At 65.1% G+C, this 55,435-nt stretch carries 55 protein-coding genes and 2 pseudogenes (2 of these 57 running past the window's edge); 35 read left to right on the top strand and 22 right to left on the bottom strand.

The window, feature by feature from the left end:
• On the top strand, positions 1-1,301 hold the final stretch of the coding sequence (locus JANGC3_RS0111535) for an EAL domain-containing protein (protein WP_017876645.1). It extends 2,332 nt beyond the left edge of the window; the window shows 1,301 of its 3,633 coding nt (coding positions 2,333-3,633); its start codon lies beyond the left edge, outside the window; it ends in the stop codon at positions 1,299-1,301.
• Positions 1,302-1,361: 60 nt separating this feature from the next.
• Here the strand turns inward: JANGC3_RS0111535 and JANGC3_RS0111530 are convergent, their stop codons facing one another.
• The gene (locus JANGC3_RS0111530) at positions 1,362-3,347 is read right to left on the bottom strand and encodes an SDR family oxidoreductase (protein WP_026132864.1); all 1,986 of its coding nucleotides are present in this window, start codon (positions 3,345-3,347) and stop codon (positions 1,362-1,364) included.
• Between the two features lie 258 nt (positions 3,348-3,605).
• Here JANGC3_RS0111530 and JANGC3_RS29105 point away from each other — a divergent pair, with 258 nt between their 5' ends.
• The 6 genes from JANGC3_RS29105 to JANGC3_RS33715 all read left to right on the top strand — a co-directional run bounded on the left by JANGC3_RS29105 (position 3,606) and on the right by JANGC3_RS33715 (position 8,724).
• Complete coding sequence (locus JANGC3_RS29105; protein ID WP_017876643.1) at positions 3,606-4,325, top strand: phasin family protein; 720 nt, start codon at positions 3,606-3,608, stop codon at positions 4,323-4,325.
• A gap of 213 nt (positions 4,326-4,538) precedes the next feature.
• Positions 4,539-5,807 carry a patatin-like phospholipase family protein gene (locus JANGC3_RS0111520; protein WP_017876642.1) on the top strand — a complete coding sequence of 423 codons (1,269 nt, stop codon included), beginning with the start codon at positions 4,539-4,541 and terminating at the stop codon, positions 5,805-5,807.
• A gap of 108 nt (positions 5,808-5,915) precedes the next feature.
• On the top strand, positions 5,916-6,581 hold the full coding sequence (locus tag JANGC3_RS0111515; protein WP_026132862.1) for a TetR/AcrR family transcriptional regulator: 666 nt from the start codon (positions 5,916-5,918) through the stop codon (positions 6,579-6,581).
• 10 nt (positions 6,582-6,591) lie between these two features.
• A complete protein-coding gene (locus JANGC3_RS0111510) occupies positions 6,592-7,365 on the top strand; it encodes a hypothetical protein (RefSeq protein ID WP_017876640.1) in 774 nt (257 codons plus the stop codon).
• 23 nt (positions 7,366-7,388) lie between these two features.
• Complete coding sequence (locus JANGC3_RS0111505) at positions 7,389-7,931, top strand: TIGR00730 family Rossman fold protein (RefSeq protein WP_017876639.1); 543 nt, start codon at positions 7,389-7,391, stop codon at positions 7,929-7,931.
• Positions 7,932-8,133: 202 nt separating this feature from the next.
• A complete protein-coding gene (locus JANGC3_RS33715; RefSeq protein ID WP_026132861.1) occupies positions 8,134-8,724 on the top strand; it encodes a PEP-CTERM sorting domain-containing protein in 591 nt (196 codons plus the stop codon).
• A 34-nt stretch (positions 8,725-8,758) separates the two neighbouring features.
• Here the strand turns inward: JANGC3_RS33715 and JANGC3_RS0111495 are convergent, their stop codons facing one another.
• The 5 genes from JANGC3_RS0111495 to JANGC3_RS0111475 form a co-directional block, all read right to left on the bottom strand.
• The gene (locus tag JANGC3_RS0111495; protein ID WP_017876637.1) at positions 8,759-9,268 is read right to left on the bottom strand and encodes a M48 family metallopeptidase; all 510 of its coding nucleotides are present in this window, start codon (positions 9,266-9,268) and stop codon (positions 8,759-8,761) included.
• 207 nt (positions 9,269-9,475) lie between these two features.
• On the bottom strand, positions 9,476-9,865 hold the full coding sequence (locus tag JANGC3_RS0111490) for a KGG domain-containing protein (protein ID WP_081611830.1): 390 nt from the start codon (positions 9,863-9,865) through the stop codon (positions 9,476-9,478).
• 189 nt (positions 9,866-10,054) lie between these two features.
• Positions 10,055-10,600: a hemerythrin domain-containing protein gene (locus JANGC3_RS29100; RefSeq protein WP_017876635.1), complete on the bottom strand. Its 546-nt coding sequence runs from the start codon at positions 10,598-10,600 to the stop codon at positions 10,055-10,057.
• Between the two features lie 176 nt (positions 10,601-10,776).
• Positions 10,777-11,310, bottom strand: a complete 534-nt coding sequence (locus JANGC3_RS0111480) for a phasin family protein (RefSeq protein WP_017876634.1) — start codon at positions 11,308-11,310, stop codon at positions 10,777-10,779.
• A gap of 235 nt (positions 11,311-11,545) precedes the next feature.
• Positions 11,546-12,577: an NADP-dependent oxidoreductase gene (locus tag JANGC3_RS0111475; protein ID WP_026132860.1), complete on the bottom strand. Its 1,032-nt coding sequence runs from the start codon at positions 12,575-12,577 to the stop codon at positions 11,546-11,548.
• A 179-nt stretch (positions 12,578-12,756) separates the two neighbouring features.
• On the opposite strand from JANGC3_RS0111475, the gene purU reads away from it, so the two are divergent.
• The 6 genes and pseudogenes from purU to JANGC3_RS0111445 all read left to right on the top strand — a co-directional run bounded on the left by purU (position 12,757) and on the right by JANGC3_RS0111445 (position 18,127).
• Positions 12,757-13,626, top strand: coding sequence for a formyltetrahydrofolate deformylase (gene purU / locus JANGC3_RS0111470; protein ID WP_017876632.1), 870 nt, complete (start codon positions 12,757-12,759; stop codon positions 13,624-13,626).
• 37 nt (positions 13,627-13,663) lie between these two features.
• Positions 13,664-14,206 (top strand): YaeQ family protein, encoded by a 543-nt coding sequence (locus JANGC3_RS0111465; protein WP_017876631.1) that lies wholly within the window; start codon positions 13,664-13,666, stop codon positions 14,204-14,206.
• A 56-nt stretch (positions 14,207-14,262) separates the two neighbouring features.
• The gene (locus JANGC3_RS0111460; RefSeq protein WP_017876630.1) at positions 14,263-15,591 is read left to right on the top strand and encodes an IS1182 family transposase; all 1,329 of its coding nucleotides are present in this window, start codon (positions 14,263-14,265) and stop codon (positions 15,589-15,591) included.
• A 154-nt stretch (positions 15,592-15,745) separates the two neighbouring features.
• A pseudogene (locus JANGC3_RS31495) lies at positions 15,746-16,159 on the top strand (DUF2946 family protein); the annotation flags it as partial.
• A gap of 187 nt (positions 16,160-16,346) precedes the next feature.
• The gene (locus JANGC3_RS0111450) at positions 16,347-16,832 is read left to right on the top strand and encodes a copper chaperone PCu(A)C (protein ID WP_017876628.1); all 486 of its coding nucleotides are present in this window, start codon (positions 16,347-16,349) and stop codon (positions 16,830-16,832) included.
• Between the two features lie 317 nt (positions 16,833-17,149).
• Positions 17,150-18,127 carry an Rpn family recombination-promoting nuclease/putative transposase gene (locus JANGC3_RS0111445; protein ID WP_017876627.1) on the top strand — a complete coding sequence of 326 codons (978 nt, stop codon included), beginning with the start codon at positions 17,150-17,152 and terminating at the stop codon, positions 18,125-18,127.
• A gap of 5 nt (positions 18,128-18,132) precedes the next feature.
• Here the strand turns inward: JANGC3_RS0111445 and JANGC3_RS0111440 are convergent, their stop codons facing one another.
• The gene (locus JANGC3_RS0111440) at positions 18,133-18,942 is read right to left on the bottom strand and encodes a head GIN domain-containing protein (RefSeq protein ID WP_017876626.1); all 810 of its coding nucleotides are present in this window, start codon (positions 18,940-18,942) and stop codon (positions 18,133-18,135) included.
• Between the two features lie 353 nt (positions 18,943-19,295).
• Here JANGC3_RS0111440 and JANGC3_RS0111435 point away from each other — a divergent pair, with 353 nt between their 5' ends.
• Positions 19,296-19,934, top strand: a complete 639-nt coding sequence (locus tag JANGC3_RS0111435; protein WP_017876625.1) for an SAM-dependent methyltransferase — start codon at positions 19,296-19,298, stop codon at positions 19,932-19,934.
• Positions 19,935-20,019: 85 nt separating this feature from the next.
• Here the strand turns inward: JANGC3_RS0111435 and JANGC3_RS0111430 are convergent, their stop codons facing one another.
• On the bottom strand, positions 20,020-21,297 hold the full coding sequence (locus JANGC3_RS0111430) for a c-type cytochrome (RefSeq protein ID WP_017876624.1): 1,278 nt from the start codon (positions 21,295-21,297) through the stop codon (positions 20,020-20,022).
• A gap of 11 nt (positions 21,298-21,308) precedes the next feature.
• Entirely contained in the window at positions 21,309-22,031 is a 723-nt protein-coding gene (locus JANGC3_RS0111425) for a c-type cytochrome (protein WP_017876623.1), read from the bottom strand.
• 137 nt (positions 22,032-22,168) lie between these two features.
• Between JANGC3_RS0111425 and JANGC3_RS0111420 the strand changes: the two genes are divergently transcribed.
• Positions 22,169-23,602: an aminotransferase class I/II-fold pyridoxal phosphate-dependent enzyme gene (locus tag JANGC3_RS0111420; protein ID WP_017876622.1), complete on the top strand. Its 1,434-nt coding sequence runs from the start codon at positions 22,169-22,171 to the stop codon at positions 23,600-23,602.
• Between the two features lie 91 nt (positions 23,603-23,693).
• Here JANGC3_RS0111420 and JANGC3_RS0111415 read toward each other — a convergent pair whose 3' ends face one another.
• Positions 23,694-24,317 (bottom strand): 3'-5' exonuclease, encoded by a 624-nt coding sequence (locus JANGC3_RS0111415; RefSeq protein WP_017876621.1) that lies wholly within the window; start codon positions 24,315-24,317, stop codon positions 23,694-23,696.
• 9 nt (positions 24,318-24,326) lie between these two features.
• Positions 24,327-24,782 (bottom strand): ProQ/FINO family protein, encoded by a 456-nt coding sequence (locus JANGC3_RS0111410; RefSeq protein WP_026132859.1) that lies wholly within the window; start codon positions 24,780-24,782, stop codon positions 24,327-24,329.
• Between the two features lie 539 nt (positions 24,783-25,321).
• On the opposite strand from JANGC3_RS0111410, the gene rpoD reads away from it, so the two are divergent.
• Positions 25,322-27,859 carry an RNA polymerase sigma factor RpoD gene (rpoD, locus tag JANGC3_RS0111405; protein WP_026132858.1) on the top strand — a complete coding sequence of 846 codons (2,538 nt, stop codon included), beginning with the start codon at positions 25,322-25,324 and terminating at the stop codon, positions 27,857-27,859.
• A gap of 113 nt (positions 27,860-27,972) precedes the next feature.
• Here rpoD and JANGC3_RS30800 read toward each other — a convergent pair whose 3' ends face one another.
• Both JANGC3_RS30800 and ppc read right to left on the bottom strand, forming a co-directional pair.
• Positions 27,973-30,006: a PAS domain-containing sensor histidine kinase gene (locus tag JANGC3_RS30800; RefSeq protein ID WP_017876618.1), complete on the bottom strand. Its 2,034-nt coding sequence runs from the start codon at positions 30,004-30,006 to the stop codon at positions 27,973-27,975.
• 189 nt (positions 30,007-30,195) lie between these two features.
• Entirely contained in the window at positions 30,196-33,057 is a 2,862-nt protein-coding gene (gene ppc / locus JANGC3_RS0111395) for a phosphoenolpyruvate carboxylase (protein WP_017876617.1), read from the bottom strand.
• Between the two features lie 149 nt (positions 33,058-33,206).
• Here ppc and hemC point away from each other — a divergent pair, with 149 nt between their 5' ends.
• From hemC to JANGC3_RS33710, 8 genes are all read left to right on the top strand, one after another.
• Entirely contained in the window at positions 33,207-34,205 is a 999-nt protein-coding gene (gene hemC / locus JANGC3_RS0111390; RefSeq protein WP_026132856.1) for a hydroxymethylbilane synthase, read from the top strand.
• Entirely contained in the window at positions 34,198-34,992 is a 795-nt protein-coding gene (locus tag JANGC3_RS0111385; RefSeq protein ID WP_017876615.1) for a uroporphyrinogen-III synthase, read from the top strand. The genes hemC and JANGC3_RS0111385 overlap by 8 nt, the downstream gene beginning before the upstream one ends.
• The gene (locus JANGC3_RS0111380; protein WP_017876614.1) at positions 34,989-36,152 is read left to right on the top strand and encodes a uroporphyrinogen-III C-methyltransferase; all 1,164 of its coding nucleotides are present in this window, start codon (positions 34,989-34,991) and stop codon (positions 36,150-36,152) included. Before JANGC3_RS0111385 ends, JANGC3_RS0111380 begins: the two co-directional genes overlap by 4 nt.
• Positions 36,153-36,157: 5 nt before the next feature.
• Complete coding sequence (locus JANGC3_RS0111375; RefSeq protein WP_081611829.1) at positions 36,158-37,354, top strand: heme biosynthesis protein HemY; 1,197 nt, start codon at positions 36,158-36,160, stop codon at positions 37,352-37,354.
• A 129-nt stretch (positions 37,355-37,483) separates the two neighbouring features.
• The gene (gene ppa / locus JANGC3_RS0111370; protein WP_017876612.1) at positions 37,484-38,044 is read left to right on the top strand and encodes an inorganic diphosphatase; all 561 of its coding nucleotides are present in this window, start codon (positions 37,484-37,486) and stop codon (positions 38,042-38,044) included.
• Positions 38,045-38,352: 308 nt separating this feature from the next.
• The gene (locus JANGC3_RS32625) at positions 38,353-38,451 is read left to right on the top strand and encodes a PEP-CTERM sorting domain-containing protein (RefSeq protein WP_017876611.1); all 99 of its coding nucleotides are present in this window, start codon (positions 38,353-38,355) and stop codon (positions 38,449-38,451) included.
• A gap of 237 nt (positions 38,452-38,688) precedes the next feature.
• A complete protein-coding gene (locus tag JANGC3_RS0111360; protein ID WP_157406573.1) occupies positions 38,689-39,273 on the top strand; it encodes a hypothetical protein in 585 nt (194 codons plus the stop codon).
• 20 nt (positions 39,274-39,293) lie between these two features.
• Positions 39,294-39,365, top strand: a complete 72-nt coding sequence (locus JANGC3_RS33710; RefSeq protein WP_269746269.1) for a PEP-CTERM sorting domain-containing protein — start codon at positions 39,294-39,296, stop codon at positions 39,363-39,365.
• Positions 39,366-39,482: 117 nt separating this feature from the next.
• Here JANGC3_RS33710 and istB read toward each other — a convergent pair whose 3' ends face one another.
• Together istB and istA are read right to left on the bottom strand one after the other, a co-directional pair.
• Complete coding sequence (gene istB / locus JANGC3_RS0111355) at positions 39,483-40,268, bottom strand: IS21-like element helper ATPase IstB (protein WP_017876609.1); 786 nt, start codon at positions 40,266-40,268, stop codon at positions 39,483-39,485.
• Positions 40,265-41,344 (bottom strand): IS21 family transposase, encoded by a 1,080-nt coding sequence (gene istA / locus JANGC3_RS0111350; protein ID WP_017876608.1) that lies wholly within the window; start codon positions 41,342-41,344, stop codon positions 40,265-40,267. Before istA ends, istB begins: the two co-directional genes overlap by 4 nt.
• 155 nt (positions 41,345-41,499) lie before the next feature.
• Between istA and JANGC3_RS0111345 the strand changes: the two genes are divergently transcribed.
• Positions 41,500-42,825, top strand: coding sequence for an IS1182 family transposase (locus tag JANGC3_RS0111345; protein WP_017876607.1), 1,326 nt, complete (start codon positions 41,500-41,502; stop codon positions 42,823-42,825).
• Between the two features lie 304 nt (positions 42,826-43,129).
• Here the strand turns inward: JANGC3_RS0111345 and JANGC3_RS32615 are convergent, their stop codons facing one another.
• The gene (locus JANGC3_RS32615; RefSeq protein WP_157406572.1) at positions 43,130-43,558 is read right to left on the bottom strand and encodes a transposase; all 429 of its coding nucleotides are present in this window, start codon (positions 43,556-43,558) and stop codon (positions 43,130-43,132) included.
• A 339-nt stretch (positions 43,559-43,897) separates the two neighbouring features.
• On the opposite strand from JANGC3_RS32615, the gene JANGC3_RS33705 reads away from it, so the two are divergent.
• The 7 genes and pseudogenes from JANGC3_RS33705 to JANGC3_RS0111315 all read left to right on the top strand — a co-directional run bounded on the left by JANGC3_RS33705 (position 43,898) and on the right by JANGC3_RS0111315 (position 47,829).
• Positions 43,898-44,662: a PEP-CTERM sorting domain-containing protein gene (locus JANGC3_RS33705; RefSeq protein ID WP_017876606.1), complete on the top strand. Its 765-nt coding sequence runs from the start codon at positions 43,898-43,900 to the stop codon at positions 44,660-44,662.
• Positions 44,663-44,744: 82 nt separating this feature from the next.
• A complete protein-coding gene (locus tag JANGC3_RS33700; protein ID WP_017876605.1) occupies positions 44,745-45,542 on the top strand; it encodes a PEP-CTERM sorting domain-containing protein in 798 nt (265 codons plus the stop codon).
• A gap of 223 nt (positions 45,543-45,765) precedes the next feature.
• Positions 45,766-45,858: pseudogene (locus tag JANGC3_RS34325) on the top strand (PEP-CTERM sorting domain-containing protein); the annotation flags it as partial.
• Between the two features lie 34 nt (positions 45,859-45,892).
• Positions 45,893-46,366 (top strand): hypothetical protein, encoded by a 474-nt coding sequence (locus JANGC3_RS32600; RefSeq protein ID WP_157406571.1) that lies wholly within the window; start codon positions 45,893-45,895, stop codon positions 46,364-46,366.
• Entirely contained in the window at positions 46,353-46,661 is a 309-nt protein-coding gene (locus JANGC3_RS33255; protein WP_198292019.1) for a PEP-CTERM sorting domain-containing protein, read from the top strand. The genes JANGC3_RS32600 and JANGC3_RS33255 overlap by 14 nt, the downstream gene beginning before the upstream one ends.
• Before the next feature lie 108 nt (positions 46,662-46,769).
• Complete coding sequence (locus JANGC3_RS0111320; RefSeq protein ID WP_035787634.1) at positions 46,770-47,402, top strand: HdeD family acid-resistance protein; 633 nt, start codon at positions 46,770-46,772, stop codon at positions 47,400-47,402.
• An 88-nt stretch (positions 47,403-47,490) separates the two neighbouring features.
• The gene (locus tag JANGC3_RS0111315; protein ID WP_035788577.1) at positions 47,491-47,829 is read left to right on the top strand and encodes a DUF5335 domain-containing protein; all 339 of its coding nucleotides are present in this window, start codon (positions 47,491-47,493) and stop codon (positions 47,827-47,829) included.
• Positions 47,830-47,834: 5 nt separating this feature from the next.
• Here JANGC3_RS0111315 and JANGC3_RS0111310 read toward each other — a convergent pair whose 3' ends face one another.
• Positions 47,835-48,983 carry a GNAT family N-acetyltransferase gene (locus tag JANGC3_RS0111310; RefSeq protein ID WP_017876600.1) on the bottom strand — a complete coding sequence of 383 codons (1,149 nt, stop codon included), beginning with the start codon at positions 48,981-48,983 and terminating at the stop codon, positions 47,835-47,837.
• A 95-nt stretch (positions 48,984-49,078) separates the two neighbouring features.
• Between JANGC3_RS0111310 and JANGC3_RS0111305 the strand changes: the two genes are divergently transcribed.
• Positions 49,079-50,698, top strand: a complete 1,620-nt coding sequence (locus JANGC3_RS0111305) for an NAD+ synthase (protein WP_017876599.1) — start codon at positions 49,079-49,081, stop codon at positions 50,696-50,698.
• 18 nt (positions 50,699-50,716) lie between these two features.
• Positions 50,717-51,055 carry a P-II family nitrogen regulator gene (locus JANGC3_RS0111300; protein WP_017876598.1) on the top strand — a complete coding sequence of 113 codons (339 nt, stop codon included), beginning with the start codon at positions 50,717-50,719 and terminating at the stop codon, positions 51,053-51,055.
• 104 nt (positions 51,056-51,159) lie between these two features.
• On the opposite strand, the gene JANGC3_RS0111295 is transcribed toward JANGC3_RS0111300, so the two are convergent.
• The 5 genes from JANGC3_RS0111295 to trxB all read right to left on the bottom strand — a co-directional run bounded on the left by JANGC3_RS0111295 (position 51,160) and on the right by trxB (position 54,853).
• On the bottom strand, positions 51,160-51,789 hold the full coding sequence (locus JANGC3_RS0111295) for a trimeric intracellular cation channel family protein (RefSeq protein WP_017876597.1): 630 nt from the start codon (positions 51,787-51,789) through the stop codon (positions 51,160-51,162).
• Between the two features lie 104 nt (positions 51,790-51,893).
• Positions 51,894-52,295: a hypothetical protein gene (locus JANGC3_RS0111290; protein ID WP_026132855.1), complete on the bottom strand. Its 402-nt coding sequence runs from the start codon at positions 52,293-52,295 to the stop codon at positions 51,894-51,896.
• 84 nt (positions 52,296-52,379) lie between these two features.
• Positions 52,380-52,976 carry a TetR/AcrR family transcriptional regulator gene (locus tag JANGC3_RS29095; RefSeq protein ID WP_017876595.1) on the bottom strand — a complete coding sequence of 199 codons (597 nt, stop codon included), beginning with the start codon at positions 52,974-52,976 and terminating at the stop codon, positions 52,380-52,382.
• Between the two features lie 266 nt (positions 52,977-53,242).
• Entirely contained in the window at positions 53,243-53,893 is a 651-nt protein-coding gene (locus JANGC3_RS0111280; RefSeq protein ID WP_017876594.1) for a Smr/MutS family protein, read from the bottom strand.
• Positions 53,894-53,899: 6 nt separating this feature from the next.
• Positions 53,900-54,853 (bottom strand): thioredoxin-disulfide reductase, encoded by a 954-nt coding sequence (trxB, locus tag JANGC3_RS0111275; protein WP_017876593.1) that lies wholly within the window; start codon positions 54,851-54,853, stop codon positions 53,900-53,902.
• A gap of 264 nt (positions 54,854-55,117) precedes the next feature.
• Between trxB and JANGC3_RS0111270 the strand changes: the two genes are divergently transcribed.
• Positions 55,118-55,435 carry the start of a DNA translocase FtsK gene (locus tag JANGC3_RS0111270; RefSeq protein WP_017876592.1) on the top strand. 2,034 nt of this gene lie beyond the right edge of the window, so only the first 318 of its 2,352 coding nucleotides appear in the window; its start codon is at positions 55,118-55,120; its stop codon lies off the right edge, out of view.

Here is a 55,435-nt window from a genome sequence, read left to right as displayed (position 1 = left end):
CCCTGATCCAATACGCCGACACCGCGATGTACCGCGCCAAGGAGGCCGGGCGCGACGCCTTCCGCTTCTTCACCGCCGAGATGAACGCGCAGTCGCTGGCGCGCCTGGACCTGGAGAACGCGCTGCGCCGGGCCATCGAGAACGAGGAGTTCGTGCTGTTCTTCCAGCCCAAGGTGCATATCGCCTCGGGGCGCATCAGCGGCGCCGAGGCGCTGATCCGCTGGCGCCGGCCCGGCCACGGCATGGTCTCGCCGGCGTTGTTCATCCCGATCCTCGAGGAGACCGGCCTGATCGTGCGGGTCGGCACCTGGGTGCTCAACGAGGCCTGCAAGAAGATCAGCCAGTGGGGCAGCCGCAAGACCGGCGCGGTGCACCTGTCGGTGAACGTGTCGGGCATCCAGTTCTTCGTCGGCGGCCTGGAGGAGGAGGTGCTGAAGGCGATCAAGCGCTACGACATCGCGCCCGAACTGCTGGAGCTGGAGCTGACCGAAAGCTCCTTGATGTCGAACGCCGAGGAAACCATCAACGTGCTGCGCAACCTGAAGGCGCTGGGCATCCAGATTTCCATCGACGACTTCGGCACCGGCTATTCCAGCCTGGCCTACCTGAAGCGCTTCCCGATCGACAAGCTGAAGATCGACATCGCCTTCGTGCGCGAGGTCACCAGCAACCCGGACGACGCCGCCATCGTGCTGGCCATCATCAAGATGGCGCACAGCATGAAGCTGCAAGTGATCGCCGAGGGCGTCGAAAAGGACGCGCAACTGGCCTACCTGCGGCGCCACGGCTGCGACGAGATGCAGGGCTACTACTTCAGCCGGCCGGTGGCCGAGGACGAGTTCGAGCAGATGCTACAGGCCGGTAAAACGCTGCAGGCGCCGGTCGACGAGGGGCCGCTGGACCAGCAGACCCTGCTTATCGTCGACGACGACGCCTTCATGCTCGACGTGCTGAGCGACTTCCTGGCGCAGGACGGCTACCGCATCCTGACGGCGCAGACGGCGGCCGAGGGTTTCGATTTGCTGGCGCGGCACCGGGTCCAGGTGATCCTGTGCGACCAGTGCATGCCCTTGATGAGCGGCACCGAGTTCATGGAGCGGGTCAAGAACCTGTGCCCGGACACCTTCCGTATCATGCTGTCGGCCTACGCCGACCTGACGCCGATCATGGCGGCGATCAACCGCGGCGCGGTGGACCGCTTCTACACCAAGCCGTGGAAGGGCGCGGTCCTGCGCGACAACATCCGCGAAGGTTTTCGCCTGCACGGCCTGCTGCACGGGCCGGCCTCGCTGGCCGCGTAAAAAACCACCGGCACAAGCCGGGGTGTGACCCGCCCGGCGCCCCTGGTTGGAACGCGCCGCCTAGAAATGCACGCCGCGCAGCAACTGCTGCATCGCCAACTGCTCCGACGACATCTGCGGCGCCTTCTTGCCGTCGCCCTTGGCCGCGTCGGAGTCGGGGAACATGCGGAAGGTGGTGTTGAGGACGATCTGCGCGACCCGCGGCATCAGCGCGTGCAGCACCTGGCCGGCGATGCCGACCCGGGTGGCGATGCGCACCGGCTTGTAGACGATGGCCTCGGTGATCAAGTCGGCCGCCTCCTCCGGCGCCAAGGTCGGCACGTTCTGGTACAGCTTGGTCGGCGCGATCATCGGCGTGCGCACCAGCGGCATGTTAATGGTGGTGAACTTGATGCCGACGTCGGACAGCTCCGACGAGGCGCAGCGGGTCCACGCCTCCAGCGCCGCCTTCGAGGCGACGTAGGCCGAAAAGCGCGGCGCGTTGGTCAGCACGCCGATCGACGAGATGTTGATGATGTGGCCGCGCTGTTGCGCGATCATCGTCGGCAGCAGGCCCATGGTCAGGCGCAGGCAGCCGAAGTAGTTCAGCTGCATGGTGCGCTCGAAGTCGTGGAAGCGGTCGTAGCTGGCCTCGATGGCGCGGCGGATCGAGCGGCCGGCGTTGTTGACCAGGATGTCGACGCCGCCGTGCCGTTCGATCAGCAGTTGCACGAAGCGGTCGCAGTCGGCCATGTCGGCGACGTCGGCCTGGTAGGTGGTCAGCGCGAAGCCGCGCGCCCCGACCGCCTTCTTGGCCTCGGCCAGCTTGGCCTGGTCGCGCCCGCAGATGATGGTGATGGCGCCGGCCTCGGCCAGCTTGTGCGCCGCCGCCAGGCCGATGCCCGAGGAGCCGCCGGTGACCAGCACCACCTTGCCGGCGACCTGGCCGCGCAGCGTGTGGTCGATCAACAGCGCCGGGTCGAGGTTGCGCTCCCAGTAGTCCCACACCGGCGCGGCGTATTGCGCCAGCGGCGGGCAGGCGATGCCGCTGCCCTTCAGCGCCTGGGTGGTGTGGCGGCTGTCGAAGCGGGTTGGATAATTGACGAAGGTCATCATGCCGTCCGGCAGGCCGATGTCCCTCATGATGGCGTCGCGCACGCGCCGCACCGGGGTCAGCGACATGATGCCTTTTTTGATCGATTTCGGGATGAAGCCGAGCAGCGCGGCGTTGACGCGGATGCTCATCGTCGGCGCGTGCGCGGCGCGGCAGAAGGTGTTGAGCACCTCGCCCACGCGCATCGGGTCGGTGTCGGTCAGGTGGAAGCACATGCCGTCGAGCTTGGGCTGGTGCGAGATGTGCTCCATCGCGTTGACGACGAAGTCGACCGGCACGATGTTGATGCGCCCGCCCTCCAGGCCGATGGTCGGCATCCACGGCGGCAGCAACTGGCGGATGCGCTGGATCAGCTTGAAGAAGTAGTAGGGGCCGTCGACCTTGTCCATTTCACCGGTTTTCGAATCGCCCACCACCATGCCGGGACGGTAGACGCGCCAGGCGCCCTTGGTGTCGGCGCGGACGATCTTCTCGGACTCGTGCTTGGTGGCGAAATACGGGTGCTCCAGGCCTTCGGCCTCGTCGAACATGTCTTCGCGGAAGATGCCCTCGAACATGCCGGCGGCGGCGATCGAGCTGACGTGGTGGAAGCAGCCGGGGGCGATGGCGTTCGCCAGTTCGACCGTGTGGCGGGTGCCGTCGACGTTGGCGGCGAACTGCTCGTCGGCGTCGGCCATCATGTCGTATACGGCGGCCAGGTGGTAAAAATGGTCGACCTTGTTGCTCAGTGTCTTGAGGTCGTCCTTGGAGAGGCCCAGCATGGTGCTGCGCAGGTCACCGAATACCGGAATGGCGCGCGTTGCCGGCACGCCCCAGTATTCCAGCAGCGCCGGTATCTTGCCGCGGCTGGCCTCGCGCATCAAAAAATGCACCACACTGCCTTTGCGTCCGAGTAGCTTTTTGACCAAGCGTTTACCGATAAACCCCGTCGCACCGGTGACAAAATACCGCATCCTGCTCTCCTTTTGGTGTTGTATAAATGGGGCCTCGAAAACCATGCCGCGCGCGCGGTCGGACCGGCGCCGCTGGCCACGGTTTTTCGATATCCCCAATAAGTTGCCTAATCATTACAGGGCGGCGGCGGGTTGGCAAGGCGTCTTGGTCGCGCCGGCGCGCTTTAGAAGGGCTTCTCTATCGCATTAGAATCCCGTCTCTAGTTTTGCTCTCTAAAATGGTTTAATCAAATCGATTTTTATATACGGGAGCTGACGATGGTAAAGAAACTAAAAACCCTGGCGAAAGACGAAGAGAAACAATTGGCGAGCGCGGTGCGTACTTCCGCCCAACAAATTTGGCAGGCCGGGCTGGGCGCTTTCGCCAAGGCCCAGGAAGAGGGCGGCCGGGTATTTTCTAAACTGGTCAAGGAAGGCACCGAATTGCAAAAACGCGCCGAAGACCGCGTCTCCGACGTCACCGGCACCGTCACCAAGATGGCCGACGGCGTCAGCAAGCAGGCTTCCGGATCGTGGGACAAGCTGGAGCAGGTGTTTGAAGACCGCGTGTCGCGCGCGCTGGGAAAAATCGGCGTGCCGACCCAGAAGGATATGCAGGAACTGAGCAAGCGCATCGAGCAGCTGAGCAAGGCCGTGGCCGAGCTGTCGGGCAAAAAAGCGCCGGCCGTGAAGGCCGAAGCCAAGGCGCCGGTAAAGGCGTCGGCGAAACCGGCCGCCAAGGCAGCGGCGAAGCCGGCCGCCAAGGCGTCGGCGAAACCGGCCGCCAAGGCAGCGGCCAAGCCGGCCGCCAAAGCCGCGCCTAAGGCTGCCGCCAAGCCGGCCGTGAAGGTTGCGCCAAAAGCCGGCGGCGTCCAGTTCCCGACCGCGGCGTCGATCGCCAAGCAGGCGCCGAAAGCCGCCGCCAGGAAAATCGACGTGAAAGCGGCGCCCGCCGCGCCCGCCTTGAACGACAGCGCCGTCGCCACGCCATCGGCGTAAGTCGAGCCGGTACGCGGGAGCTTGATGCCCCGCTTTGCGCCGATCTCCCCTTGGCCGCCGCTGCGGCGACCCTGTTCGGCGGGCGCCCGGTCTTCACCCCTGACCAGAACGCCGGTCGGGTCCGGGACGCCCGCCGGACGGCGGGGGGACCCGCCACGGCGGGCTTGCGCGCAGCGCGGGCCTTTTTTGCATGCCGCACAGTATTGAAGACCGATGACCGCATCTGACTCTGCGCGCGCCGCGCCCGCCGACGGCCGCACCTCCCCATCCGGCAAGCGCGGCGTTGGCCTGGCGCTGGCCGGCGGCGGACCGCTGGCCGCGGTGTATGAAATTGGCGCCCTGGCGGCGCTGGCCGAATCCATCGGCGGCCTGGACCTGACCGACGCCGATATTTACGTCGGCGTCAGCGCCGGCGGCATCATCGCCGCCGGCTTGGCCAACGGCGTCACGCCGCACCAGATGTGCCGCCTGTTTATTGAAAGTGACGCCGGGGCGCTCGACGGGGCGCCACTGTTCAAACCGGAAACCCTGCTGCGCCCCGCGCTGAAGGAATTCGGCAAGCGCGCCCGCAGCGTGCCGCGCCTGCTGGCCGGCGCGTTGCTGCATTACACGGCGCAGCGCGGCAGCCTGGTGGCGTCGTTCGAGCGGATGAAGGAGGCGCTGCCGGCCGGTTTCCTGTCGAACCAGGCGATCGACACATTTTTGCGCGCCACCTTCGCCAAGGCCGGGCGCAGCAACGATTTCCGCAAGCTCAAGCGCAAGCTGGTGATCGTCGCCACCGACCTCGACACCGGCCGCGCGGTGCGCTTCGGCGCGCCCGGCTGGGACAGCACGCCGATTTCGGTCGCGGTGCAGGCCAGCGCGGCCGTGCCCGGCCTGTTCGCGCCGGTCGAGATCGGCGGCCGGCATTTCGTCGATGGCGCGCTGCGCAAGACCATGCACGCCTCCATCGCGCTGGAGGAGGGCGTCGATTTGCTCATTTGCGTGAACCCGATCGTGCCCTACGATTCGACGCTGGAGCCGGACCGCCGGCACGGCGCGCGCCGCCACGGCGCGCGCACGCGGCACGCGCGCAAGCTGGCCGGCGGCGGCCTGCTCGACGTGCTGTCGCAGACGCTGCGCTCAATCCTGCACTCGCGCCTGGAAACCGGCATGGCCAGCTACCAGATTAGCCATCCGCACGTCGACATCCTGCTGTTCGAGCCGAACCAGGCCGACGCCGAGCTGTTCTTCACCAACATCTTCAGCTACGGCAACCGCCGGTGCATGTGCGAGCAGGCCTACCAGAACACCCGCGCGATGCTGTGGCGGCAGCGCGAGAGCATCGCGCCGAAGCTGGCGCGGCACGGCATGGAGTTGAAGCTGGCGGTGCTGCGCGACAAGACGCTGAGCCTGGTCAGGCAGACGCCGGGCCGGCGCGCCATCAGCCAGCTGGACGCGGCGCTGGACGATCTGGAACGCTACCTGAAAGTGGCGAGCTAGCGGCGTGCGGCGCGGCGCCGGCATGGCTGCCGCGTCCCTTGATAACAGTGTTTCTTGGAACGCATCTTCGGTGTTATGCTTGCAGTAGAAAAACAGAGAACGATCGCTATGCTACAAAAAGCTCCACGCCGTACCCGTGAACGCATTCTGGAATTATCCCTGCGCTTATTTAATGAATTTGGCGAGCCGAATATCACGACCACCGTTATTGCGGAGGAGATGAATATATCGCCGGGTAATCTGTATTACCACTTCCGCAACAAGGACGACATCGTCAATTCGATTTTCGTGCAATTCGAGGCGGAAATCGAGCGGATACTGACGGTGCCGGACGGGCGCCGCTCGAATATCGAGGACGTTTGGCTGTATCTGCACCTGATGTTCGAACTGATTTGGCGCTACCGCTTTTTTTACCGCGATTTGAACGACTTACTGTCGCGCAACCGCAAACTGGAACTGCATTTCAAACTGATTTTGGCGCACAAGATCAAGGTGGCCAAGCAGTTATGCGAAGACTTGCGCAGCGAAAAATCGCTGGAAGCGTCGGACATGGACATCAACGCGATGGCCACCAATATGGTGGTGGTGGCGACGTATTGGCTGTCCTACGAATACGTGCGCAATCCGCGCAAATACACCGAACAACAATCGATGTCGGACGCGCTGGCGCGCGGCTGCTACCAGGTGCTGTCGCTGATCGGCCCCTACCTGCGCAATGAGACCCATCTGCTGTTCCAGAAACTATCCGAAGAATATTTGCGACAATTAAAATAAGGAGATCGCCGTGGCATGGAATACCTTCCCGTACCAGGATAACGCCTATGTCTACACCCCGGCCAGCCTGGAAAAGGCGTGGGCCCGGCTGCACCAGGGCGACGCCGAGGTGTTTCCGTCCGACCCGGCGCTGGTGCAGGCTTGGATCGCCTTCCACGCCGGCGATTTCGAGCAGGCCGCCAAGCTGGGCCTGGCCGTCGGCGTCGACGGCTATTCGGTGGCGCACAAGGCGACCTGCATTTACGCGACCTACCTGGAAGTCGACGACAAGGCCAAGATCGCCACTTTCGAGGCGGTGGCCGAGCGCTGCGAGCGCCAGCAGCACGAGCAGCCCGACAATCCGGCCGGTTTCTACTGGCACGCCTATAGCCTGGGCCGCTATGCCCAGGGCATCTCGGTGCTGAAGGCGCTGTCCCAGGGCGTCGGCGGCAAGGTCCACGACAGCCTGGAAAAAACCCTGGAGCTGGCGCCCCGGCACGCCGACGCGCACATCGCCTTCGGCGCCTTCCACGCCGAAATTATCGACAAGGTTGGCGCCATGGTGGGCGGCCTGAGCTACGGCGTCAGAAAAGACCAGGGCTTCAAGCATTTCAAGACGGCGCTGTCGCTCAATCCCGAGTCGGCGATCGGCCACATCGAGTATGCCAACGCGCTGGTGATGTTGGACGGCAAGAAAAAGATGGCCGAGGCGATCGGCTTATACGAAGAGGCCGCCGGCTGCGACGCGCGCGACGCGATGGAGCGCCTCGACGTCGAGGCGGCCAAGGAAGAATTGAAGGATTGAAGGATTGAAGAAATGAGATTGCGATGAAATCCCTATGCGTGTATTGCGGCGCCAACCCCGGCGCCACGCCGCGCTACGCCGAGGCGGCGCAGGCGCTGGCGCGCGCGCTGGTCGATGACAACGTCGCGCTGGTGTACGGCGGCGGCAAGGTCGGCTTGATGGGCGTCATCGCCGACGAGGTGCTGCGTCTGGGCGGCGAGGTCACCGGCGTGATCCCGACCGCGCTGGTCGAGCGCGAGGTCGGCCACACCGGCCTGACGCGCCAGTTCATCGTCAAGGACATGCACGAGCGCAAGGCCATGATGGCGCAGCTGTCGGACGGTTTCATCGCCATGCCCGGCGGCATGGGTACCCTCGAAGAGTTGTTCGAGATGCTGACCTGGTCGCAACTGGGCATCCACGCCAAACCGATCGGCCTGCTCAACGTCGAGGGTTTCTACGACGGCCTGGTCGGCTTCATCGAACACGCGCAAGGGCAGGGGTTCGTGCGCCCGCAACACGCGGCGCTGATGATGGTCGAGGCCGAACCGGCCGCGCTGCTGCGGCGTTTCAAGGCCGCTGCCTAGGCGCGGGCGCCGCTGGCTTGCAAAACGATTGCCACGAAAACTATCGCGCCGACGATATCAATCTGCAAATAAAAATATCAAAATACTATCATGCGTGTTCTACTGCTATCTGAGAAAACTCAACGACTGGATGACTGGCCGCAAGGCAGCGCGGTCCAGTTGTTAGCCCCTTGAACAGAACGTTTTACACCGTGGAGGTAATTTGAAAGCATCGACATGTATACGGGCGGCGGCGTTGCTTGCCTTGGCGGCCGGCACCAGTGCCCAGGCGGCCGTTATCGACTTTGACGCGCTGGCCGCGCCGGGCTTCCTCGGAACCGTCCTCCCCGCCTACAGCGAGGACGGCTTCAATCTGACCACCAATTTCGGCCTCTTCGGTTCGGTTTACGCCAACAACCCGCTGTACGCGGGCTCGGCCGCGCTGTCCAACACGCCGTTGGCCACCACGTATCTGACGCGCGCCGGCGGCGGCGCGTTTTCGCTCAACTCGATCGAGTTGGCAGATTTGCTCAGCCTGGGCCGTAGCGCCTATGACGTGACCTTTGTCGGCCATGTACTGGGCGGCGGCACCGTCAGCCAGACGTTCTCGGTCAGTACCGCGAATGTCTTCAGCGCGCATACCTTCACCGGGTTTAACAACCTGCTGTCCGTGACCTGGAAAGAAAGCCTGACCAAAGTGCACCAGTTCGACAATATCAACGTGAGTGCGGTGCCGGAACCCGGCACCTATGCGATGTTGCTCGCCGGCCTGGGCTTGCTTGGCTTCATGGGCCGGCGCAAACGCCCGGTCTGACGTTCGCGCTGAACCGTGCCGCGCCTGCGGGGCCTTAGCCCCACAGGCGCTGGCCGGAAATGTCGAGTTGCGTTAGGTACAGGCGCAAGTCGAATTCGTATTGGTGGTAATTCGGCTCCATATACGAGCAAAGCTTATAAAACGCTTTGTCGTGCTGCTTTTCCTTGACGTGGGCCAGTTCGTGCACCGCGATCATGCGCAAAAACTCCAGCGGCACATTCTTGAACATGCTGGCCACGCGGATCTCGTGCTTGGCCTTGAGCTTGCCGCCTTGGACCCGGGAAATCGAGGTATGCAGGCCCAGCGCGTGCTGGATCACGTGGATCTTGCTGTCGAACTCGACCTTGTTGATCGGCTCGGCGTTGCGCAGGAATTCGTTCTTCAACTCTTGCACGTACTGGTACAGCGCTTTGTCGTTGCGGATCTCGTGCGCGCTCGGGTAACGCTTGAGCAAAACCTCGCCCAGCTTGTTTTGGGCGATCAATTGCGAAACTTGTTCGAGGGTCTGGTCGGAATAGGCGCTGAGATACTTCAGGGGTGGCATGGCGGAATGGTTGGCGCGTCGGTCGAGGCGAGAATGTACCATACAATGCGCTCAAGAACCGGGGCCGGGCCTTGGGGGCCGACCCCGGATGTGCGCCGGTGGCGCCGCTGTTGCGCGCCGTTGCCTGCCGTTGCCGGTGAAGGGCCCATGCCTGTTGCGAGGCGGCGCCAGCCATGCAGGGGGAGGGGGCGCTCCCCCGTGGACGAGCTACTTCTCGTCGTTTTTGTGGCTTTGCTTGCCGGCTTTGGCATGCTGTTCGGAGGAGCCGCCGCGGCTAGAGGACGAACTTTTGCCACCTTCCTCGCGGTTGGCCGACTGCCGGCTTTCCCCGCCTTTGCGACCGATTTCCGCCATGTGTTCACGGTCGCGGCTGACCGCCTCGCCGCCTTTCTGGCCGGCGCGGCGCGCTTCTTCAGAATCGAACTCGTGAGCGGTTCCCTTCTGATGGGCGGCCTGGCCTCCCTTGCTGGCGATTTCGCGCTGCTGCTCCTCGTCCATCGCTGCAAAGCCGCGCTTGCTGCCCCCGCTTTTTTGGCCGGTTTGGCTATCGTCCTTCTGGCTGTTTTTCCCTTGATCGTTTCCTTGACTTGTAGCCATGTCTGCCTCCTTGTGCTTGGTGGTGGTAAAAATATTAATTCCCGGGCGCCTTTCCTTGTTGTCGGCGTCCGAGGACTCGGAGCTGTGCCGGGTGGCGCCGCAGCGTGCTAACAATCCGACGCACCCGCTTGTTAGAGAAGCACGCCGGACCTTAGTTCCGTCGCCGCCGCGCTTTTCAGGCCGTCCCGCTCAGGGCAGGTCTTGCGCGCGGCCGGTCTCGCCGCCGGACGGGTGGGACGGCGCCGGCGCGCCGTTGAAATCGGCTTCGATTTCCTCCCTGCGGTCCTGCATTTGCTGGCCCAGGGCGGCGATATCGAGCTGGGCGTTTTTGGCCTTGGCGAAGATCTCCTCCTCTTCCAGCGTGATGTGGCGCTCCAGCTGCTCGGACAGCACCGTCATCGTCGCATCGAGGTCCTCGTCGTCCGGCTCCATCCCTTCCAGCTGGCTGACCAGGTCCTTGATGCCGGCGTGGTCGGCCTCGGCCTCGTCCATCAGGTCGTCGTCGTCGATGGCGGCGCGCATGGCCGGATAAAACAGCTCCTCCTCCACCAGCGCGTGCACCGTCAGCTCATAACAAATCTGCTCGACCAGCTCCAGCTTCAGGTCGAGCTGTTCGTCGTCGTCCTTGAGCTCCTCGAATTGCTGCAGCATTTGCCGCACTTTCTGGTGGTCCTCCGTCAGCAGGGAAATCGCGTCGACGGACGCGTCGCCGGCCTGGTTTTTTGCGCTGTTCATGGTGTCTGTTCTCCTTGATTGTTGGGAAGCCGTCTGTAACGCCGCCGGGCTGTGTGCCGCCGGCATTGGCGGGCGATATCGAGGCGCCTTCCGCACACCGTCGGGGGCGCGAAGCAACCATCCGGCAAGGGGCGGCCCCGGCGGGCCGGCCCCGCGCCGGTCCTGCGTCGAGCGTGTCAGTGCGCCTGCTGGCCGTGGCCGGTGCCCCGGCCGGTTTCCTGGCCCAGGCCGCGGTTGTGCTGCTGTTCCATGCCGTTGGCGCCGCGCCGCGCCGCCTCGTTCATCTGGTCGATGGCGGCGCGCTGGCGCTGGGTGGCTTTGTCGGTTTCTTCGCTGGCGGCACGGACGATCTCGTCGGCCACGGCGGCGGCGGCGCGGCTGGCTGCGGGCATGTGCGATTCCGCCGTCTTGGTCATTTCGACGTTGGCGTTGGCCAGCACGTTCGACAGCCGCTGCTGGTAGTTGCGCAGTTTTGCAATGGATGGGTGGAGCTGGGTGGTGGCCACCGACGCGAACTCGGTGGCGTCCTTGGTGGCCATCAGATGGCGGTTGGCCGAAGTCATATCTTCGATCAGTTCCTGCGCCAGGCGCATGTTCAATTCCGTGACTTTTTGCGCCGTGTCGATCGCTTTCCTGAACAGATCGGTCATGAACGCCAGTTGGACTTCCATGTGCGATCGGATGGCAGGGGTGATGGCTTGCGTGATCATATCTATACCTCGATAAAAAAGACCCTCATAAAGGTCACCCGGGTCGGTGCGGGTGAAGCTGTGCTTGTATCAAGCAAAGGGATAGACTCTTATCGAATCAGCAAGTTCCATGAATCTGGGGTTTTTTTGTCGCGGATGAAGCGGCTTGCCGCCGGGCGCGGGCGCGGGACGGCAAAGCGGCGCCGGGGCGGCGCCGCCGAACGGCGAACCGAATGGCCGGCCTTACTCCCCGTCCTTACTGCTCGGCCACCTGCAGCACCAGTTTGCCGAAGTTTTTGCCTTCAAACAGCATCGACAAGGCCTGCGGAAAGTTCTCGATGCCCTGCACGATGTCGACCTTGCTCTTCATCTTGCCCTGCTTGAGCCACTGGCCCATCGCCGCCACGCCGAGGTGGTAGCGCGGTGCGTAGTCGAACACCACGATGCCTTCCATGCGCGCGCGGTTGACCAGCAGCGACAGGTAGTTGGCCGGGCCCTTCACCGCCGTGGTGTTGTTGTACTGCGAGATGGCGCCGCAGATGACGATGCGGGCCTTCAGGTTGATGCGGGTGAGCACGGTGTCGAGGATCTCGCCGCCGACGTTGTCGAAATACACGTCCACGCCCTGCGGGCAATGCTCCTTCAGGCCATCCTTGACGGCGCCGCCCTTGTAGTCGATGCAGGCGTCGAAACCGAGTTCGTTGACGACGAAATCGCATTTGTCCTTGCCGCCGGCGATGCCGACCACGCGGCAACCCATCTGCTTGGCGACCTGGCCGACCGTCATGCCGACCGCGCCGGCGGCGCCGGAGACGACCACGGTGTCGCCGGCCTTCGGCTGGCCCACTTCGAGCAGGCCGAAGTAGCCGGTCAGGCCCGGCATGCCGAGCACGTTCAGGTAGGTCGGCAGCGGCGCCAGCGCGGCGTCGACCTGGATGAAGGAAGCGCTCTTGTCGTCGGCCGCGCCGATCCAGTACTGCTGCACGCCGATCGAGCCGGAGACGTGGGCGCCGACGGCGAACTTGGGCGACTTCGAGGCCACCACCACGCCAATGCCGCCGGCGCGCATGATCTCGCCGATGGCCACCGGGCGGATGTAGGATTTGCCCTCGTTCATCCAGCCGCGCATGGCCGGGTCGAGCGAGAGGTAGAGCGCCTTGACGACGATCTCGCCGTCGCCGATCTCGCGCAGCGCTTCGCGCACTTGCTGCCAGTCGCTGGCCTTGGCCATGCCGACCGGGCGGGCGGCGAGGCGGAATTGCAGGTTCTCCAACACTGTCGTTGTCATTGTTATTCCTTGAAAAGGGGGGGTGATCGACTATACCTGAAAATTGAACGACCGTGCTATTCTCGGGAATACTTGGCATTCTGGCCAGCCCGGCCCAGTCGTGCGACAATACCGGGCCTGCGGCTGGCCGCTTGGCCGCGCCGACCCACACCGACCACTATCGTAATCTTGATCCCGCCATGACGCATCCTGAATATATTCTGACCCTCTCCTGTCTGGACCAGCGCGGCATCGTGCACCGCGTTTCGGGCTTCCTGGCCGAACACGGCTGCAATATCATCGATTCGGCGCAGTTCGGCGACCAGGAGTCGCAGCTGTTTTTCATGCGCGTGCATTTCGCGCTGATCGACGGCGGCGTCAGCGACGCCGGGCTGCGCGCCGATTTCGCCGCGCTGGCGCAGGCGATGCAGTTCAACGCGCAGTTGCACGACGCCCGCACCAAGCCGCGCGTGATGCTGATGGTGTCGAAGATCGGCCACTGCCTGAACGACCTGCTGTTCCGCTACAAGAGCGGCCTGCTGCCGGTCGAGATCCCGGCGATCGTCTCGAACCACATGGATTTCTACCAGCTCGCGGCCAGTTACAACATCCCCTTCCACCACCTGCCGCTGGCGGCCGGCGCCTCGGAGGCGGCCAAGCTGGCGCAGGAGGCCCGCGTGCTCGAGCTGATGCAGACCCACGACATCGACCTGGTGGTGCTGGCGCGCTACATGCAAATCCTCTCGCCCGGCCTGTGCAAGGCGCTGGGCGGCAAGGCGATCAACATCCACCATTCCTTCCTGCCCAGCTTCAAGGGCGCCAAGCCGTACGCCCAGGCGCACCACCGCGGCGTCAAGCTGATCGGTGCGACCGCGCATTTCGTCACCGGCGACCTGGACGAAGGCCCGATCATCGAGCAGGACGTCGAACGGGTCGACCACGCGATGGACGCCGACACGTTGACGGCGATCGGCCGCGACGTCGAGTGCGTGGTGCTGGCGCGCGCCGTCAAATGGTTTGTCGAGCACCGCATTTTGCAAAACGGCGACAAGACCGTCGTCTTCAAATAGTCATTCACTGTAATTTTTTTTAGGCAGGCGTTACCCGATGGCCCTCAAAGCAACAATTTTCAAGGCTGAGCTGCAGCTGGCGGATATGGACCGCAATTACTACCAAGAGCACATGCTGACCCTGGCGCGCCACCCGTCCGAGACGGACGAGCGCATGATGGTGCGGCTGCTGGCGTTCGCCATCCACGCCGACGAGGCGCTGACGTTTACCAAGGGCCTGTTCGACACCGAGGAGCCGGACCTGTGGCTGAAGGACCTGACCGGCGCGATCCAGTTGTGGATCGAGGTCGGCCAGCCCGACGAGAAGCGCATCCTGAAGGCCTGCGGCCGCTCCGAGCAGGTGATCGTCTACAGCTACGGCGCCACCAGCCACCTGTGGTGGAAGCAGATCGCCAACAAGCTGGAGCGGGCCAAGAACTTGACCGTGATCAACCTGCCGTCGGAAGCGGCGATGGAAATGTCGCGGCTGGCCCAGCGCACCATGCAGTTCCAGTGCACCATCCAGGACGGCCAGATCTGGCTGACCGACGGCGCCACCACGGTGCAGATCGACCGCGAGACCGTCAAGGCGCCGCGCTAGGAGTCTGCGCGGCAGAAACTGATGCAATCGGAATGGGGACGAGGTAAACTTGTCGAATGACGACGAGCTACCTCCCCTACAATCAGCATCAACAGATGCTGCTTCCCCATGCTTTGCAAGATTGGCTCCCTGAGGGGCACCTGGCCTACTTCGTTAGCGACACTGTCGACTCGCTCGACCTGTCCGCCTTTCACGCGCGGTATGCAGGGGGCGGGTCCCGCAACCAGCCATTTAATCCGGCGATGATGGTCAAAATACTTGTGTACGGGTATGCAACCGGTGTGTTTTCATCACGCAAGCTGGCCCGAAAGCTGTACGAGGACGTGGCGTTGCGTATGCTCGCCGCTGACAACTATCCGGCGCACCGAACAATTTGCGATTTCCGCGCGATCCACTTGAAGGAACTGTCGGACCTGTTCGTACAGGTAGTGAAGATGGCGAAAGAGTGCGGCTTGGTCAAGCTTGGCACGATCGGTGTCGATGGCACCAAGATCAAGGCCAACGCATCGCGCCACAAAGCGATGAGCTACGACCGGATGCAAAAGGCCGAGCGTGAGCTCAAGGATCAAATCGACGCGTTGCTGGCCAGGGCCAGAGCGGCGGATGCCGCCGAAAAAAACGAGCCGGAACTCGATATCCCGGCGGAGATCGCAAGGCGCGAGGACCGCCTTGCCGTCATCCGCGCTGCCCGTGCGCGTCTTGAAGATCGCCAACGCCAGGCCGATATCGCGCGCGGCCGTAGCGATGACGAAGATGTGCCGCCCGAGGACTCTGGCAAGCCAAAGAAGAAGTCGCGTTTTAAATACAAGTTCGGCGAACCCAAGCCCGACGCCCAAGAGAATTTTACCGACCCGGAAAGCCGTATCATGAAGCGCGCCGCCGGCGGCGGCTTCGACTATGCGTACAACGCCCAAGCTGCAGTCGACGAGAGCGCCCACATCATCGTGGCGGCCGAACTCGTCAATAGTGCGGCTGACAGTGGGCAACTGGCGTCGGTGCTCGCAGCGGTAAAGCGCAACGTCGGTGACGATGCCGAGCTGGTGCTCGCCGATGCAGGCTATCGCTCGGAAGCCATGTTCGAGCAACTACGCGCTCACCCGTCCGAACTGATTGTGGCACTCGGACGCATCGGCAAGCAGGAAGCGGTAATCGATCCGAAAAAGCGGCCTTTGTGTGCCGCCATGGCAGACAAGTTCAGATCCGCGACGATCCAGGCGGCTTACCGAAAACGCAAGTGGATCTCGGAACCGCCCAACGCTTGGGTGAAAAGCGTACTCGGGTTCCGGCAATTTAGCATGCGAGGACTGGCGAAGGCTCAGGCCGAGTGGAAACTCGTCTGCACCGCGCTGAACCTGCGGCGCATGGCGAAAATGCTGTCCGCGTAAGACCTGAAAGGGCGAAAGTCCGTCCAATCCCCACTCTCAGGCTCCTATTTCATTCCACTTTCGAGTGCGAAAGTGAATCGCCATCGACGCAGGCAAGAAGCGCGTCACATGGTCAGCGCAAGAATTGTCTGCCGCGCAGACTCCTAGCGCTATAATGTCGGCCATGGTGACATCGTTGACGTCGAGGCAATGGCAGATCTGGATCGCGCTCTTCGCGGTCCTGCTGAACGCGCTCGCCCCGTCGGTTTCGCACGCCGTCGCCGCCGCGCGCGGCCCGGCCCCGGCTCCGGCCTGGGAAATGTGCAGCGCCGACCGCACCGGCTATGCCGGGCCGGCCAGTGCCGCCTTCGCCGCTTTCGTGGCGGCGGAGCAACCGCCCGCCGCCGCCGCGCCGGAGGGCAGCGGCAAGGCCGGCGAGCATTGCGCCTATTGCCTGCCGCACGCCGGCGACTTCGCCCTGGCGCCGGCCGTCGCGGCGGCTGCCGGCGTCGTCGGCCGGCACCCGCCACACCCCTTCCTGTTGTATCGTGCGCCGCGGCCGTTGACGGTCTGGTCGGCGGCGCGCCCGCGCGGCCCCCCCCGCGCCGGCTTGATCGCCCCGGCGCACCGCTCGTCGCGCCCGGCGTCGATCGCCCCCCCCTCATCACCGAACCGGCGTTGCTGCGCTACGACGGCGCACCCGCGGGCGCGCCGCCGCCCGCGGCGGCGCTACGCCATACGGGCGCCCGTGCGCCGCCATATTTTTGAGAACGACAATGAACAAACAATTTATCGCATTTTTGACGACGATGACGCTGGCCTCGTGCGCGCTGGCCCAGGTCAGCGTGACGGCGCCGTGGATACGCGCCACCGTACCGCAAGGCAAGGCCACCGGCGCCTTCATGCAAATCAAGTCGGACCAGGACGTGCGCCTGGTCGAGGTGCGCACCAGCGTGGCCGGCATCGCCGAAATCCACCAGATGGAAATGCTCGGGCAAACCATGAAGATGCACGCGGTGGACGGCCTCGACCTGGCCGCCGGCAAGACGCTGCACCTGGGCCCGGGCGGCTACCACATTATGCTGATGGAGCTGAAGCGCCAGTTGAAGCAGGGCGAGACCGTGGCGTTGACGCTGGTGGTGCAGGGCAAGGACAAGAAACGCAAGAACATCGAATTGGCGGTGCCGGTCAAGGCGCTGACGTACGTGGACCCGGCCGGCCCGGCCGCGATGCCGGCGATGGCGCCGCAGCACCAGCACTGAGCGGGCAGCGCACGAAAGGCCCCATGAAATCCACTGTGTCGCCGCGCAAGCGGCTGGCGCTGATGCTGGCAGCGCCTCGGTCGGCAACCGCCGGGGTGCCTGGGCGTGGTGGATCGACCTGTCCCGGTTCGACAGCGAGGGCTAGCCGATCGCCTTCGCCAACAAGCTGGGCGCGCGCCTGGAGGGCCACCCTGCCGGCGGAGGTGAAGTTCGACCCGTAGTTGCTGGATGCGCTGGCCCTTGAGCGGGGCCAAGGCGGGGCGCGATGGTGGCTTTTCCGGCAAACTCTACAATGATATCGGCCGCTACAATGGGGTATGGCTGAAGAACACGACAGCGGCTACAAGCAATTGTTCTCGCATCCTGAAATGGTGCGCGACCTGCTTTCCGGCTTCCTGCCCTACGCCTGGGCCAGACAGCTCGACCTGGCCGCTTTCGAACGCGTCAACGCCAGCTACGTCAGCGATACCGGGCGCCAGCGCCATGAGGACATGGTATGGCGCCTCAAGCTTGGCGCGGAGTGGGTGTACCTGTATATTTTGCTCGAATTCCAGTCCCGCAACGACCATTGGATGGCGTTGCGGATGCAGGTCTACGTCGGTTTGTTGTGCCAGGACCTGGTCAAGCGGCGCGAATTGACGCACGGCGGCAAGCTGGCGCCGGTCCTGCCCATCGTCCTCTATAACGGTGCCGCGCGCTGGAGCGCCAGCACCGATCTGGCGCAACTGATGCTGGCGCCGCCGGAAGGTCTGGCGTCGCTGCAACCCGGGCAGCGATATTTGTTGATCGACCGCCATAGTTATCATGGCGGCGCGGCCGGCGCCCAGTTCAATCTGGTCGCGGCGGTGTTCCGGCTGGAACATTTTCGCAACGGCGAAGACCTCATCGACGTTGTCGCAGCCTTGGCGGACTGGCTCAACGCCCGCGAATGCGAGCCCTTGCGTACCAGCCTGGTGCGTTGGATCGGCGCGCGTTTGCGGCATCAGCTAAAAAGTCATAACATGGTTTTTCCGGACGATTTAGCGGAGGTGCACACCATGCTGACACGGAAATTTGAAACTTTGGCCGACGAGTGGGAGTACAACGGTATCCAGAGGGGATTGGAACGGGGGCGACAAGAAGGGCATTTGCAAGCCGACCGTTCCAGGCTGCAATTCTTGTTGCAACGGCGTTTTGGTCAATTGCCGCCGGCCATCGCCGCTAGGGTGGAGGCGGCGCCGGCCGAGCAGCTGGAACGGTGGTTTGAGGGTTTGCTCGACGCCGACAGCCTGGACCAGCTGGTCGGCGGCGCGTAGCGCCGTTAACGTCGCCCCTGGGCGGCGTCGCCTTGGCTCGGCGCAGCGCCCAGGCGTCTGACGTCGCCCGAACCGTGCACGCTGCGGCTCACTTGCGGATCGCCATAGTAGTCGATGCCGCCGGAGCCGCCGATGCTGGCCGCCAGCGATTGCCTCGGCCACACCACCGCCTTGCCTGAGCCGCCTATGCTGGCTTGCACCGCGCGGGCGTTCAACTGGCCGGTTTGCACGCTGCCGGAGCCGCCGATGGCCACGGTCAGCTGGCCGGTGGAACCGCCGGCGGTGAAGTTGCCGCTGCCACCGATCGACACCGAGACCGCCTCGCTGCGTACCTGCTTGACCTTGATCGAGCCCGAACCGCCCACTTCGAAGCGCAACTGGGGCGCGCGCAGCTCGGCCGCGTACAACGTGCCGGAGCCGGCCAGGCTGACCCGCTCGACCTGGGGCGCCTGCACCACGATCCTGAGTACGCTCGGCGCCAGATTGACGCCGTGCCGGGCGACGCGGATTTTCAAGGTGCCGTTTTCCACCGTCGTCTCGACCAGCGCCTGCAGATTGTCGTCGGTTTCGACGCTGACGCTTTCGCTGGCGCCCAGGCGCAGTTCAACGTCGGCCGGCACGCTCAGCGCGACGCCGTCGAAATGGCCGACGCTGCGCGCTTGCTGGTGTACGCTGCCGTTGCCGTTGCCCTTGCCGCCGAGCTGGCGAGCGGGCCAGTCCCACGCCGCCGCCGGGGCCGCCGCCGCGCAGAGGGCGACGGCGCCCGCCGCCAAGACGAGGCGCCGCGTGCCGCCGCCGGTGATCGATGTTTGCATGTCATGTCCCCGTGTGTGCGCAGCCGCCGCAGGCGCGCCGGTCCGCTGTGCTTGGATTGCCAGAATTGGTGTCATGGCAAGCATGCTACGGCGCCGGCGCGGGCGCGGGGAGCACTTTGCGACGAAGCGCAGCCGGCGCCGGCCAGAATGCCGGCGGCCGCGACAGGGCGGCAACGCGGTATCACAATGAGGTATCATCCTGCCTTGGGCGCAAGTGTCGTGTTGCGCGCTTGCTGTCCCCGCGAGCGCAACACGCCGCTCGGCCCGGCGACCCGCGCCGGACACTGGCGCCACGCGGCGGCGCCACCTCGACACAATGACCGGCCGCGGCCGGTCCATACCACTGGAATTACATGCTGATCATTACCATCATACAGGGCAAGGAAAAGAGCTTGCTGGCAGGCGAACCCTGGATTTACGCGTCCGCGATCGAACGCGTCGAAGGCAAGCCGCAGGAAAAAATGAAGCCCGGCTCGACGGCCATCGTACAGTCCTCGGCGAAAAAATTCCTGGCGCGCGCGGCCTATAACTCGAAGTCGCAGATCCGCGCCCGGGTCTGGACCTTCGACGAAAGCGAGCCGGTCGACCACGCCATGATCAAGCGCCGCGTCAAGAGCGCGCTGGAGAAGCGCGCCGCCAGCCTGAAGAAGGCCGGCGCCAACCAGTTGCTCTCGCTCATCAAGGGCGAGGAGGACGGCCTGCCGGGCCTGCTGGTCGACCTCTACGGCGGCGCGGGCGGCTACCTGGTCTGCCAGTTCCAGGCCGGCGGCGTCGACGCGTGGAAGGTGCCGATCGTGCAGGCGCTGATGGCCGGCACCGGCTGCGCCAACGTCTATGAGCGCTGCGATCCCTTGATCCGCAAGGGCGAGGGCCTGCCGGTCATTTCCGGCGCGCTGGCCGGCGAAGAGCCGCCGCAGGAAGTCATGCTGACCGAAAACGGCGTGCGTTTCGCGCTCGACCTGGCCACCGGCGAGCGCAGCAAGTTGCGCTAACAGCAGGTGTGGGGCGCTGCGCCCGCCTGGCCTGCCGTTGCGACGGCGCGCCGGGCGGGCGTTTTGCGTGGTGCGCGCCGAACGCCTAGTCCAGCGGCACGCCGCGGTAGCGGTTGACCTCGAGGGCCGAGACGGCGTCGGCCTGGTTGCCCCAGGAGCGGCGCAGATACGTCACCACCGCCGCCACGTCGGCGTCGCTGAGCAGCGGGCCGTAGGCCGGCATGCCGTAGGGGCGCGGATTGCCGGCGGTGCCGGGCGCGAAGCCGCCGTTGAGCACGATGCGGATCGGGTTGACCGCCTCCTCCATTGTCAGCGCGCGGTTGCCGGCCAGCGGCGGGTAGGCCGTGGGCTGGCCGCGGCCGTCGGCCTGGTGGCACTCGACGCAATGGCTCTCGTACAATGTAGCGCCGGCCGCCAGCTGCGCCTGCGCCGCCGCCGAGGTGTCGGGCGGCGCCGGCGGCGCCGGCGCGGCCGGGCCGGGCAGCGTTTTCAGGTACGCGGCCATCGCCTGGATGTCGGCGTCGTCGAGGTGTTGCAGGCTGGCCCGCACCACCTCGGCCATCGGGCCGAACACGCTGGCGCGCGGCGACACGCCGGTCTTCAGCAACTGGGCGATGTGGCCGGCGTCCCAATCGCCCAGGCCGGCCTCGGCGTCCGAGGTCAGCGAGGGCGCGTACCAGCCCAGCACCGGGATCAGGCCGCCGGACAGGTCGCCGTCGCTGGCGCCGAGCGGGTTGCGGCTGCTGTGGCAGGAGGCGCAATGGCCCAGGCCCTGCACCAGGTAGGCGCCGCGGTTCCACTCGGCGCCGCGGGCCGGCTCGGGCCTGAACACGGCCGGTTTGAAGTACAGCGCGCGCCAGGCCGCCAGCGCGATCTGCTGGTTGTACGGGAAGCGCAACCGGTGCGGCTGGTTGGCCTTGGGCTGCGCCGGCACGCTCTGGAAGAAGGCGTACATGGCGTCGGCGTCCTCGCGCCTGACCTTGGTGTATTCGGTGTAGGGGAAGGCCGGGTACAACATGCGCCCGTCCTTCGATTTGCCGTTGTGCAGCGCGCGCCAGAAATCGTCGGCGCTCCAGGCGCCGATGCCATATTGCTTGTCGGACGTGATGTTGGGCGAAACCACGCTGCCGAACGGCGTTTGCAGCGCCCGTCCGCCGGCGTAGGCGGCGCCGCCGCGGGTGGTGTGGCAGGCCATGCAGTCGCCGGCCCTGGCCAGGTAGGCGCCGCGCGCCACCAATGCGGCCGGCGCCAGCGTGGCGGCGGTGGCCGGCGCGCCGCTGTCGTCGGCCGGCCACAGCAGCAGCCGGGCGGCGCCGGCGGCCAGCAGCAGCACGGCGCCGCCAACGAGGAGGATTTTTTTCATGGATAGCGGACTCATTCTGGCACGCCGCCGCATTTCAGCGGCAGCGGCCGGGTGATGGTGGTGGCCGGGCGGGTGCCGGGCGGCGCCACCTGGGTGCCGAGCCAGCTGGAGACGGCGGCGATGTCGGCGTCGGACAGGCGGCTGGCGACCTCGGCCATGCAGTCGGGCGTATGCGCTTGGCGCACCTGGTTTTTCCACGCGCCGAACTGGGCGTTGATGTAGTCGCGCGGCAGGCCCAGCAGGCCGGGAATGGCCGGCGCCAGTCCGCTCAGCTGCTCGCCGTGGCAGGCGATGCAGGCCGGCACCTTCTTGGCGGGGTCGCCCAGCGTCACCAGGCTGCGGCCGCGTTCCAGCACGGCCGCCGCGGCGGCGCTGGCCTGGGCCGGCGGCGCCGGCGGATGCTGCTGCGAAAAATACGCGGCGATCTCGCGCAGGTAGGCGTCCGGCAGGTGCTCGACCATATAGGTCATCAGCGGGTATTGGCGGCGGCCGTCGCGGAAATTCAGCAACTGGTTGTACAGGTAGCCGGCCGGCTTGCCGGCGATGCGCGGGAAGAAGGCGTCGCTGCGCTCCTTGCCGGCGTGGCAGGCGGTGCAGGCCTTGATGCGTTGTTCGAGCGTGTCGGGCAGCACAACCAGGGCGGCGGCGCCGGCCAGTGCCGGCGCCGCCGCCAGGGCGAACAGCAAGATGGCGCGGCCGGCGCGCCGGCGTGCCTGGCTTGAAAACATGGACATGGGCATACCTATAAAATTGTAGGCCGACCATACAGGCGGCGGACACAAGGATATACTGCCGGACCGAAGAAAAACAGACTCAGAAGTGCAATAAAACTACGGATCAGTTTTATGCCGCCCTGGGCAAGATTGGATGGATGCGCGTGAAGCTGTACGAAGAATTGGCCGAAGAGATCGCCGCGATGATCACCAACAAGCTGCTGCTGCCGGGCGAGCGCATCGCCTCGGTGCGCCAGCAGCGCCAGCGCCGCGGCGTCAGCCCGGCCACGGTGTTCCAGGCCTACTACTTGTTGGAGGCGCGCGGCATGATCGTCGCGCGGCCGCGCTCGGGCTACTACGTGGCGCCCAGCCGCGCCGCGCTGGCGCCCGAGCCGGATGCCTCGCAGCCGCAGGGCGAATCGACCCGGGTCGACGTCAGCGAGCTGGTGTTCGAGGTGCTGGGGGCGGCCGGCGCGCGCGACATCGTGCCGTTCGGTTCGGCCTTCCCCAGCCCGCTGCTGTTTCCGATGGCCAGGCTGGCGCGCTCGGTGGCGGCCAGCATGCGCCGGCTCGACCCGTGGAGCACGGTGGCCGACCTGCCGCAAGGTAACGCCGAGTTGCGCCGGCAGATCGCGCTGCGCTACCAGATGGACGGGGTGCGGGTTGCCAGCGACGAGATCGTCATCACCAACGGCGCGCTGGAGGCGCTGAACCTGTGCCTGCAGGCCGTCACGCGGCCGGGCGACGCGGTGCTGATCGAGTCGCCCAGCTTCTACGCCGGCTTGCAGGCGCTGGAGCGGCTCGACCTGGTGGCGGTCGAAGTGGCCACCAGCCCGCGCGACGGCATCGACCTGGCGGCGCTGGCCGAGGCGCTGGTGCGGCACCGGCCGAAGGCGTGCTGGTTGATGAGCAGCTTCCAAAATCCGCTGGGCGGGCTGATGCCGCCGGAAAAGAAGCGCGCGCTGGTGGCGCTGCTGGCCGGGCATGGCGTGCCGCTGATCGAGGACGATGTCTACGGCGAACTGTATTTCGGCGCGCGCCGCCCGGCCCTCAGCAAGAGCTTCGACGAGCAGGGCATGGTGCTGCACTGCGGCTCGTTTTCGAAGTGCCTGGCGCCCGGCTTCCGGGTCGGCTGGGCCGCGCCGGGGCGCTACGCGCGCGCGGTCGAGCGCCTCAAGCTGAGCACCAGCCTGACGGCGGCGCTGCCGTCGCAGCTGGCGCTGGCCGATTACCTGGGGCGGGGAACTTACGAGTGGCATTTGCGGCAACTGCGGCTGGCGCTGGCGGCCCAGCAGCATATGATGCTGCAGGCGATCGCCGTGCATTTCCCCGCCGGCACGCGGGTGACGCGGCCGCAGGGCGGCTATTTTGTCTGGGTCGAATTGCCGAAGGGGGTGGACGCGCTGGCCTTGCACCGCAGCGCGCTGCGGCACGGCATCAGCATCGCGCCGGGACCGATTTTTTCCGCCAAGCGCGCGTTTGGCCATTGCGTGCGGCTCAATTACGGCCATCCGTGGGACGCCACGCACGAGGCCGCCATTGCGACCCTGGGGCGGCTGGCGGCGCAGCAGTTGGAAGGGGGCGGGCCGTAGGCGCCGAACAGAACAGGGGCGTAACCCCGGGCTCGGACCTGAAAGCCTGGCTCCGGCTCTGTGCCGGTGCTTGGTTGTGAAGCCGACGGCGCTACTGCGCTAGCGGCGCCGGCCGGCGCGCTTTCGCCGGCGCGACCTTGCCGCCGTCGGCGATCCAGCGCCGGTACACCCGCAACGCCACATGCGCGTCGTCGGCCGCGTAGAGGATCTGGCGCTCGCTCAGGCGCGTCGTCGACCAGTTGGTGGTGGAAATTTTCTTCGATTTTTGCAGGCGCAGGCCGAAAAATTTCGCCACCGCGCTTTTCGCGCCGAGGTCGTTGCGCTGGCCGCCGCGCAGCGCCACCGACAGGTCGAGCACTTGCGCCACCGTAATGCCAAGCTTGCTTTGCAGGCGCTTGACGTCGTCGCTCAGGCCGAAGCCGACCTTCAAGGTCGTGCCCGACTCCAGAATCGCCTTCAGCGCCGCCAGCGCCGGCGTGGCGCCGATTTGGAACAGGTAGGCGGTGTCGTCGGTGGCAAGCTGGATCAAATGCGGTCCGGTTGAGGTTTCCCCCTTCAGGAAGGTCGGCTTCGACTCGGTGTCGAAGCCGATCGCGTCGGCCGCCAGCAGCGCCGCCAGCGCGGCCGCCGCGTCCTCGGCGCTGTGTACCAGGCGCACGTCGGCCAGCTTGATGCCCTCGTAGGGCGGCAGGGGCTGCTCGATGTCCGTACTCATGGGGCTGGATCAGCCCTTGCGCGAAAATTTCGCGGTCAGCTGGTTCAGCTTGTCGAGGCGGACGCGGTTCGCTTCCTCTTCGGCCGCCGCTTCGCGCTCGGCCTTCTTGCGCTCGGCTTCCTTCTTGAAGCGCTGCTGCAACACCTGGGTCGCGTGGTCGCGGTGCACCTGGGTCACTTCCGCGCCGGCGGTGCCGTCGAGGTCGTAGCGGATCTTAGCTTTTTCCATCACGCGCAGGTAGCGCAGCGAGCCGGTGTGGATGCCCAGCGCGGTGCGCATCAGTTTGCGGTCCAGCTCCGGCAGGCGCGCCAGGATCTGCTTGTCGATACCGATCGACAACGGCAGGCAGTCGCGGAAAGGCGGAAATTGGTCTTGGAATTGCTTGAGCAGGGCGCGCGCGGTTTGCGCTGGGGCGGCCGTTGCGGCTGGCTGAGGGGTGAGACTAGACGTGTTCATCGACTTCATTGGTTAGGCAGGAAACGGGAGCATAGCACGCAAGAACGGCCAGCGCATTGACTTTTAAGCCAATAATGTCTTTTTTGCCATGCCGTTGGATAGGCGCGACGGGCAGGAAATGTGTATAATGTCTGCTTGCGCTGACCACCGGCTTGCGCTGGATCAGTAGTGCAGGGGATAAGAGCAGTCGCTGCGCGGCGATGTTATGGGCATGGTTGATGTCAGATATCTGAATTATCAATTATCCTAATATGTGGCCGTGGAGCATAATCTCGCTCTCCTCTATTCTTCACTGAATAATAGATTCAAGCCCGTTTTGGTAGCGGGCTTTTTTTCATTCCGCAATGTACACCGCCGATTTATCTACGCCCCCTTCAGCTGCGGCGCGCCTTCAACGGGCTGCGTCGGCTTCGAACGTCCCGATAGATTGGCCCCGCTGCCCTTAGCCGGCAGCCGCAGCACACGCTCCATCGAGTCCGATTTGCAGGCTTAGGTGGGATCATTCACTTCGCCGAAACCATGTGGTCTCGCATAGAGAGAGATATTTAATGAAAAATACGCCCAAAACATTAACGTTGTCGGCCAAAACGCCGCGCCCTGCATCGGCGCAACTGGCGCTGCCTAAAACGACTCTATCTTACTTTATCGATAATACGCAAGCGGATAATACGCAGGCGCCCAATAAGGTCACGGTAGTGAAGAAAACCCGTTCGCGCCTGGCCGCCCTGCCGGTGCCGGGCCAGGAGCTGACGCAGGACGGCGCCGCCGAGGCGCAAGCCGAGCCGGCAATGGAGCAGGGCGCCGGGCAGGACGGCGACGAGGCAAGCGCGTTGAAGGCCGCCGTCGTCAAGCTGGCGCCGGCCGCGCGCAAGGCCACGGAAAGCGCCGCCACCGCCAAGGTGGTGGTGGCGGCGCGCTCGAAGGTGGTGCGCGCCAAGGTCGAGCCGGCGCCGGTGGTGATCGTCACCTCCGGTCCGGCCGTCAGCCAGACCACCGACGCCGACGCCTTGGCGGCCATCGACACGTCCAACTATTTCCTGCCGACCGTCAAGGTGCCGGGCCGGCGCGGCCGCAAGCCGAGCGAGTTCACGCCGGAAAACGACGAGGTGGCGGCACTCAACGCGGTCGAGCGCGCCGAACTGAAGGCCGTCTCGAAGGCGCGCGACCGCAAGGCCAAGGGCACGGTGGCCGACGCGCTGGGCGGCGACGCCGAGGCCACCGCGGCCGACCTGGAGCGCCGCCGCCAGCAGATCAAGGGCTTGATCAACATGGGCAAGGAGCGCGGCTTCCTGACCTACGCCGAGATCAATGACCAGCTGCCGGAAAACATCATCGATCCGGAGGCGATCGAGGGCATCATCGCCACCTTCAACGACATGGGGATCGCGGTCTACGAACGCGCCCCCGACGCCGAAAGCCTGTTGTTGACCGACAACGTCGCCACCGTCACCAGCGACGACGAAGTCGAGGCCGCCGCCGCCACGGCGCTGTCGACGGTCGACTCCGACTTCGGCCGCACCACCGACCCGGTGCGCATGTACATGCGCGAAATGGGCGCCGTGGCGCTGCTCACGCGCGAAGGCGAGATCGAGATCGCCAAGCGCATCGAGGGCGGTTTGAAGGACATGATCCAGGCCATCTCGGCCTGCCCGACGACGATCGCCGAGATCGTCGCGCTGTCGCAGAAGATTGCCCGCGACGAAATCAAGGTCGACGAGGTGGTCGACGGCTTCGTTGATTTGAACGAAAGCAACGCGCCGGCCCCGGCCGCCGCCCCGGTCGCCGCCAGCGGCGACGACGACGAGGAAGAGGACGAAGTCGAGGAGGAGGACGGCGACGCCAACGGCGGCGCGGCCGGCTTCTCCAGCGAACAACTGGCGCAACTGAAAAAGAACGCGCTGGAAAAATTCGCCGCCATCTCGACCCAGTTCGACAAGATGCGCAAGGCGCCGGACGGCTACAACTCGAAGCCCTACATCAAGGCCCAGGAGGCGATTTCCCAGGAACTGCTGGGCATTCGCTTCACCGCCAAGGTCGTCGAAAAGCTGTGCGACACGCTGCGCGGCCAGATGGACGAGGTGCGCCACATCGAGAAGGCGGTCATCGAGCTGTGCGTCAACAAATGCGGCATGCCGCGCGCCCACTTCATCAAGGTCTTCCCGGGCAACGAGTGCGACCTCGACTGGGTCGACGGCGAAGTCGACTGCCGCTATCCGTACAGCGCCATCCTGGGGCGCAACGTGCCGGCCGTCAAAGAGTTGCAAAAGAAGATGATCGACCTGCAGGCGCGCGTCGCGTTGCCGCTGGCCGACCTGCGCAAGATCAACAAGCAGATGGCCGCCGGCGAAAAGCGGGCGCGCCACGCGAAACGCGAAATGACGGTCGCCAACTTGCGCCTGGTTATTTCGATCGCCAAGAAGTACATCAACCGCGGCCTGCAATTCCTCGACCTGATCCAGGAAGGCAATATCGGCCTGCTCAAGGCGGTCGACAAATTCGAGTATCGCCGCGGCTACAAGTTTTCCACCTACGCGACGTGGTGGATACGCCAGGCCATCACCCGCTCGATCGCCGACATGGCGCGCACCATCCGCGTGCCGGTGCACATGATCGAGACGATCAACAAGATGAACCGCATCTCGCGCCAGATCATGCAGGAAACCGGCAGCGAGCCGGACCTGGCGACCTTGGCGATCAAGATGGAAATGCCGGAAAACAAGGTGCGCGAGATCATGAAGATCGCCAAGGAGCCGATTTCGATGGAAACGCCGATGGGCGAGGACGGCGATTCGCAACTGGGCGACTTCATCGAGGACAACACCACGCTGGCGCCGCTGGACGCCGCGCTGCACGCGTCGATGCGCAACGTCATCAAGGAAGTGCTGGACTCGCTGACGCCGCGCGAAGCGAAGGTGCTGCGCATGCGCTACGGCGTGGAAATGTCGAACGACCACACGCTCGAAGAGGTCGGCAAGCAATTCGACGTCACCCGCGAACGCATCCGCCAGATCGAAGCGAAGGCGATGAGCAAGCTGCGCCAGCCGTCGCGTTCGGACAAGCTGAAAACCTTCCTGACGCAAAACTAAGGGCAGGGCGGCCCCGCCCAAACCGTTCAAGCCACCGGCGTCGAGCCGGGGTCGCACCCTCGGAGGGGGCGGCCCCGGTTTGACGCCGGTGGTTTTTGTCGCTTACGCGGCGCCTAAGCGGCCAGCGCGGGCGCCGCCGCCACCGGCACCGGCATCAGGATCGACAGCGCCGTGCCGTTGCCCTTGCGGCCGTCGATCACCAGTTCCCCGCCGAGCGCGCCGATGCGTTCCTTGATGCTCTTCAAACCGTAGGAGGCGGCCTTGCCGTGGTCGCCCGGCTGGATGCCGACGCCGTTGTCGGCGATGACGACGGTGACCCAGCGCGCGTTCAGGTTCAGCGACACTTCGACCGCGCTGGCCTGGGCGTGGCGCACGATGTTCGACAGCGACTCCTGCACCACGCGGAAAATGGCCGCGGTCTGGCGGTTGTCCAGCGTGGCGTTGGCGCTGTCGTCGAGGATGATCAATTGGTAGCGGATGGCGCTGCGCCGCTCGAACTCCTTGAGCAGCCATTCGACGGCCGCGCACAGTCCCAGCTCCAGCGTGCTCGGGTGCAGGTCGTTGATGATCGTGCGCACCGACTTGATGGTCGCGTCGATGGTGTCGAGCACGCGCCCGACCTGCAGGTTCAGGCGCGGATGGGTGGCGCCGGTGCGCGCGTGCAGCATCGACACGTCGATTTTCAAGGCCATCAGGTTTTGCCCCAGGTCGTCGTGGATGTCGAGCGCGATGCGCTTGCGCTCCTCCTCCTTGATGGTTTGCTGGTGGTCCGACAGCTCGCGCAACTGTAGCAGCGACTGCTGCAGCGCCTCCTCGCCGCGGCGCCGGTCGGTGACGTCGACGCTCATGGCGATCAAAATCAGCGGCTTGCCGGCGGCGTCGAACAGCGGTTTCTTGAAACTTTGCACCAGGCGGTTTTCCCGCAACTGGGCGTTCCACACCAGTTCCTCGTCGACCAGCAGGCGGCCGCTGGCGAAGGCCGCCCGGTCGTTGGCGAGGAAACCCGCCATTTGTTCGGGCGGGAAGTAGGCCGCCTCGCCGTGGCGGTCGATGTCGGCGAAGCTGACGCCCCACTGCTGCTCGCACGCCTCGTTCATCAGCACGACGCGCGAGTCGGCGTTTTTCAAAAACAGCGCCAGCGGCATCATCGAGATGATTTCCCGCAGCCGCTCCTCGCTGTGCGCCAGCGCCTGCTGGGCCGCCTTGCGCACGTCGATCTCGGCGCGCAGCAGCAGGTTGGCGTCCTCCAGCTCGGCGGTGCGCAGCGCGATGCGGTTGCCCAGCTCGGCGTGCGCGGTGGCCAGCGCCTGCTCGGCCACCTTGCGCTCGGTGATGTCGGTCATCATCAACAGCGCGCCGCTGACCTCGCCGCGCTCGCCGCGCAGCAAGCGGCCGCGCACCATGGCCCAGGCGCTGGCGCCGTCGAAGCGCTGGTATTGCAGGTCGCGCAGGCTGACGTCGCCGTTGCGGCGCAGCGGACAGCAGCGCTGCAAGGCCGTTTCCGGCATGAAGTCGCTGAGGCGGTGGCCCAGCAGGTCGCCCATGGCGCAGCCCATCATGTCCGTCATGCGCCGGTTGGCGTAGACGATACGCAGGTCGGCGTCGGTCATCCAGATGCCTTCCTGGGTGGTGTCGACAATCTGGCGGTAGCGCGTTTCGCTGTGTTGCAGCAGGGCGTGGGCGGCCTCGCCCGACCGGGTCAGGCTGCGGATGCGCAGCAGCAGGTAGCCGATCAACGCCGCCATGGTCAGCAGCAGCAGCGCCAGGGCGTTGCGCGCGCGCAGTTCCTGCGCCGCCTCGGCGGTTTTTTGCCGGCGCAGCGTGGCGCGTTCGGTATCGATGGCGGCGTCGATCATGGCGCCGCTTTGCGCCAGGCGGGCGTCGGCCAGCGCCGGCGGGGGCGGTGCCGGCGCGCGCCGGCCGGCGTTGCGCGCGCCGTGGACGCGGTACAGCGCGGAACGGGTTTGTTCCAGCCACGACAGGCGTTCGTGGACGGCGTCGACCTGTCGGCTGGCGGCGCGCGCCAGCGCCATGTCGCGGCAGGTGGCGGCGCCCAGGGCGCTCAGCAGCGCCAGCCCGGCAACCACGCCGGCCAGGCGCCAGGTTTCAATCGACCATTTCCTCATCGGCACTTTATCGCTTTCCAATATCCGCCGCCGCGCAGGGCCGGGTAAACGGTATTGTAATGCCACTCTTGCCGCAATGTATTTATTTTTAGATAATATTCTCAACGCCGGGGCGCGCCCCCCCGGAGGCGGACCTGACGGTCCGACCCCGGCGCTTGGTCTTTGCTGGATGGGCGGCGTTGCCGGCCGGCTAACTGAACGGCATGCGCGTCAGCCGGTGTTGCGCAGGCCGGCGGCGACGCCGTTGATCGACAAGTGGATGCCGCGGTGGACCCGCTCGTCGGCCTGGCCCGCCTGGTTCGACAGCGCCCGGTGCCGCTTGATCAGCTCGACCTGCAAATGGTTCAGCGGGTCCAGGTAGGCGAAGCGGTTCATGATCGAGCGCGCCAGCAAGGGGTTGCCGGCGAGCCGCTCGGCGTTGCCGGTAATGAGTTCCAGGCAGGACAGCGTCAGCGCGTGCTCGTGCGTGATGCGTTTGAAGATGCGTTCGCGCAGCGCCGCGTCCGCTACCAGCTCGGCGTAGCGCGAGGCGATCGCCAGGTCGGTCTTGGCCAGCACCATGTCCATGTTCGACAGCAATGTGGCGAAGAACGGCCATTCGGCGTGCATGGCGCGCAGCGCGCCGAGCTTGTCGTCGCGCGAGGGCGTGGTGGCGGCGGCGTCGGCCTCGTCGAGCCAGGCGCTGATGGCGCTGCCGAAGCCGTACCAGCCCGGCAGCAGCAGGCGGCACTGGCCCCACGAGAAGCCCCACGGGATCGCCCGCAAGTCCTCGATGCGCTGGTTGGCCTTGCGCGAGGCCGGCCGCGAACCCAGGTTCAGTTCGGCGATTTCGGCGATCGGCGTGGCGGCGAAGAAGTAGTCGGTGAAGCCGGGCGTCTCGTACACCAGGTTGCGGTAGGCCTGGTAGGCGCGCTGCGACAGCGTCGCCATGACGGCCTCGAAGCGCGCCAGCTTGGCGCTGTGCGCCGCCTCCGCCGGGTGCGGCGTCAGGCTCGCCTCCAGCGTCGCGGCGACCAGCAACTCCAGGTTGCGGCGCCCGATCTCGGCGTTGGAGAACTTCGAGGCGATGATTTCGCCCTGCTCGGTCAGGCGGATCTGGCCGTTGACGGTGCCCGGCGGCTGCGCCAGGATCGCCTCGTAGCTCGGCCCGCCGCCGCGGCCGACCGTGCCGCCGCGGCCGTGGAATAGGCGCAGCTTGACGCCGGCCTTGTCGAACACCGTCACCAGCAGCGTTTCGGCCTTGTACAGCTCCCAGTTCGAGGTCAGGAAGCCGCCGTCCTTGTTCGAGTCGGAATAGCCCAGCATCACCTCCTGCAACTGGCCCTGCTTGGCGATCAGCTGCTTGACCTGCGGCAGCGCCATGACGCGGCCCATGATGTCGGCGGCGCGCTGCAGGTCGGGGATGGTCTCGAACAGCGGCACCACCATCAAGTCCAGTTCGCTCTCGCCGCTGGCCCGGTCCATGCGCAGCAGGCCGGTTTCCTTTTGCAGCAGCAGCACTTCGAGCAGGTCGGACACGGTTTCGGTGTGCGAGATGATGTAGTTGCGGATCGCCCGCGCGCCGTAGCGGGCGCGCACCTCGCGCGCCGCGCGCAGGATCGTCAGCTCGGAGTCGGTCTCGGCCGAGTAGGCGATATAGGGCGAGTACAGCAGGCGCGGCTGGGCCAGCTCGCCCAGCAGCAGGCGCTCCTTGGCGTCCTCGTCCAGCGCGGCGTAGTCCGGCTCGGCGCCGCCGCGGGCGAACAGCTCGGCGAGCACGCGCTCGTGCACGTCCGAGGTTTGGCGCATGTCCAGCGAGGCCAGGTGGAAGCCGAAGATGTCGGCGGCGCGCTTGAGCGTGGCCAGGCGCGGCTTGACCAGCGCGGCGCCGTGGTGCGCCTGCAGCGACTCGACCAGCACTTGCAGTTCGGCGGCGAAGGCGGCCGCGTCGGCGTAGGGCGCGGCCGGGCCGACCTCCTTGCGCAGGATGTTGGTGGCGCCCAGCGCGCGCGCGCTGGCGGCCAGGCGCGCGTAGATGCCGATCAGCGCGCGCCGGTACGGCTCGTCGCCGCGGTGCGGCGAGTGGTCGGGCGAGTGTTCGGCGAGCGCCTGCAGGGCCGGGCTGACGCCGACCATCAGCGTCGAGACCGACAGTTCGGCGCCCAGCGCGTGCACCTCGTCGAGGTAGAAGTCGAGGATGGTGGTGGCGTGGCGCGCCAGCGCGTGGCGCATGGTGCCGGCGTTGACGTTGGGGTTGCCGTCGCGGTCGCCGCCGATCCAGCTGCCCATCTGCACGTAGGGCGCGTCGATGCGCGCCGGGTCGGCGGCGCCGTGCGCGTGCGCCGCCGGGTACTGCTCGGCGATGTCGGCCTCGATGTCGTCGTACAGGCCGGGCAGCTCGCGCAGGAAGGTGATGCGGTAGTAGGACAGCGCGTTTTCGATCTCGTCGGCCACCGTCAGTTTCGAGTAGCGCAGCATGCGCGTCTGCCACAGCGTGGCCACGCGGGCGTGCAGCAATTGCATGTTGGCGCCGCGTTCCTTCGGCGTCAGCGGCAGGTCGCGCTCGGCCAGCAGGCGGGCGATGTCGTGCTCGGCGTCGAGGATGCTCTTGCGCTGCACCTCGGTCGGGTGGGCCGTCAGTACCGGCGCGATCAGCGCCTGGCGGAAGAAGGCGTCGACGGTGGCGCGGCTGACGCCGGCCCGTTTCAGCTTGCCCAGCGCGAAATTGACGCTGCCCTGTTGTACCGGCGAGCCGGCCAGCAGATGGGCGCGGCGGCGGCGGATGTGGTGCTGGTCCTCGGCGATGTTGGCCAGGTGCGAAAAATAGGAGAACGCGCGCACCACCGAAATGGTCTGCTCGCGGCTGAGTTGTTTCAGCATGCCGTCGAGTTCGGCGGCGGCGCCGGCGTCGGCCTCGCGGCGGAAGCGCACGGCGGTCTGGCGGATGGTCTCGACGACGGCGAACACGGCGTCGCCCTCCTGGTCGCGCAGCACGTCGCCGAGCAGGCGCCCGAGCAGGCGGATGTCCTCTTTCAACGGCGCGTCCTTGTCGGCGTCGCCGCGGGAGTCTGTTGTGCTAGCTTGTTTAACCATGTGTGATGAACCAAATAGGTGAGTGAGTGGTGCAAAAGGCTGGTGGCCACGCTCTGCAAAGGAGGGCGCATGATAAAATTTGTGATCTTAAACATGTGCACATGACTGGTGTCCGCCGGTTAGGGTTAACGACAGCGAAAGAACTTGTTTTGAAAGCATCCGAATTGACGCAGAATATTCCATCCAGACTGGTCATCGCCTCGCGCGAGAGCCGGCTCGCCATGTGGCAGGCCGAGCACGTGCGCGCGCGCTTGGCTTCATTATATCCGCAGTGCAGCGTGGAGATTCTCGGCATGACCACCCGCGGCGACCAGATCCTCGACCGCGCCCTGTCCAAGGTCGGCGGCAAGGGCTTGTTCGTCAAGGAGCTGGAGGTGGCGATGGCCGAGGGCCGCGCCGACCTGGCCGTGCACTCGCTCAAGGACGTGCCGATGGACCTGCCGCCCGGCTTCAGCCTGGCCGCCATCCTCGAGCGCGAAGACCCGCGCGACGCCTTCGTCTCGAACCACTACGCCGGCCTGGCCGAACTGCCGCCCGGCAGCGTGGTCGGCACCAGCAGCCTGCGGCGCCAGTCGCTGATCGCGGCGCGCTACCCGCAGCTGGTGATCAAGCCGCTGCGCGGCAACCTCGACACCCGCCTGGGCAAGCTCGACCGGGGTGAATACGCCGCCATCATCCTCGCCGCCGCCGGCCTGAAGCGGCTCGGCCTGCCGCAGCGCATCCGCGCGCTGCTCGAGCCGGAGCACAGCCTGCCGGCCGCCGGCCAGGGCGCGATGGCCATCGAGATCGCCGAACGCGGCGACGGCGTCGACCTGCAGCGCCTGCTGGCGCCGCTGAACCACCTGGCCACCGCGCAAGCCGTGACGGCCGAGCGCAAGGTCTCGAAGGTGTTCGGCGGCAGTTGCCAGGTGCCGCTGGCGGCCTACGCCACCGTCGACGGCGCCACCATGCGCCTGCGCGCGATGGTCGCCACGCCGGACGGCACGCGCGTGGCCAGCGCCGACGTCAGCGGCGCCGCGAACGCCCCCGAACTGCTCGGCGAGCAAGTGGCCGACTTGCTGCGCGGCCAGGACGCCGCCGCCATCCTGGCCTCGTGCGCGGTCGAGCCGGACCAGCACCCGGGCCAGGGCCGGCCGCCGCATGCCTGACGCGGTCGTCATCACGCGGCCGCTGGCGCAGGCCGGCGCGCTGGCCGCGCGCGTGGCCGCGCTGGGCCGCCCGGTCGAGCTGCTGCCGCTGCTGGAAATCCATCCGCTGGCCGACAGCGCGCCGCTGGCGCTGGCGCTGGCCGGCCTGGGCGACTACGCGATGGTGGCCTTCGTCTCGCCGAACGCCATCGACGCCGCCTTCGCCCACATCGCCCGCTGGCCGGCCGGCGTCACGCTGGCCGTGCTGGGCGAGGGCAGCCGCGCCGCGCTGGCCGCGCACGGCGTCACGCCGGCCTGCGCCGACATCGTCAGCCCGTTCGACACGGCCCACAGCGACTCCGAGCATTTGCTGCAATCGCTGGACCTGGCGCGCCTGCGCGGGCGGCGCGTGCTGATCGTGCGCGGCGAAAGCGGGCGCGAGCTGATCGCCGCCGGGCTGCGCCAGGCCGGCGCCGACGTCAGCGTGGTGGCGGCCTACCGGCGCAGCGTGCCGGCGCTGACGGCGGCGCTGGCGGCGACGCTGCGGCGCCTGCTGGCGCGCGGCAACGACTGGGTCATCACCAGCTCGGAGGCGCTGCGCGGCCTGGTCGGCTTGCTCGAGGCGCTCGAGCGCGCCGACGGCGGCGCCGCCGCCGCCGACGGCGCTGTTGCAAAAATGAAACAACAACATGTAATCGTCCCCCACGCCCGCATTGCACAAACGGCAAGCGAGCTGGGCTTTACCCGGATCACGCTGACAGGATCAGGCGACGAACGGGTGCTCGCCGCGTTACAATCACGACCATGAACGAATTGCCTACCCTACCCGAAACGAGCGCGCCCCCGGGCGCCGCCGCGAACGCCGGCGCCGCCGCGTCCGCCAGCAGCATGCCGGCGCGCGCGCCGGCCCTGCGCGACGCCCTGAAAAGACCGTTGACGATCGCCGTCATCACGCTGGCCGTGCTGCTGGCGGCGCAAAGCTGGTCGACCCACAAGCAGGTGCGCAACCTGCGCGAGGACGTCGCCCGGCGCCTGCAAAAGGGCGACGCCAGCAACGCCGACACCGGCACGCTGGCGCGCGCCGTGCAGGACGCCACCAAGGAGCTGCAAGCCAAGGTCGGCCTGCTGGAAAACCGCCAGAGCGAGGCGCAAAGCCAGCAACTGGCGCTGGAACAGCTGTACAACGACCTGTCGAAGAACCGCGACGAATGGGCCTTGGCCGAAATCGAGCAGGTGCTGTCGACCGCCAGCCAGCAGCTGCAACTGGCCGGCAACGTCGCCGGCGCGCTGATCGCGCTGCAAAACGCCGACCGCAGCCTGTCGCGCTCGGACAAGCCGCAATTCATCACGATCCGCCGCGCCATCGCCAAGGACACCGAAAAACTCAAGTCGCTGCCGAGCGTCGACTCGGTCGGCGTGGCGCTGCGCCTGGACGCGGCCATCGCCATGCTCGACGCGCTGCCGATGCTGGCCGACGAGACGCCTGCGCTGCCGGCGCCCAAGCCGGCCAAGGCCAAGGCCAAGCCGCCCGCGGCCAAGCCGGTCGCGGCCGGCGCCGCCGCGCCGGCGCCGGCGCCGGCCAATCCGCTGTGGCTGAAGGCGCAGGGCGTGTGGACCAGCTGGAGCAGCGAAATGTGGACCGACGTGCGCCAGCTGATCCGCCTGCGCAGCGTCGAGACGCCGGAGGCGCTGCTGCTGTCGCCGACGCAGGCGTACTTCCTGCGCGAAAACGTCAAGCTGCGCCTGCTCAACGCGCGCCTGGCGCTGCTATCGCGCAACGAGACGGCCTTCCGCAGCGACCTGATCGCGGCGCAGGACGCGCTGGTGAAGTACTTCGACACCCGCGCCCAGCCCACCCAGACCGCGCAGGCGCTGCTGCGGCAAGTGCAGGCAAGCAATCTCGCGATTGACATGCCGACCTTGTCCGAGAGCCTGAACGCGGTGCGCAACTACAAAGCGAAGCCTTAAGCCCCATGCGTCTATTTCTCTGGTTACTCGCCCTGATGGCCACCGCCATCGGCATCGCCGTGACGGCGCGCTTCAACCCCGGCAACGTGGTGCTGTTCTACCCGCCGTACCGGATGGACCTGTCGCTGAACTTCTTCCTGGTGCTGCAGGCGCTGCTGTTCGTGTTGCTGTACCTGGCGCTGCGGGCCTTCCGCGCCACCGTCAGGATGCCCGGCCGGGTCGCCGAATACCGCCTGCGCAAGCGCGAGCGCGACGCCAACAAGGGCTTGCGCGACGCCCTGAAGGCGCTGTTCGAGGGGCGTTTCGGGCACGCCGAAAAAGCCGCGCTGCGCGCCGGCGAGCTGCCCGAGAACGCCGGCCTGGCCGCGCTGATCGGCGCGCGCGCCGCGCACCGCATGCGCCAGGGCGAGCGGCGCGACCTGTGGCTGAGCAAGGTCGCCGGCGACGCCGCGCTGAAAACCGCGCGCCTGATGACGGTCACCGAATTGCTGGTCGACGAGCACCAGCCGGAGGCGGCGCTGGAGGCGGTACGCGAACTCAACGCCAGCGGCACGCGCCACATCCACGCGCTGCAATGGTCGCTCAAGGCGCACCAGCAAGCCAAGAACTGGCCGGAAGTGCTGCGCCTGGTGCGTTCGCTCGACAAGCACCGCGCGCTGCACCCGGCGCTGTCGTCGCGCCTGCGCGAGCTGGCCTACGACGACCTGCTGTCGGACCGCACCCACGACGCCGAATCGGTGATGCGGGTCTGGTCGAGCATTCCCGGCGTCGACCGGGTCAAGCCCTACGTCGCCTGCCGCGCCGCCACCGCCCTCAACTTGCGCGGCCTGCACGACGAGGCGCGCCTGGTGGCCGAGGAGGCGCTCGCCGCCAACTGGGACGAGCGCGTGGTGCGCGCCTACCGCGAGGCGGCGGCGCCGTCGGGCACGCCGGCGCTGCTGGCGCAGATCGAACATTGCGAGCGCTGGCTGCGGCAGCGCCCGGCCGACGCCGAACTGGCGCTGACGCTGGGCGCGCTGTGCCTGAAACAAAAACTCTGGGGCAAGGCCCAGCGCCACCTGGAACAGGCGCTGTCGGACGCCGGCGACGCGCGCATGGTGCGCGAAGCCCATCTGAAGCTGGCGCAGTTGCACGACGCGCTGCAACAGCCGGACGAGGCGGCGGCGCACTACCGCCAGTGCGCGCTGGCGACGATCCTGTAAGCGCGGTGCCGGACGGCCCGTTTTTCGCAAGAGAAACGGGCCGTTTTTCTTGCTGCGCCGCACAAACCGGCGCCGCTTCGTTATAATTACGCCGGTAAAAATTAATCATCTGCAAACCGAGGAAATTCCATGAGTCTGAACAAAGTGTCATCCGGGCGCGACCTGCCGAACGATTTCAACGTCATCATCGAAATTCCGATGAAGGCCGATCCGATCAAGTACGAAGTCGACAAGGAAAGCGGGGCCATTTTCGTCGACCGCTTCATGGGTACCGCGATGCACTACCCGTGCAACTACGGTTACGTGCCGAACACGCTGTCCGACGACGGCGACCCGGTTGATGTGCTGGTGGTCACGCCGTTCCCGCTGTTCCCGGGCGTGGTGGTGCGTTGCCGTCCCATCGGCGTGCTGAAAATGACCGACGAAGCCGGCGAAGACGCCAAAGTGCTGGCCGTGCCGGTCGACAAGGTACTGTCGATCTACAGCCACTGGCAGAAGCCGGAAGACTTGAACGAACTGCGCCTGCGCCAGATCCAGCATTTCTTTGAGCATTACAAGGATCTGGAAAAAGGCAAATGGGTCAAGATCGACGGCTGGTACGGCCCGGAAGACGCGAAAGCGGAAATCCTGAACGGCGTCGCGTCGTACAAGAAGCAGGAAGAAGCGGAAGCGGCCAAAGCGGCCAAGTAAGCGGCAGCCGCCGCCCGCACCGGCCCCGGGCCGGCGCGGACGCACCCGAAAACGCACTCCCGCGGTCACGCGGAGTGCGCTTTTTTTTGCGCCGTCCGCGCGTGCAAGCTCGCCTCCTCCTCCAAGCGCCCCCCGCACCGTCGGCGGGCCAATAGGGCCTATAGGGCCGGCCGGCCAAGGAACACGACTACATTGATGCCCTGGCAAGCCGCAATGGCATGTTGATTGGCACGCTCCATTCCATGCATAGCGCCGTCAATGGCACGGTTACCCTGATTGCCAGTTAGCATGCCTCCTGGAAGCCCAGCGTGTCGCCGGTTCCCGAGGCGGGCGCCTATTCCATGCTGCTCGCCAGGCTCGGCCTGGTCGGCTTGGCGTCGCGCCGCAAGCGCGACAAGCCGCGCTAGTCGGCGCGCAGGCGCCCGTCTGCGCCTGCCCTTTCCAGCCGTGAAAACGCGCGCCGGCGCTTGCCGCGGAGGGCGTTTTTTTATCCGCACCGGCACCTTGTACCTGGCGCCGGCCTACCGCGTCTACGCCGGCCGTAAGCGTCGAATAAGACCATTTTAGTAAATCTGCTGAGCCTGGTTTTGGGCGCGGCTTCCTTTTCTGCGCAGGCGTACGCCCCCGCGCTGGCCACGAGCTCGATGAACTTCAGCTATCAAATCATCGACCTGGACCTTAACGATGGCGTTACGCCCGAGATCCAGTTCTACAGGAGTTCGATGAACGGGCGCAGTGAGATCCAGTCGACCGGCCGGCTTGATTTCTCCTCGCTCGATCCGCACACAGGGGTGGAAATTTCCAGCGTTGCCGACACCATGGGCGGGGCCAGCAAGGCGGCAACGTGGGACTACATCTCCAGTTCGGCGACATCCCTGGTGCCAACGGAGTCTTATTATCAGCAGGGCTGTGCGTCGTACGTGGACTACGGGCAAAGGTTTCTCCTGTCGGCGAACACCCAGATTCTTTTAACCATCCCCGTGCACCTGAGCGCCAATTCGTACCCGGGCGTAGTGGCGGGAACGGCCTTAGCTCAAGCCGATATTTCCGGGGAGATTTGGGATACGTACGATCGCCAAGGCCCGATCCACAGTGGGGCTTTCAGAGAGTCGCTCATGACGTCGAACTTGAACCATGACGGGATGTTGCGGGGATCGCTGTACTCCCATGGAGACACGATATTTGGGGACTTCAAGATGCCCGTGTTTCCACCAGGTCTCACCTGCTAGGGCCAGTCACGATACCGGCGGTGCCGGAGCCGGGCACCCATGCCATGCTGCTCGCCGGCCTCGCGCTGGTAGGCGCGGTGTCGCGCCGCTAGCGCGCCGGCGTGTCAACGGCGATTGAATATTGATACAGTTTTGGCGCCCGCGGCGATTTAAAACTGACACACCTCCATCACCAGCACATGCTGGATTTCACTCTCTTTATCGCCCGTTCAGGCGGCCTTGTCGGCACGGACGCCCTGGACGATTCCAGCCTGCCGCTGGTGCTTGAGCCGGTAACTCTCGCCGGCGATCGGCACGATGTGCGCGTGATGCAGCAACCGGTCCAGTAGCGCCGCCGTCAGCGTCGCGTCCTGGGCAAAGGTGGCGTCCCATTGCCCGAACGGCAGGTTGCTCGTCACGATCAGGCTGCCTTTTTCGTACAGCGCCGCGATCACCTGGAAGAACAGGTTGGCCTGCTCGCGGTTCATCGGCAGGTAGCCGATTTCGTCGATGATGAGCAGGCGGTACGCCTTGATGGCCCGGTGCATCACCGTCTTCAAATTGTTTTGCGCGTGCGCCGTGCTCAAGGTCAGCAGCAAGTCGGCCGCCGTCATGAAGCGCGTCTTGATACCGGCCTGGGTGGCCTTGTAACCCAATGCCATCGCCAGGTGGGTCTTGCCCACGCCGCTGGGGCCGACCAGCACCACGTTTTCGTTGCGTTCGATGAAACCCAGTCCGGCCAGTTCCTCGATCTGGCTGCGCTTGACGCCCTTGGCGAACGCATAATTGAATTGATCTAGCGTCTTGATCGCCGGGAAGCCGGCAATGCGCGTCATCATGCTCTGTTTGCGCACCGTCCGTCCCGCCATTTCCTCCCGCAGCAGCCCCTCCAGGAAGTCGCTGTAGGCCATTTCGTCCTTGGCCGCCTGCTGGGCCGCCGCGCCGTAACCCTGCGCCACGAAGGGCAGCTTGAGCGCCTCGCACAGGTGGGCGATCCGTTCATGTTGCAAATTCATGCCGCCACTCCTTGCTGGACAGTCATCAGCAACTGCTCATAGACGGCCAGCGGGTGCTGCGCCGGCGCCGCTTCGGCGATCCGCTCGACGACGATGGCCGGCCGTGGCACGGGCGCCTCCGGCGCCGCCGCCTGTGGCCGGGCGGCGGCGATGTCGCCCCGCCACGGCGCCGCCAGCGCCTGCAAGTGCGGCACTTCCGTTGCCATCCGCGCGGCCGGTTTCTCCTGCGTCGTGCCGTGCACCCGCTCGTTGGCCACCTCGCGCAGCCAGCGCGCCACCTCGGCGTTGGCGGTGACGACATCGAGCTGCAAACCGCTCTGGCCAAGGCGGCTCGCCAGCGGCACGTAAAACGAACGCCGCAGGTAGCCGTTGAAACGCTCGACCTTGCCTTTGGTCTTGGCCCGGTACGGCTGGCACAGCTTGATGATGAAGCCGCTGTGCTTGGCAAAGTCGAGGAAGCCGGCGTGGTAGCGGTGCTGGCCTTCGCCGTACATGTCGCGCTCGATCACGACCGTCTTCATGTTGTCGTACAGGACCTTGCGCGGCACGCCGCCGAACGCGGCGAAGGCGCGCTCATGGCAACCGATCAGCGTGGCCACTTTCATGTCGCTGACGAACTCGACGTAGCTGGCGCGGCTGTAGCCCATCGTGGCGCAGAACGCGTGCAGCGGCGCGCCACCTTTGCGGAACTCGACCCAGTCCACCTGCAACTGCTCGCCCATCGCCGTCTCGAAACGCACCTCCGACTCGGCCGGCAACGCCGGCCGCAGGGAGCGCATGAAGGCGCGCAGCTGGCTCAGGCCTCCCTGGTAACCGCGCTCGACGATCTCGCGGTGCAACACGCTGGCCGGTATCCAGTTCGGCCGCGCCGCCGTCTGCCGCTCGCACAGGTAAGCCTCATGCGCCGCCAGCTTGGTGACCCGTTTGACTTTGCGTTCGTATTTCGGCACCGCCGTCAACGCCAGGTGCCGCCGCACCGTGTTCACCGCGCATCCCACCTCGGCGGCGATGCGCCGCAGACTCAACCCATGCTTGTTCAATAATTGGATTTCCACATACACCTCGTTGGGTTTCAAGGCTGCTCCGCAAAGCAGCCATCATCTCAAATCGGTGTATCAGTTTTCAATCGCTGCTGTGTATCAGTTTACAACCGCTGCTGACACGGCGCGCGCTAGGAGTCTGCGCGGCAGAAACTGATGCAATCGGAATGGGGACGAGGTAAACTTGTCGAATGACGACGAGCTACCTCCCCTACAATCAGCATCAACAGATGCTGCTTCCCCATGCTTTGCAAGACTGGCTCCCTGAGGGGCACCTGGCCTACTTCGTTAGCGACACTGTCGACTCGCTCGACCTGTCCGCCTTTCACGCGCGGTATGCAGGGGGCGGGTCCCGCAACCAGCCATTTAATCCGGCGATGATGGTCAAAATACTTGTGTACGGGTATGCAACCGGTGTGTTCTTATCACGCAAGCTGGCCCGAAAGCTGTACGAGGACGTGGCGTTGCGTATGCTCGCCGCTGACAACTATCCGGCGCACCGAACAATTTGCGATTTCCGCGCGATCCACTTGAAGGAACTGTCGGACCTGTTCGTACAGGTAGTGAAGATGGCGAAAGAGTGCGGCTTGGTCAAGCTTGGCACGATCGGTGTCGATGGCACCAAGATCAAGGCCAACGCATCGCGCCACAAAGCGATGAGCTACGACCGGATGCAAAAGGCCGAGCGTGAGCTCAAGGATCAAATCGACGCGTTGCTGGCCAGGGCCAGAGCGGCGGATGCCGCCGAAAAAAACGAGCCGGAACTCGATATCCCGGCGGAGATCGCAAGGCGCGAGGACCGCCTTGCCGTCATCCGCGCTGCCCGTGCGCGTCTTGAAGATCGCCAACGCCAGGCCGATATCGCGCGCGGCCGTAGCGATGACGAAGATGTGCCGCCCGAGGACTCTGGCAAGCCAAAGAAGAAGTCGCGTTTTAAATACAAGTTCGGCGAACCCAAGCCCGACGCCCAAGAGAATTTTACCGACCCGGAAAGCCGTATCATGAAGCGCGCCGGCGGCGGCTTCGACTATGCGTACAACGCCCAAGCTGCAGTCGACGAGAGCGCCCACATCATCGTGGCGGCCGAACTCGTCAATAGTGCGGCTGACAGTGGGCAACTGGCGTCGGTGCTCGCAGCGGTAAAGCGCAACGTCGGTGACGATGCCGAGCTGGTGCTCGCCGATGCAGGCTATCGCTCGGAAGCCATGTTCGAGCAACTACGCGCTCACCCGTCCGAACTGGTTGTGGCACTCGGACGCATCGGCAAGCAGGAAGCGGTAATCGATCCGAAAAAGCGGCCTTTGTGTGCCGCCATGGCAGACAAGTTCAGATCCGCGACGATCCAGGCGGCTTACCGAGAACGCAAGTGGATCTCGGAACCGCCCAACGCTTGGGTGAAAAGCGTACTCGGGTTCCGGCAATTTAGCATGCGAGGACTGGCGAAGGCTCAGGCCGAGTGGAAACTCGTCTGCACCGCGCTGAACCTGCGGCGCATGGCGAAAATGCTGTCCGCGTAAGACCTAAAAGGGCGAAAGTCCGTCCAATCCCCACCCTCCGGCTCCTATTTCATTCCACTTTCGAGTGCGAAAGTGAATCACCATCGACGCCGGCAAAGAAGCGCGTCACATGGTCAGCGCAAGAATTGTCTGCCGCGCAGACTCCTAGCGGTCGGCGCAAGGCGGACCCGTCCGCCTTCCTGTTCGCTCTTGAAAACGCAGCCGGGCGCTCGACGCGGGCTGCGTTTTTTTCGTGCCGATATTTTCCTTTCCCCTTCCGCAATAAAATTTTTCCCTTTGTATCGATTGCGGCGGAGGTGATTTTTTACTGTGGTATTTTGGCATCACAATTATTGTAAATACGTAAATATTTATGTATAATTAATATTGATTGGCGCCGATCTTCAGTCAACCGAAGCCACGCTTCAGTCCGGTTTTCAGTCGTGACGGCAGCGTGTAAAAAGCGCAGGAAAATGTTGGCAAGGTCGAAGCGGCGGTTGAATCGATACTGGGCCTCGGCCAGGTAAAGCCAGCCGTATTTATCGAAGTCGAAGACCTGATATGTCTCGCTGGTCGCCGTTTTCAGATTGCCGGGGATAGTGTTAATCCATTTGACACATGGCATTTTGTTGCTCTTGCGCGCTTTTCCGACCACCTGCGGCGCATGGCTTGCCCCGCGGATGTCACGCAGGTAAAGCAATTGAGGCCGTCGGAGATCACCACGCTGGCCGCGGCGAGGTGTTTGGTGGCCCATGCTTCGTGACGTCATCTTGGCCAAAAGTCTTGACCTTCGAGAATACCGCCAACATAGGACGTCCGTCTGCATTGGCTTGCACGGCCGCGATAAATGGCACCTTGTTTTGCCTGAAACTGCACCGCATTCATCGCCGCCATGATTTGCTCCCGCCGTTGAGAAAAACATGCTCATCATGTTGGATTGCCGGCAGGATACTTGGTTCAAATACGCTGAAGACCAGCGCTAGTCAATAATTTTAATGTATTAACAGTGTTATTAAGATAAAATTAGTATGTTAATGTCATTGTTGATTTTACTACCTTCGACGCCTATCAATATCGCTCAAATTGGGAAATTATGTTAAACAAGAAAAATGCCGCCAGTGCCGCTCTGCTGACCCTGGCCATGAGTGTCATGTCCGCATCCGCTCAAGCGGCCGGTGTCAACTACGCAAGTGCTTCGATCAGCGACTTCAGCTATCAATTGATTGACCTGAACCCGATAGATGGGATTGCGGCCAGCCTCACGTTCACAGCGTTTTCGAGCACGAGCAAGTCGGACCACTGGTATCACGGCGGCGGCGAAGTGAACACGCTATCCGGTTTCGGCAGCACGAAGGCTGAAGGCATCGGTGGGGCGAGCAACACGACGGTTACACAGTTCGGCGTGGCGAGCGAATCTCGTTCGACGGCGGTGCCGCTCGAATTTGAGTTCAACATGTCTTACTCGTCCACCAGTTATATCCAGCGGTTCACTCTGTCGGCCAACACCCTGGTTATTTTTTCCGGCACGGCAAACCATTTCACCGGTTACGTTCCGGAGTTGTACTCCAGCAGCGGGGCCACGACTAAGTTAATCGGTAGAGAAATAGGCGCCCGCTGGCCACACATTCCGGGATTCTCCAGTAGCCTAATCACCAAAGAGGCGGGACCCGAAAATATGGTTTTGCTGGGCTCGATGCAGTCTTTTGGAGCGACGATGTTTGGCGAAGTGGAAATGAGCGCCTCGACAGTCACACGCCGCATAACGCCGGTACCGGAACCGGAGACCTATGCGATGTTACTCGCCGGACTAGGCCTGGTAGCTGGCGCCTTGCGCCGCAAGCGCCGCGGCGCGCGGTAGGCGGCGAGCCGCCAATCTGATACGCCGGCCTGCCCCATGCGGGACGCGCCGATTACCATTTGAACAGGACGACAAGATAATTATGTTAGCCAAGAAAAAAAACACCACCACCAATCTGCTCGCTCTGGCATTAGCAGTCACTTCTTTTTCCGCTCAAGCGGACAATTTACTCAGCGCTACGGTTTCCATCGGCAATGTGAGCTACCAATTAATTGACATGAACCCGACGGACGGGATCGCACCCAGCCTGACGTTTTACGGACAAGGATTCAACGCGGACAGTTCGACGAGCCGGGGCAGTGTCAACCGCGACAGCTACTATGACTACTCACGCACGCACGGTGCTACTGGTGTCGATTCAATCGGGGGAAGCGCCGCCACCTTGGCGACGCCCACGACGTTTAGCGCCTCCTCCTCGGTGGCTTCCAATGCATATTCGAGTCATTTCACTTCAAATGCCAGGGGCGGACGGGACTTCGCGCTGTCGGCCGACACCCAGGTGATTTTTTTCGCGACAACCAGCCTTAGCGCGAGCAATTCGGGTACGACGGACTCGGCTTGGGCTAGAAGCGGTTTCTCAGCTTCCCTGTACACGAGCGGGCTGCCTACTCATAATTCCAGTTTTCTGGTCGAAGTGACAGCCAGGGATGCGCAAGACATCCATACCCAGATGGTCGGCGTGTTGCAATCTGCTCGCCGTGTCCAGTATGGCACGCTCACCATGACGGTGGAGACCGAGTCGGAGTGGCGCGTAGCTGTGCCTGTCTCGCTGGCGCCATCGATTTCAGCGGTGCCGGAGCCGGGAACGTACGCCATGCTGCTCGCCGGCCTCGGCCTGGTCGGCTTCGCGGCGCGCCGCAAGCGCGCCAACGCGCGCTAGCGCTCGGCGCAAGGCGGACCCGTCCGCCTTTGTGTTCGCTCTTGAAAATGCAGCCCGGCGCTCAACGCGGGCTGCATTTTTTTTCGCCGGTATTTTCCTTTCCCCTTCCGCAATAAAACTTTTCCCCTTGTATCGATTGCGGCGGAGGTGATTTTTTGGCATGGCCACCGCCGCCCAGGCCCACTGGTTCGACTCGCCGACGCGGATGCGCGGGGGCGTCCAGGCGGTTCCCGAACCGGCCGGCTACGCCATGCTTTTCGCCGGCCTCGGCCTGCTGGGTTTCACCGCCCGCCGGCGCCGTGGCGTTGCGCGATAGCGGCGCCGTCGATTATTACTTGAACAGCATAACCATGTTAGCCAATACAAAAACCATCGCCGCCAGCCTGCTGGGACTGGCCTTCGGATCCCTATCGCTTTCCGCCCAGGCGGCGGCCGGCGCCAGCGCCCGCGCCTCGATGGGCCAGTTCGGGTATCAATTAATTGACATGAACCCGACGGACGGGATCGCGCCCAGCATCACCTTCACCTCCTATTCAAGCGCCGGGGACAGTTGGGCCGACTCCGGCGACGGCCGCACGACATTGGGCGCCACCGGCGTGTTTGAGGAAAAGGGCAGCGCCAGCACCGAAGCGGCGCACGCCGGCACCGCAGCGCCGCCACGGCGGTGGTGCCCGATTACGATTTCAGCAGATTTGCCGCGAGTGTCGAGTACAGCCAGAAATTCACCCTGTCGGCGGACACGCTGGTTATTTTTTCGCCGCCTCCAGCCTGAGCGCCGTCTACGACCCGCTAACGAACGCGGCCCTGCCGTTGGCCTTCAATGAATTGAACGGGCGGCTTGACGCGGACCCCGCGGGTGGCGATCCCACCCGCGGTTTTTCTTTCGTGGACTACGTGAGCAGCGAGAGTTTGCCCAATTTCGGCTCGACCTTGGTGGGCACCCTGTTTTCTTCGCATCGCACCGCGTACGGCTCGGTCACTATGCGCTCGGACTGCTACGCCCGATGGGACGCCAACCTGCCGCCGGAACCGGAGCCGGGCGCCTATGCCATGCTGCTCGCCGGCCTGGGCCTGGTGGCTGCCGCGTCGCGCCGCCAGCGCGCCAGCCGGCCGGCATGATCTGCCACAAACTCCCGGCCGGCCGGGTGCGCGCCCGCTGGAACTAGCGCCGCCTGAATCGATCTGACTCCTATCGGACGGTTTCGTCCGTTCGACAGGGAGGCTGTAATGGTTTCGGTTTCTACACTGATGCAGTCGTGGTGGATATCCGCGCTGCGCGGCGCCATCGCGGTGTTCCTCGGCCTCTTCGCGCTGGCCATGCCCGGCGTGACCTTGATTTCCCTTATCGCCGTGTTCGCGGTGTACGCCACCCTGGCGGGCACGGTGGCGGTGGTGGGCGCGTTGCGCAACCGCAGGAGCGCCGGCGACTGGTGGATTTTGCTACTGCTGGGCATTGTCAGCATCGTCGCCGGCTTGCTGGCGGCGTTGCGCCCGGCCGTGACGGTGCTCGCCCTGGTGCTCGTCATCGGCGTCAACGCCCTGGTCTCCGGCGTGCTCGACATCGCGCTCGCGGTGCGGCTGCGCAAGAGCATCCGCGGCGAGTGGTTGTTGGTGCTCGGGGCGGTCACGTCCATCGTCTTCGGCTTGCTGATCGTCGCCTATCCGGGCGCCGGCGCGCTGGCCATGGTATGGATGATCGGCGCCTACGCGCTGCTCACCGGCACCTTGTACCTGGCGCTGGCCTACCGCGTCTACGCCGACCGGACGCGCGGGCCGGCGGCGGCGCCCCAGCCGCGCCAGCCCATACCCAGGCGGGAGCGCCGCGCCAGCGAGCGGCGCATGAGGTCGGCCGCCCACTAGCGCGCCGCCGGGCGTCAGCCCGGGCGCGCACGTCGGGCATCGTTTGAATACGGCCGGTGGCGACGCCGGCCGGACTGCGGAGGTGGGTATGGCAATGACGAAAATCGACAAACCGCATTGGCAGGAATACTTCGACCGGATGTCGAAACTACTACCGGGCAAAAACGCCGAACTGGAAGTCGACTCGCTGGAACTCGGCAGCCAGATCGAAGCCGAATGGGTTCCCGTGCTCGGCTTCGTCTACGATCCGGCCAGCGACATCCTGGCGATCATGGTGGACGGCCTCGACCACATGATCCGCCATCCGCAGGTGCTGTACATCGACATGCTGGGCAGCGAACTGATGAGCATGGAAGTGATCGACGCCGACCAGTTCCGCCACATCGTCAAATTGCGCGACCCGCTGCTGCTGCCGGCGCCACAATAAGCTCGCTACGGCACCGGTCCGCCCTGCCGGAACGGGTTGCGGTCGTTCAACTCGTCGATATAACTGTCGATGCCGCCGCTTTCGTGTTCGAGGAAGCGCTCGATGGCGTCGGCGAACGCCGGATGGGCCAGCCAGTGCGCCGACCAGGTCTTTTGCGGCAGGAAGCCGCGTGCCATCTTGTGCTCGCCCTGGGCGCCGCCTTCGAAGGTGGCGATGTTTTGCGCGATGCAAAATTCCAGCGGCTGGTAGTACGACGTCTCAAAGTGCAGGCAGGGCACGTGTTCGAGCGCGCCCCAATACCGGCCGAACAGCGTGTCCTCGCTGTGGATCACCAGCGAGGCGGCGATATCCCTGCCGTCGCGCTCGGCAATGACCAGCAAAATGTTCTGCGGCATCGCGCGGCCGATGCGCAGGAAAAAATCCAGGTTCAGATAGGGCGACGAGCGGTGCTCGGCGTAGGTGTTGGCATAGCAGCGGTGGAACAAGCGCCAGTCGGCCTCGCCGGCGTCGGCGCCGCGCACCTGGCGCATCGTCACGCCGGCTTCGCGCACCTTGCGCCGCTCGGCGCGGATGTTCTTGCGCTTCTTGTGCTCCAAGGTCGCCAGGAAGGCCTCGAAATCGCCGTAGCCCGGGTTCAGCCAGTGGAATTGCACGCCGCTGCGCAGCATGAAGCCGGCCCGCTGCAACTGCTGGGCCTGTTCCTCCGGTGGAAACAGCACATGGGTCGAGGACATGCCGGCCGCTTCCTGCTGCGCGCACAGCAGCCCGACCAGGGCGGCGCGGGCGGCCGGGTCGCGCGCCAGCAGGCGCGCGCCGGCCACCGGCGTGAAGGGGATCGCCGAGAGCAGCTTGGGGTAGTAGTCCAGGCCGTTGCGCTGATAGGCGTCGGCCCAGGCCCAGTCAAACACGTATTCCCCATACGAGTGCGACTTGACGTACAGCGGCATGGCCGCGGCCAGCACCTCGCCTTGCCACAGCGCCAGGTACTGCGGTTGCCAGCCGGCGTCGGGCGCGGCGCTGCCGGACTCGTGCAGCGCGTGCAAAAACGCGTAGGACAGGAAGGGATTGGCGTCCGGCTGCGTGGCCAGCAGCGCCGACCATGCCGATTCGCCAATTTCGGCCAGAGAAGAAACGATACCCGTGCGATAATCCATTTTTGTCGGTGTGCATTCACCAGCCATTGTCGGGCCGCTGTTCGCCCCCGGGACCCGTCCCGCTTTATTCAATCGAATTTACCACTATCGCCATCATGACAGTCAAAGTCGCAATCGCCCAAATGAACAGTACCGTCGGCGATCTGGCCGGCAACCGCGCCAAGATCGTCGACATGGCGCGCCGCGCCGTCGAGGCGGGCGCCGATATCGTGTTGACCCCGGAGTTGTCGCTGGTCGGCTACCCACCGGAAGACCTGCTGCTGCGCAGCGCATTCTACGCAAAAACCCAAGAGACGTTTGCCGCGCTGGCGCTGGACCTGGCCCAGTTCAAGGACTTGCACGTGGTGGTCGGCCTGCCGGTGATGGAGGAGGGCAGCGACAAGCGCTACAACGCCGCCGCCGTGCTGCTCAACGGCGAGGTGCTGGGCACCTACCGCAAGCACGATTTGCCAAATACCACGGTGTTCGACGAAAAACGCTACTTCACGTCGGCCGACCGGGCGCTGGTGTTCGCCGTCAAGGGCGTGCGCTTTGGCGTCAATATCTGCGAGGACACCTGGTTCGCCCACGCCCCGGCGCGCGCCAAGGAGGCCGGCGCGCAAGTGCTGCTGGTGCCGAACGGCTCGCCCTACCATATGAACAAGCAGCACCTGCGCTATGAAACCATGCGCCGGAACGTTTGCTCGCATGGCATGGCGCTGGTGTACGCCAACCTCGTCGGCGGCCAGGACGAACTCATTTTCGACGGCGACTCCTTCGTCATGGACCAGGACGGCACGATGTGCGCCCAGCTCAAGCATTTCGAAGAAGACTTGCAGGTGGTGAGTTTCGACGGCGCGCGGCCGCTGCCGTCGGCGCTGGCGCCGGCGCTCACTATCGAAGCCCAGGTCTACCAGGCGCTGGTGCTGGGCGTGCGCGACTACATCGGCAAGAACGGCTTCCCGGGCGTGCTGATCGGCATGTCGGGCGGCGTCGACTCGGCGCTGACGCTGGCCGTGGCGGTCGACGCGCTCGGCGCCGACCGGGTGCGCGCGGTGATGATGCCGTCGCCGTACACCGCCGATATCTCCTGGATCGATTCGCGCGACATGGTAAGCCGCCTTAACGTACGCTACGATGAAATCTCGATCAACGCGACCTTCGACGCCTTCCGCGCCTCGCTGGCGCAGGAATTCGCCGGCCTGGCCGAGGATGCGACCGAGGAAAACATCCAGGCGCGCATCCGCGGCACCATGTTGATGGCGCTGTCGAACAAGCACGGCAGCATCGTGCTAACAACCGGCAACAAGAGCGAGATGGCGGTTGGCTACTGCACGCTGTACGGCGACATGGCCGGCGGCTTCGCCGTGATCAAGGATATCGCCAAGACGCTGGTGTACCGCCTGTGCGCCTACCGCAACGGCGTGTCCGACGTGATTCCGCAGCGCATTTTGACGCGCGGACCATCGGCCGAGTTGCGCCCGGACCAGCTCGACCAGGATTCGCTGCCACCGTACGAGGTGTTGGACGCTATCATGCAAATGTATATGGAAGAGAATCGACCGATCACCGACATCATCGCGGCCGGCTATCCGCCGGCCGACGTGGCAAGGGTGACACGCCTGATCAAGATCAACGAATACAAGCGGCGCCAGTCGCCGGTGGGCATCCGGGTCACGCACCGCGGCTTTGGCCGCGACTGGCGCTACCCGATCACATCGAAATTCTACGAATAACCCCTTAAGGAGAGCAGCATGAAACAGATTACCGCCGTTATCAAACCGTTCAAGCTCGACGAAGTGCGCGAGGCCCTGGCCGAAGTCAACGTGACCGGCCTGACCGTTACCGAAGTGAAGGGTTTCGGCCGCCAGAAGGGGCATACCGAACTGTACCGTGGCGCCGAATACGTCGTCGACTTCCTGCCGAAGGTAAAGGTGGAAGTGGTCGTCGACGATGGCATGGCCGAGCAAGTGGTTGACGCCATCATCAAGGCCGCGCGCACCGGCAAGATCGGTGACGGCAAGATTTTCGTGCAGGATGTCGAGCAGGTGATCCGCATCCGCACCGGCGAAACCGGTCCGGACGCGGTCTAAGCGAGCCCGCTGCGCATGACAAACCACGGGCCTAACCCTGGGGCCAGGCCCCGGCTGTATGCCTGTCTGGTATGGTATGTCGCCGGCGCGCTGGCCGACACCGCCTATCGCCCCAGGCGCAGGTCGAATTTCCAGGTCAGCAGGCGCAGCACGGTAATCGCCGCCGCGCTGGTCCACAGCGCCACGTCGGCGGCCACGCCGAAGTGTTTTTGCGCCAGATAAAGCCAGCAGCCGATGAAGGCGCAAATCGCGTACGGCTTGCCGTCGCGCAGCACCATCGGCACCTCGTTGCAGACGATGTCGCGCAGCACCCCGCCGAATATCCCCGTAATCACCCCCATCATCGAGGCGATGAACAGCGGCATGCCCGCGCGCAGCGCCTCGGACACGCCGGCGATGGCGAACAGGCCCAGGCCGATGGCGTCGGCGATGACGATCAGGCGCTCCGAGACGATCTGCCGCAGCGTGCGCACCAGCGGCGCGGCGACCAGGGCCAGCACGAAGGTGAGGATGGCGTATTCCTGGTGCGCGACCCAGAACAGCGGCCGCTTGTCGAGCAGGATGTCGCGCAGCGTGCCGCCGCCGAAGGCGGTGATGAAGGCCACCGTAAACACGCCGACCACGTCCATCCGCTTGCGCCGCGCTTCGATGAAGCCGGACAGGGCGCCGACCAGGATGGCGATCACTTCGATGGCGCGAATCAGCGAGCCGGGGGGCAGGGAGGGGGGCATCATAGCGGCAAAGGGACGTAACGATAATGTCCGTAGGTTAACATGGCACGGCCCCGAACGGGGCCGCGTTGTGTTGCCTTCTTGAACTTATCGGGCGCGGCAGGGGGTCAGTGCGCTACCGCCGAGGCGGCGCGCGCGTTGCCCCACAGGCCCAGGACGCCCACCGGCAGCAGTAGCACCCATTGCGGCAGGGCAAGCAGCATGGCTGGGCCGGCGTAGGCCAGGTCCACCACGATAAACACCGCGCCAAATCCCAGCCACATCGACGACACCATCGTGACCATGCTGCGCAGCGAGGCGTTCTTGCTGCGCGCGGCGGCGAAGAACGACACCGCGGACAGGGTCAAGGCAACGCTGACCAAGTGCCAACCCGCGTACAGCAGCAACGCCACTTCGCGGGGAAGGCTGGACTGCATCAGGGGTGTTTCAATTTCGGCCGTACCGACGAAAGTGTGAAGCGCCGCGGTCAATGCGGCAAGCAGCGCGGTAACAAACAGTGTCCGATTCATGGTGTGTTCCTGGCAGTGAATTGCATTAATGGAGCATCGCATCACTTCACGCGTCCGCATCGACAACTTATTTCTTGCATACCTTTAATCGATTGTGCGGGTGGGCGCCTCCGGTGTCATCAATCCTATGAAGCGGCGCAACATTCGCAGCATGTCCTCGTGCCGGCCATCGGGGAAGACATACAACATGCCGACGAAGGTGGCGTACTCGATGCGCGCCAGATCGAGGGCATCCGCGCGGTCGCCATCGTCGCGCAGTTCGGCAATCAAACCGGCGAGATAGGCAATTCTGCGCTGGTCTATGTCCCTGAGGCGGTCTAGCACCAGCGGACTGCGCGCGCCCCACTGGCGCATCGCGCGCTCGATGGCGCCGTCCAGCGTCAACGCCAGATTGGCCAGTCTCATGCGCCTTTCCCAAACGCTGCTGAGTTGATCCACGGCGCGCTCCACGTTTTCCGTGTGTAGCTCTTGCCAATGGTCCAGCAGCGCTTCGGCATACGCGTCGACATCGGCAAAATGGTGGTAAAACGATCCCTTGGAGCGTCCGACCGCTACGCAGAGCTGGTCTATCGTGAGCGCGTCGGCGCCGCCGCCGGCCAGTAGCGCCAAGCCGGCGTCGAGCCAGGCGTGGCGGGGTTGGCGTGCCGTGCCGTTAATCGAGGTGGGCGGGCTTGCAAGCATATTAAAGTTATTAAAAGTAATATACTATAAGGTATAGTATGTTGACGTAAAAAGCAAGCGCGGGACGTGGCGGAAATAGTTGGTTTGGGGTTTTCGGGGGGGGGGGGGCAGTTCGCTTAGGCGGCGTCGTCGTAAATTCATTCAAGCCAACGGCGTACCCTGGGGTCAGACCTGTGAAGCTTCCGTAGGTCGGATTAGCGACAGCGTAATCCGACGCCGAGCCGCTGCCGACGCCAGTCGGGTTACGCCGTTCCGGCTAACCCGATCTACAGCGCTTGCAGCGCCGCCTGCAGCAGCACCACCAGGGCGCCGTCACCGCCCTCGGAGCGGCGCGCCACGCAAAACGCGACGACCTCGTCTTTTTGCACCAGCCAGCTATGTACCATCGACTTCAGCACCGGTTCCTGGCTTTTCGAGCCCAGGCCCTTGCCGTGGATCACCCGCACGCAGCGCAGCTTGCGCCGCGTCGCCACGCGCAGGAACTCGCCCAGGCCGTCGCGGGCGGCGTCGCGGCGCATGCCGTGCAGGTCCAGGTCGTCCTGGATCGGCCAGTGGCCCTTGAGCATCTTGCGCACCACGTCGGGGCCGACGCCGGGCCGGGTATAGCTGAGCACCGGCGCGTCGTCCATCAAGGCGTCGACCTCGAACAGGTCCGACAGCGACTCGCGCAGCACGGCGCGGTCGTCGTCCTCTTGCTGGCGCGGCGTCATCGGCGCGGCCGGGGCGGCCGGCGCCCGCTTGGTCTGCTGTGGCATGGGCGCAACGTTGCCCATGCTGTTGCGGAACAAATTGCTTTCGTGCGCCACCACGCGCTCGCGCTTGGCGCGTTCGGCGCTGGCGACGGCGCGCGCCTCCTCCTGCTCCTTGAGCGTGTTGCGCAAGGATTTCAGGTCGGCCAGGGATTTTAAGGACGACATCGCGGCTTACTCTTGGCCTTCGAGGTAGCGCTGGGCGTCCAGCGCGGCCATGCAGCCGGTGCCGGCGCTGGTGATGGCCTGGCGGTAAATGTGGTCCTGCACGTCGCCGGAGGCGAACACGCCGGGCACGCTGGTGGCCGTGGCCATGCCTTCGAGGCCGGTGCGGGTCTTGATGTAGCCGTTGTGCATGTCCAGCTGGCCTTCGAAGATGCCGGTGTTCGGCTTGTGGCCGATGGCGATGAAGACGCCGTGCACCTTCAACGCGGTGACGGCGCCGTCCTCGGTCGACTTGATGTTGATGCCGGTCACGCCGCCTTCGTCGCCGGTCACTTCGTCGAGCGTGTGGTTGTACTTGATGGCGATCTTGCCTTCGGCCACCTTGGCGTTGAGGCGGTCGATCAGGATCGCCTCGGCGCGGAACTTGTCGCGGCGGTGTACCAGGGTCACCTTGTTGGCGATGTTCGACAGGTACAGCGCCTCCTCGACGGCGGTGTTGCCGCCGCCGACCACGGCCACTTCCTGGTTGCGGTAGAAAAAGCCGTCGCAGGTGGCGCAGGCCGACACGCCCTTGCCCATGAACGCCGTCTCCGACGGCAGGCCGAGGTACTGGGCCGAGGCGCCGGTCGAAATGATCAGCGCGTCGCAGGTGTATTCGTGGCTGTCGCCGAGCAGGCGGATGGGTTTTTCGTTCAGGAAGGTGGTGTGGATGTGGTCGAACACGATGTCGGTGTTGAAACGCTCGGCGTGCTGCAACAAGCGCTGCATCAGTTCCGGACCTTGCACGCCCATCGGGTCGCCGGGCCAGTTCTCGACGTCGGTGGTGGTCATCAGCTGGCCGCCTTGCTCGACGCCGGTGACCAGCATCGGCTTCAGGTTGGCGCGGGCGGCGTACACCGCGGCGCTGTAGCCGGCGGGGCCGGAACCGAGGATCAAAACGCGGGCGTGCTTGGTAGTGGTCATAGGAGGCTTTTTACGTAATAGGTTTGATGGACCCGAGGTGGGGCCGATTGCTGCAAAGAACAAGGGCGGCGGCCTGTCCGGGCGATCGCGCCGGGGCGGCTCGGCGCGCGCACATTGAATTGGCGCAAGCACTGGCGAGATTATAGACGAAGCGGCGCCGGCGTATGAATCGTGAGGCCGGCGCGGCCCCTTATGGCTTAGAATACCTGTATATGGGTATTTCCCTGCCCGCACCATGCACATAGTTGCATCGTTTTTTAAAGTATGACGAAACCAAGCCAACCCACCCCCTCCAAGTACACCCGTAGCGTGACCGAACGCCAACCGTTGCCGAACCGGCTGGTGCGGCTATTGTCGGAGGCGCGCTGGTTCGCGCTGGCCGCCTTCGGCCTGTACTTCGTGCTGATTTTGCTCAGCTATACCAAGGGCGACCCCGGCTGGTCGCACGCCAACCTCGTGCCCAAGGTCGGCAACCTGGGCGGGCGCGCCGGTGCCTGGCTGGCGGACTTGTTGCTGTACATCTTCGGCATGTCGGCCTGGTGGTGGTGCGTCTTGCTGTTGCGCTCGGTCTGGAAAAGCTAC

Origin of the sequence: Janthinobacterium sp. CG3 (genome assembly GCF_000344615.1) — a bacterium.
Classification (GTDB): domain Bacteria; phylum Pseudomonadota; class Gammaproteobacteria; order Burkholderiales; family Burkholderiaceae_D; genus Janthinobacterium.
Note: the sequence above shows the minus strand (reverse complement) of the source record. Positions and strands in the feature narration are given on the sequence as shown.

Bases quoted from the DNA above. Each gene is read 5' to 3' on its own strand.
- JANGC3_RS0111530 (WP_026132864.1), bottom strand. From the start codon at position 3,347: ATGCGGTATTTTGTCACCGGTGCGACGGGGTTTATCGGTAAACGCTTG.
- JANGC3_RS29105 (WP_017876643.1), top strand. From the start codon at position 3,606: ATGGTAAAGAAACTAAAAACCCTGGCGAAAGACGAAGAGAAACAATTG.
- JANGC3_RS0111520 (WP_017876642.1), top strand. From the start codon at position 4,539: ATGACCGCATCTGACTCTGCGCGCGCCGCGCCCGCCGACGGCCGCACC.
- JANGC3_RS0111515 (WP_026132862.1), top strand. From the start codon at position 5,916: ATGCTACAAAAAGCTCCACGCCGTACCCGTGAACGCATTCTGGAATTA.
- JANGC3_RS0111505 (WP_017876639.1), top strand. From the start codon at position 7,389: ATGAAATCCCTATGCGTGTATTGCGGCGCCAACCCCGGCGCCACGCCG.
- JANGC3_RS0111495 (WP_017876637.1), bottom strand. From the start codon at position 9,268: ATGCCACCCCTGAAGTATCTCAGCGCCTATTCCGACCAGACCCTCGAA.
- JANGC3_RS0111490 (WP_081611830.1), bottom strand. From the start codon at position 9,865: ATGGCTACAAGTCAAGGAAACGATCAAGGGAAAAACAGCCAGAAGGAC.
- JANGC3_RS29100 (WP_017876635.1), bottom strand. From the start codon at position 10,600: ATGAACAGCGCAAAAAACCAGGCCGGCGACGCGTCCGTCGACGCGATT.
- JANGC3_RS0111480 (WP_017876634.1), bottom strand. From the start codon at position 11,310: ATGATCACGCAAGCCATCACCCCTGCCATCCGATCGCACATGGAAGTC.
- JANGC3_RS0111475 (WP_026132860.1), bottom strand. From the start codon at position 12,577: ATGACAACGACAGTGTTGGAGAACCTGCAATTCCGCCTCGCCGCCCGC.
- purU (WP_017876632.1), top strand. From the start codon at position 12,757: ATGACGCATCCTGAATATATTCTGACCCTCTCCTGTCTGGACCAGCGC.
- JANGC3_RS0111465 (WP_017876631.1), top strand. From the start codon at position 13,664: ATGGCCCTCAAAGCAACAATTTTCAAGGCTGAGCTGCAGCTGGCGGAT.
- JANGC3_RS0111460 (WP_017876630.1), top strand. From the start codon at position 14,263: ATGACGACGAGCTACCTCCCCTACAATCAGCATCAACAGATGCTGCTT.
- JANGC3_RS0111450 (WP_017876628.1), top strand. From the start codon at position 16,347: ATGAACAAACAATTTATCGCATTTTTGACGACGATGACGCTGGCCTCG.
- JANGC3_RS0111445 (WP_017876627.1), top strand. From the start codon at position 17,150: ATGGCTGAAGAACACGACAGCGGCTACAAGCAATTGTTCTCGCATCCT.
- JANGC3_RS0111440 (WP_017876626.1), bottom strand. From the start codon at position 18,942: ATGCAAACATCGATCACCGGCGGCGGCACGCGGCGCCTCGTCTTGGCG.
- JANGC3_RS0111435 (WP_017876625.1), top strand. From the start codon at position 19,296: ATGCTGATCATTACCATCATACAGGGCAAGGAAAAGAGCTTGCTGGCA.
- JANGC3_RS0111430 (WP_017876624.1), bottom strand. From the start codon at position 21,297: ATGAAAAAAATCCTCCTCGTTGGCGGCGCCGTGCTGCTGCTGGCCGCC.
- JANGC3_RS0111425 (WP_017876623.1), bottom strand. From the start codon at position 22,031: ATGTCCATGTTTTCAAGCCAGGCACGCCGGCGCGCCGGCCGCGCCATC.
- JANGC3_RS0111420 (WP_017876622.1), top strand. From the start codon at position 22,169: ATGCGCGTGAAGCTGTACGAAGAATTGGCCGAAGAGATCGCCGCGATG.
- JANGC3_RS0111415 (WP_017876621.1), bottom strand. From the start codon at position 24,317: ATGAGTACGGACATCGAGCAGCCCCTGCCGCCCTACGAGGGCATCAAG.
- JANGC3_RS0111410 (WP_026132859.1), bottom strand. From the start codon at position 24,782: ATGAAGTCGATGAACACGTCTAGTCTCACCCCTCAGCCAGCCGCAACG.
- rpoD (WP_026132858.1), top strand. From the start codon at position 25,322: ATGAAAAATACGCCCAAAACATTAACGTTGTCGGCCAAAACGCCGCGC.
- ppc (WP_017876617.1), bottom strand. From the start codon at position 33,057: ATGGTTAAACAAGCTAGCACAACAGACTCCCGCGGCGACGCCGACAAG.
- JANGC3_RS0111385 (WP_017876615.1), top strand. From the start codon at position 34,198: ATGCCTGACGCGGTCGTCATCACGCGGCCGCTGGCGCAGGCCGGCGCG.
- JANGC3_RS0111380 (WP_017876614.1), top strand. From the start codon at position 34,989: ATGAACGAATTGCCTACCCTACCCGAAACGAGCGCGCCCCCGGGCGCC.
- JANGC3_RS0111375 (WP_081611829.1), top strand. From the start codon at position 36,158: ATGCGTCTATTTCTCTGGTTACTCGCCCTGATGGCCACCGCCATCGGC.
- ppa (WP_017876612.1), top strand. From the start codon at position 37,484: ATGAGTCTGAACAAAGTGTCATCCGGGCGCGACCTGCCGAACGATTTC.
- JANGC3_RS0111360 (WP_157406573.1), top strand. From the start codon at position 38,689: ATGAACTTCAGCTATCAAATCATCGACCTGGACCTTAACGATGGCGTT.
- istB (WP_017876609.1), bottom strand. From the start codon at position 40,268: ATGAATTTGCAACATGAACGGATCGCCCACCTGTGCGAGGCGCTCAAG.
- JANGC3_RS0111345 (WP_017876607.1), top strand. From the start codon at position 41,500: ATGACGACGAGCTACCTCCCCTACAATCAGCATCAACAGATGCTGCTT.
- JANGC3_RS32615 (WP_157406572.1), bottom strand. From the start codon at position 43,558: ATGGGCCACCAAACACCTCGCCGCGGCCAGCGTGGTGATCTCCGACGG.
- JANGC3_RS33705 (WP_017876606.1), top strand. From the start codon at position 43,898: ATGTTAAACAAGAAAAATGCCGCCAGTGCCGCTCTGCTGACCCTGGCC.
- JANGC3_RS33700 (WP_017876605.1), top strand. From the start codon at position 44,745: ATGTTAGCCAAGAAAAAAAACACCACCACCAATCTGCTCGCTCTGGCA.
- JANGC3_RS32600 (WP_157406571.1), top strand. From the start codon at position 45,893: ATGTTAGCCAATACAAAAACCATCGCCGCCAGCCTGCTGGGACTGGCC.
- JANGC3_RS0111320 (WP_035787634.1), top strand. From the start codon at position 46,770: ATGGTTTCGGTTTCTACACTGATGCAGTCGTGGTGGATATCCGCGCTG.
- JANGC3_RS0111315 (WP_035788577.1), top strand. From the start codon at position 47,491: ATGGCAATGACGAAAATCGACAAACCGCATTGGCAGGAATACTTCGAC.
- JANGC3_RS0111310 (WP_017876600.1), bottom strand. From the start codon at position 48,983: ATGGATTATCGCACGGGTATCGTTTCTTCTCTGGCCGAAATTGGCGAA.
- JANGC3_RS0111305 (WP_017876599.1), top strand. From the start codon at position 49,079: ATGACAGTCAAAGTCGCAATCGCCCAAATGAACAGTACCGTCGGCGAT.
- JANGC3_RS0111300 (WP_017876598.1), top strand. From the start codon at position 50,717: ATGAAACAGATTACCGCCGTTATCAAACCGTTCAAGCTCGACGAAGTG.
- JANGC3_RS0111295 (WP_017876597.1), bottom strand. From the start codon at position 51,789: ATGATGCCCCCCTCCCTGCCCCCCGGCTCGCTGATTCGCGCCATCGAA.
- JANGC3_RS0111290 (WP_026132855.1), bottom strand. From the start codon at position 52,295: ATGAATCGGACACTGTTTGTTACCGCGCTGCTTGCCGCATTGACCGCG.
- JANGC3_RS29095 (WP_017876595.1), bottom strand. From the start codon at position 52,976: ATGCTTGCAAGCCCGCCCACCTCGATTAACGGCACGGCACGCCAACCC.
- JANGC3_RS0111280 (WP_017876594.1), bottom strand. From the start codon at position 53,893: ATGTCGTCCTTAAAATCCCTGGCCGACCTGAAATCCTTGCGCAACACG.
- trxB (WP_017876593.1), bottom strand. From the start codon at position 54,853: ATGACCACTACCAAGCACGCCCGCGTTTTGATCCTCGGTTCCGGCCCC.